48 protein-coding genes, 1 tRNA gene and 1 pseudogene (2 of these 50 only partly in view) are annotated in these 57671 nt (G+C 71.6%); 17 read left to right on the top strand and 33 right to left on the bottom strand.

The annotated features are described in order from the left end of the window. The 3 genes from ACE3QY_RS06375 to ACE3QY_RS06385 all read right to left on the bottom strand — a co-directional run. Positions 1-520 carry the 5' portion of an RNA polymerase sigma factor gene (locus tag ACE3QY_RS06375; RefSeq protein WP_374455169.1) on the bottom strand. It extends 986 nt beyond the left edge of the window, so the window shows 520 of its 1506 coding nt (coding positions 1-520); its start codon is at positions 518-520; its stop codon lies beyond the left edge, outside the window. 95 nt (positions 521-615) lie between these two features. After that, positions 616-1182 (bottom strand): HhH-GPD-type base excision DNA repair protein, encoded by a 567-nt coding sequence (locus tag ACE3QY_RS06380; protein ID WP_374455170.1) that lies wholly within the window; start codon positions 1180-1182, stop codon positions 616-618. A 51-nt stretch (positions 1183-1233) separates the two neighbouring features. Then, a complete protein-coding gene (locus ACE3QY_RS06385) occupies positions 1234-1635 on the bottom strand; it encodes a universal stress protein (protein ID WP_374455171.1) in 402 nt (133 codons plus the stop codon). Between the two features lie 125 nt (positions 1636-1760). Here ACE3QY_RS06385 and ACE3QY_RS06390 point away from each other — a divergent pair, with 125 nt between their 5' ends. Continuing rightward, positions 1761-2177, top strand: coding sequence for a hypothetical protein (locus tag ACE3QY_RS06390; protein WP_374455172.1), 417 nt, complete (start codon positions 1761-1763; stop codon positions 2175-2177). A 15-nt stretch (positions 2178-2192) separates the two neighbouring features. Here the strand turns inward: ACE3QY_RS06390 and ACE3QY_RS06395 are convergent, their stop codons facing one another. Then, on the bottom strand, positions 2193-3656 hold the full coding sequence (locus ACE3QY_RS06395) for a glutamate--cysteine ligase (RefSeq protein WP_374455173.1): 1464 nt from the start codon (positions 3654-3656) through the stop codon (positions 2193-2195). A 53-nt stretch (positions 3657-3709) separates the two neighbouring features. Beyond that, positions 3710-4693 carry a DUF4192 domain-containing protein gene (locus ACE3QY_RS06400; protein WP_374455174.1) on the bottom strand — a complete coding sequence of 328 codons (984 nt, stop codon included), beginning with the start codon at positions 4691-4693 and terminating at the stop codon, positions 3710-3712. A 169-nt stretch (positions 4694-4862) separates the two neighbouring features. On the opposite strand from ACE3QY_RS06400, the gene ACE3QY_RS06405 reads away from it, so the two are divergent. Both ACE3QY_RS06405 and ACE3QY_RS06410 read left to right on the top strand, forming a co-directional pair. Further along, on the top strand, positions 4863-6167 hold the full coding sequence (locus ACE3QY_RS06405; protein WP_374455175.1) for a DNA polymerase IV: 1305 nt from the start codon (positions 4863-4865) through the stop codon (positions 6165-6167). 650 nt (positions 6168-6817) lie between these two features. Further along, complete coding sequence (locus ACE3QY_RS06410; RefSeq protein WP_374455176.1) at positions 6818-7786, top strand: RNA polymerase sigma factor RpoD/SigA; 969 nt, start codon at positions 6818-6820, stop codon at positions 7784-7786. A 91-nt stretch (positions 7787-7877) separates the two neighbouring features. On the opposite strand, the gene ACE3QY_RS06415 is transcribed toward ACE3QY_RS06410, so the two are convergent. From ACE3QY_RS06415 to ACE3QY_RS06425, 3 genes are read right to left on the bottom strand one after another with little or no spacing between them, the layout of a single operon-like run. Then, positions 7878-9191: a glycoside hydrolase family 3 protein gene (locus tag ACE3QY_RS06415; RefSeq protein ID WP_374455177.1), complete on the bottom strand. Its 1314-nt coding sequence runs from the start codon at positions 9189-9191 to the stop codon at positions 7878-7880. A gap of 40 nt (positions 9192-9231) precedes the next feature. After that, positions 9232-9822 carry a dephospho-CoA kinase gene (coaE, locus tag ACE3QY_RS06420; RefSeq protein ID WP_374455178.1) on the bottom strand — a complete coding sequence of 197 codons (591 nt, stop codon included), beginning with the start codon at positions 9820-9822 and terminating at the stop codon, positions 9232-9234. Positions 9823-9824: 2 nt separating this feature from the next. Then, on the bottom strand, positions 9825-10214 hold the full coding sequence (locus ACE3QY_RS06425; RefSeq protein ID WP_374455179.1) for a MarR family winged helix-turn-helix transcriptional regulator: 390 nt from the start codon (positions 10212-10214) through the stop codon (positions 9825-9827). A gap of 124 nt (positions 10215-10338) precedes the next feature. On the opposite strand from ACE3QY_RS06425, the pseudogene ACE3QY_RS06430 reads away from it, so the two are divergent. Further along, positions 10339-12165: pseudogene (locus ACE3QY_RS06430) on the top strand (ABC transporter ATP-binding protein). Between the two features lie 4 nt (positions 12166-12169). Here the strand turns inward: ACE3QY_RS06430 and ACE3QY_RS06435 are convergent. Together ACE3QY_RS06435 and ACE3QY_RS06440 are read right to left on the bottom strand one after the other, a co-directional pair. Next, complete coding sequence (locus tag ACE3QY_RS06435) at positions 12170-13450, bottom strand: aminotransferase class I/II-fold pyridoxal phosphate-dependent enzyme (protein ID WP_374455180.1); 1281 nt, start codon at positions 13448-13450, stop codon at positions 12170-12172. A gap of 58 nt (positions 13451-13508) precedes the next feature. After that, positions 13509-15470 (bottom strand): carboxypeptidase regulatory-like domain-containing protein, encoded by a 1962-nt coding sequence (locus ACE3QY_RS06440; RefSeq protein ID WP_374455181.1) that lies wholly within the window; start codon positions 15468-15470, stop codon positions 13509-13511. Positions 15471-15606: 136 nt separating this feature from the next. Here ACE3QY_RS06440 and ACE3QY_RS06445 point away from each other — a divergent pair, with 136 nt between their 5' ends. Beyond that, entirely contained in the window at positions 15607-17379 is a 1773-nt protein-coding gene (locus ACE3QY_RS06445; protein ID WP_374455182.1) for an O-antigen ligase family protein, read from the top strand. Here the strand turns inward: ACE3QY_RS06445 and ACE3QY_RS06450 are convergent. Then, positions 17336-18286: a GlxA family transcriptional regulator gene (locus tag ACE3QY_RS06450; RefSeq protein ID WP_374455183.1), complete on the bottom strand. Its 951-nt coding sequence runs from the start codon at positions 18284-18286 to the stop codon at positions 17336-17338. The genes ACE3QY_RS06445 and ACE3QY_RS06450 overlap by 44 nt on opposite strands. 93 nt (positions 18287-18379) lie before the next feature. Between ACE3QY_RS06450 and ACE3QY_RS06455 the strand changes: the two genes are divergently transcribed. Further along, positions 18380-18538 carry a hypothetical protein gene (locus tag ACE3QY_RS06455; protein ID WP_374455184.1) on the top strand — a complete coding sequence of 53 codons (159 nt, stop codon included), beginning with the start codon at positions 18380-18382 and terminating at the stop codon, positions 18536-18538. Between the two features lie 11 nt (positions 18539-18549). On the opposite strand, the gene ACE3QY_RS06460 is transcribed toward ACE3QY_RS06455, so the two are convergent. Beyond that, positions 18550-19392: a patatin-like phospholipase family protein gene (locus ACE3QY_RS06460; RefSeq protein WP_374455185.1), complete on the bottom strand. Its 843-nt coding sequence runs from the start codon at positions 19390-19392 to the stop codon at positions 18550-18552. Positions 19393-19480: 88 nt separating this feature from the next. Between ACE3QY_RS06460 and ACE3QY_RS06465 the strand changes: the two genes are divergently transcribed. Beyond that, positions 19481-21655 (top strand): aryl-sulfate sulfotransferase, encoded by a 2175-nt coding sequence (locus ACE3QY_RS06465; protein WP_374455186.1) that lies wholly within the window; start codon positions 19481-19483, stop codon positions 21653-21655. Positions 21656-21877: 222 nt separating this feature from the next. Here the strand turns inward: ACE3QY_RS06465 and rpsA are convergent, their stop codons facing one another. Beyond that, positions 21878-23359, bottom strand: a complete 1482-nt coding sequence (gene rpsA, locus ACE3QY_RS06470; protein WP_374455187.1) for a 30S ribosomal protein S1 — start codon at positions 23357-23359, stop codon at positions 21878-21880. Positions 23360-23554: 195 nt separating this feature from the next. Beyond that, entirely contained in the window at positions 23555-24457 is a 903-nt protein-coding gene (locus ACE3QY_RS06475; RefSeq protein WP_374455188.1) for a phosphotransferase family protein, read from the bottom strand. 38 nt (positions 24458-24495) lie between these two features. On the opposite strand from ACE3QY_RS06475, the gene ACE3QY_RS06480 reads away from it, so the two are divergent. Then, positions 24496-25317, top strand: a complete 822-nt coding sequence (locus ACE3QY_RS06480; RefSeq protein ID WP_374455189.1) for a class I SAM-dependent methyltransferase — start codon at positions 24496-24498, stop codon at positions 25315-25317. Here the strand turns inward: ACE3QY_RS06480 and ACE3QY_RS06485 are convergent. From ACE3QY_RS06485 to ACE3QY_RS06500, 4 genes are read right to left on the bottom strand one after another with little or no spacing between them, the layout of a single operon-like run. After that, positions 25252-27486, bottom strand: a complete 2235-nt coding sequence (locus ACE3QY_RS06485; protein WP_374455190.1) for a DUF3488 and transglutaminase-like domain-containing protein — start codon at positions 27484-27486, stop codon at positions 25252-25254. The genes ACE3QY_RS06480 and ACE3QY_RS06485 overlap by 66 nt on opposite strands. Further along, positions 27483-28700 carry a DUF58 domain-containing protein gene (locus ACE3QY_RS06490; RefSeq protein ID WP_374455191.1) on the bottom strand — a complete coding sequence of 406 codons (1218 nt, stop codon included), beginning with the start codon at positions 28698-28700 and terminating at the stop codon, positions 27483-27485. Before ACE3QY_RS06490 ends, ACE3QY_RS06485 begins: the two co-directional genes overlap by 4 nt. After that, the gene (locus tag ACE3QY_RS06495; RefSeq protein WP_374455192.1) at positions 28697-29674 is read right to left on the bottom strand and encodes an AAA family ATPase; all 978 of its coding nucleotides are present in this window, start codon (positions 29672-29674) and stop codon (positions 28697-28699) included. Before ACE3QY_RS06495 ends, ACE3QY_RS06490 begins: the two co-directional genes overlap by 4 nt. Before the next feature lie 48 nt (positions 29675-29722). Next, positions 29723-30613, bottom strand: a complete 891-nt coding sequence (locus tag ACE3QY_RS06500) for a DUF3068 domain-containing protein (protein WP_374455193.1) — start codon at positions 30611-30613, stop codon at positions 29723-29725. A 155-nt stretch (positions 30614-30768) separates the two neighbouring features. Between ACE3QY_RS06500 and ACE3QY_RS06505 the strand changes: the two genes are divergently transcribed. After that, positions 30769-31992 (top strand): acyltransferase family protein, encoded by a 1224-nt coding sequence (locus ACE3QY_RS06505; protein WP_374455194.1) that lies wholly within the window; start codon positions 30769-30771, stop codon positions 31990-31992. 5 nt (positions 31993-31997) lie between these two features. Here ACE3QY_RS06505 and ACE3QY_RS06510 read toward each other — a convergent pair whose 3' ends face one another. After that, entirely contained in the window at positions 31998-33635 is a 1638-nt protein-coding gene (locus tag ACE3QY_RS06510; RefSeq protein ID WP_374455195.1) for a hypothetical protein, read from the bottom strand. Between the two features lie 106 nt (positions 33636-33741). Next, positions 33742-34596, bottom strand: a complete 855-nt coding sequence (locus ACE3QY_RS06515; RefSeq protein WP_374455196.1) for a 2OG-Fe(II) oxygenase — start codon at positions 34594-34596, stop codon at positions 33742-33744. 167 nt (positions 34597-34763) lie between these two features. Here ACE3QY_RS06515 and ACE3QY_RS06520 point away from each other — a divergent pair, with 167 nt between their 5' ends. The 3 genes from ACE3QY_RS06520 (at position 34764) to ACE3QY_RS06530 (ending at position 39374) form a co-directional block, all read left to right on the top strand. Continuing rightward, positions 34764-36236: a glycosyltransferase gene (locus ACE3QY_RS06520; protein ID WP_374455197.1), complete on the top strand. Its 1473-nt coding sequence runs from the start codon at positions 34764-34766 to the stop codon at positions 36234-36236. Positions 36237-36355: 119 nt separating this feature from the next. Beyond that, the gene (locus tag ACE3QY_RS06525; protein ID WP_374455198.1) at positions 36356-38260 is read left to right on the top strand and encodes a hypothetical protein; all 1905 of its coding nucleotides are present in this window, start codon (positions 36356-36358) and stop codon (positions 38258-38260) included. A 1-nt stretch (position 38261) separates the two neighbouring features. Continuing rightward, complete coding sequence (locus tag ACE3QY_RS06530) at positions 38262-39374, top strand: glycosyltransferase family 4 protein (protein WP_374455199.1); 1113 nt, start codon at positions 38262-38264, stop codon at positions 39372-39374. Here the strand turns inward: ACE3QY_RS06530 and ACE3QY_RS06535 are convergent. Beyond that, a complete protein-coding gene (locus tag ACE3QY_RS06535) occupies positions 39362-39550 on the bottom strand; it encodes a hypothetical protein (protein WP_374455200.1) in 189 nt (62 codons plus the stop codon). The genes ACE3QY_RS06530 and ACE3QY_RS06535 overlap by 13 nt on opposite strands. A 31-nt stretch (positions 39551-39581) precedes the next feature. After that, positions 39582-41333, bottom strand: coding sequence for a hypothetical protein (locus ACE3QY_RS06540; RefSeq protein WP_374455201.1), 1752 nt, complete (start codon positions 41331-41333; stop codon positions 39582-39584). 122 nt (positions 41334-41455) lie between these two features. Between ACE3QY_RS06540 and ACE3QY_RS06545 the strand changes: the two genes are divergently transcribed. Together ACE3QY_RS06545 and ACE3QY_RS06550 are read left to right on the top strand one after the other, a co-directional pair. Next, entirely contained in the window at positions 41456-42163 is a 708-nt protein-coding gene (locus ACE3QY_RS06545; RefSeq protein ID WP_374455202.1) for an O-methyltransferase, read from the top strand. Between the two features lie 23 nt (positions 42164-42186). After that, entirely contained in the window at positions 42187-43446 is a 1260-nt protein-coding gene (locus tag ACE3QY_RS06550) for a lipopolysaccharide biosynthesis protein (RefSeq protein WP_374455203.1), read from the top strand. Positions 43447-43484: 38 nt separating this feature from the next. On the opposite strand, the gene polA is transcribed toward ACE3QY_RS06550, so the two are convergent. Next, positions 43485-46187 (bottom strand): DNA polymerase I, encoded by a 2703-nt coding sequence (gene polA / locus ACE3QY_RS06555; RefSeq protein ID WP_374455204.1) that lies wholly within the window; start codon positions 46185-46187, stop codon positions 43485-43487. Between the two features lie 83 nt (positions 46188-46270). Between polA and ACE3QY_RS06560 the strand changes: the two genes are divergently transcribed. Further along, positions 46271-46714, top strand: a complete 444-nt coding sequence (locus ACE3QY_RS06560) for a hotdog fold thioesterase (RefSeq protein ID WP_374455205.1) — start codon at positions 46271-46273, stop codon at positions 46712-46714. Between the two features lie 20 nt (positions 46715-46734). Here the strand turns inward: ACE3QY_RS06560 and ACE3QY_RS06565 are convergent, their stop codons facing one another. The 7 genes from ACE3QY_RS06565 to ACE3QY_RS06595 form a co-directional block, all read right to left on the bottom strand. Continuing rightward, entirely contained in the window at positions 46735-47310 is a 576-nt protein-coding gene (locus ACE3QY_RS06565) for an N-acetyltransferase family protein (protein ID WP_374455206.1), read from the bottom strand. A gap of 95 nt (positions 47311-47405) precedes the next feature. Then, positions 47406-48113: an ABC transporter ATP-binding protein gene (locus ACE3QY_RS06570; protein ID WP_374455550.1), complete on the bottom strand. Its 708-nt coding sequence runs from the start codon at positions 48111-48113 to the stop codon at positions 47406-47408. Continuing rightward, entirely contained in the window at positions 48106-49062 is a 957-nt protein-coding gene (locus ACE3QY_RS06575) for an ABC transporter ATP-binding protein (protein WP_374455207.1), read from the bottom strand. The genes ACE3QY_RS06570 and ACE3QY_RS06575 overlap by 8 nt, the downstream gene beginning before the upstream one ends. Then, the gene (locus ACE3QY_RS06580; protein WP_374455208.1) at positions 49055-50188 is read right to left on the bottom strand and encodes a branched-chain amino acid ABC transporter permease; all 1134 of its coding nucleotides are present in this window, start codon (positions 50186-50188) and stop codon (positions 49055-49057) included. Before ACE3QY_RS06580 ends, ACE3QY_RS06575 begins: the two co-directional genes overlap by 8 nt. Then, positions 50185-51156 (bottom strand): branched-chain amino acid ABC transporter permease, encoded by a 972-nt coding sequence (locus tag ACE3QY_RS06585; RefSeq protein WP_374455209.1) that lies wholly within the window; start codon positions 51154-51156, stop codon positions 50185-50187. Before ACE3QY_RS06585 ends, ACE3QY_RS06580 begins: the two co-directional genes overlap by 4 nt. 100 nt (positions 51157-51256) lie before the next feature. Next, positions 51257-52375 carry a branched-chain amino acid ABC transporter substrate-binding protein gene (locus ACE3QY_RS06590; RefSeq protein WP_374455210.1) on the bottom strand — a complete coding sequence of 373 codons (1119 nt, stop codon included), beginning with the start codon at positions 52373-52375 and terminating at the stop codon, positions 51257-51259. Positions 52376-52659: 284 nt separating this feature from the next. Continuing rightward, the gene (locus ACE3QY_RS06595; protein WP_374455211.1) at positions 52660-53292 is read right to left on the bottom strand and encodes an ANTAR domain-containing response regulator; all 633 of its coding nucleotides are present in this window, start codon (positions 53290-53292) and stop codon (positions 52660-52662) included. A gap of 38 nt (positions 53293-53330) precedes the next feature. On the opposite strand from ACE3QY_RS06595, the gene ACE3QY_RS06600 reads away from it, so the two are divergent. Continuing rightward, positions 53331-53403: transfer RNA gene (locus tag ACE3QY_RS06600), tRNA-Leu, on the top strand. Between the two features lie 395 nt (positions 53404-53798). Further along, the gene (locus ACE3QY_RS06605) at positions 53799-54176 is read left to right on the top strand and encodes a hypothetical protein (protein ID WP_374455212.1); all 378 of its coding nucleotides are present in this window, start codon (positions 53799-53801) and stop codon (positions 54174-54176) included. 100 nt (positions 54177-54276) lie between these two features. Here ACE3QY_RS06605 and ACE3QY_RS06610 read toward each other — a convergent pair whose 3' ends face one another. The 3 genes from ACE3QY_RS06610 to ACE3QY_RS06620 form a co-directional block, all read right to left on the bottom strand. Next, a complete protein-coding gene (locus tag ACE3QY_RS06610; RefSeq protein WP_374455213.1) occupies positions 54277-55932 on the bottom strand; it encodes a methyl-accepting chemotaxis protein in 1656 nt (551 codons plus the stop codon). Positions 55933-56044: 112 nt separating this feature from the next. Beyond that, positions 56045-57493, bottom strand: coding sequence for a pyruvate kinase (gene pyk, locus ACE3QY_RS06615; protein WP_374455214.1), 1449 nt, complete (start codon positions 57491-57493; stop codon positions 56045-56047). 129 nt (positions 57494-57622) lie between these two features. Next, positions 57623-57671, bottom strand: partial view of a glutamate synthase subunit beta gene (locus tag ACE3QY_RS06620; protein ID WP_374455215.1) — the 3' end only. Its footprint extends 1421 nt past the window's final position; 49 of the gene's 1470 nt are visible here — the last part of the coding sequence; its start codon lies beyond the right edge, outside the window; the stop codon is at positions 57623-57625.

Consider the following 57671-nt stretch of genomic DNA (forward strand, 5'->3'; position numbering starts at 1 on the left):
CCTTGATGGTCGGGTCGGCCGCGACGTCCTTCTCGAACTGGTCGTCCGGGATGTCGGGCAGGACCTTCTTGCCGTCCGGGCCGATGACCGCGGCGTCGGCGCCGAGGTCGACGACCTCGTCACCCGCGGGGGCGTCGGCGGTCTTCTTCGCCGCTGCCTTCTTGGCCGGGGCGGCAGCCTTCTTCGCCGGAGCCTTCTTGGCCGGAGCCTCGGCGGTCTTGGCGGCCGCCTTCTTCGCCGGGGCCTTCTTCGCGGCAGCCGAGGTGCCGGAGCGCTTGCTGGTCGCGGCGACCGCCCGCAGGCTCGTGGCGTCGACCTGCACCGAGATGCCCAGGCCGCTGAGGTGCACGAGGAGCGCCTTCAGGTGCTTGGGCTCGACACCGGCCTCGTCACTCGCGCGACGTACGTCCTCGGGGGACACGGTGCCAGTCGGGGCGCCGCCGGCGACCAGAGCGGCGATGGAGGGGTGCGTCAGCACCTCCGCGGGGAGCAACTTGCGTGCGTGTGAGGACACGAACACCTCTCGTCAAACAGCTTCGGGGCGCGGCGAGGCCCGGTGACGTCAAGAGCCGCGCGGTCATTCTGCCACGGCCCTCCTCACGTCCCGGCATCCACCTAGTCCGCGGCGCGTGCGGCGGCCTTCTTGGCCTTCTTGAAGTCACGGACCTTCTGCAGCGAGTCCGCGTCGACGACGTCGGCCACCGAGCGGTGGCCGTCCAGGGCGTAGTCGCCGACGACGGCCTCCCAGCCCTCGGGACGTACGCCGAGCTGCTTGGCGAGCAGCGCCACGAAGATCTGCGCCTTCTGCTTGCCGAAGCCGGGCAGTGCCATCACCCGCTTGAGCAGGTCCTTGGCGTCGGCGGCCTCGGTCCACAGCCGCGACGCGTCACCGCCGTAGGTGTCCTCCACGATGCGCGCGACCTCCTGGAGGCGTGCGGCCATGGAGCCGGGGAAGCGGTGGATGGCCGGCGGGGTCGAGGCCATCGCGGCGAACTCCTCCGGGTCGGCCGCGGCGATGGCGTGCGGCTCGAAGGTGCCGATCCGGTCGAGCACCTTCGCGGGCCCACGGAAGGCGTGCTCCATGGGGTACTGCTGGTCGAGCATCATGCCGATCAGCAGGGCGAACGAGGAGTCGTCGAGAACCTTGTCGGCGGCCGCGTCGCCGGTGATCTTGAAGCCCATGGGGGCATTGTGCCCCAGAGCCGCGCCGGGGAGCCGCGCCGCGAGTGTGGGCTACTGGGCCTTGACCGCGAGCACCGGGCAGGGTGCGTCGAGCAGCACCCGCTGGGCGTTGCTGCCGAGGATCAGCTTGCCGACGGGCGAGCGGCGGCGCAGGCCGATCACGAGGAGCTCGGCGTTGTTGGCCTCGGCGATGCTGATCAGGTCCTCGGCGGGCTCGAACCCGCGCACCAGCTGTCGGATGTCGTGCTCGACGCCGGCGTCCTCGAGCGTCGCCCGGATCTTCTCGAGGTCGTCCTCGGCGGCGCGGGCCTTGGGGCCGTCGAACTCCTGGCCACCGCGGTGGGAGTTCACTACGACGAGCCTGCTGCCGCGCAGCTTGGCCTCGCTGATGCCGGCGCTGAGGGCGGCGTCGCCCTCCGGCTTGGGGACGTATCCGACGACGACGGTGCCCATGGGGTCTCCTCTCGCGGCCACAGCGTCCGTGCGGTGGACCTGCTGGCACCGTAACGGAAACGGACGGGCTTGGGCAGCCTGTGGAGACGCGCGTCCGCGGGGTGTCGCTGGGGCAGGGTGGGGGCGTGACCCTGCAGGCACCCATCGACCGGCGCACCGACCGGTTGCTGCGCGCGGCCGTGCTGGAGCTGGTCGAGGGCGAGCCCCGGCGCCGGTTCCCCACGGTGCTCCACGCCGGTGTCCCCGGCCGGAGCGTCCGCCACGTCGACGACCCTCCGGTGCTCGACGCGGGAATGCGGGCCGACGTCGTGCTCTCGCTGCTCCTGCGCGGAGCCGCGGCGGCGCAGCCGCCGGCGTTGTGGCTCACCCGGCCGGGCGAGCTCAGCCCGCACGACGACGACCTGCGCTGGCTCGGTCCGGCGCGGTGGGCCGCGTCGGCACTCGGCGTTCCGGTCGGCCTCGTGGTCGTCACGAGGCGCGGCTGGTTCGACCCCGTCTCCGACGTGCGCCGCGAGTGGCGGCGGCTGCGCCGACCGGCCTGACGGGGCGCGTCGCGGTCAGTCCCACTCGTGGACGGGCGCGTTGCTGTGCATCCGCTCGCGGTAGTCCAGGAGCGTGGCGCGCAGGACGTCGTAGCGGTCCTCTCCCCCACGCTCGTGCACCCGGTCGACGAACCAGGCAGCCCCGCTGGTCTCCTTGAGGCACCGCTGCTCGATGATGCCGAGGTAGCGGTCGCTCTCCTCGCCGGGCACGCCCCAGGAGTCGAGGCCGGCGCGCGCCATCGGGAGCAGGCGCCGCAGCACCAGCTCGGTGGCCCGCACCTGGCCGATGCCGGGCCAGTAGACCTGGGCGTCGACGCCCAGCTGGGCGGCGACGTGGAAGTTCTCCTCCGCCGCGGAGAACGACATCTGCGACCACAGCGGCCGCTCGCTCTCGGCGAGGTAGCGGACCAGGCCGAACCAGAGCGCGGCGTTGGCGATGGTGTCGGCGACGGTCGGTCCCGCGGCCAGCAGCCGGTTCTCCACCCGCAGGTGCGGCACCCCCTGAGAGATGTCGTAGACGGGGCGGTTCCACCGGTAGATCGTGCCGTTGTGGAGCCGCAGCTCGTGCAGGGTCGGCGTGCCACCGTCCTCGAGCACCTGGAGCGGGTCCTCCTCGTCGGTGATCGGGAGGAGTGCCGGGAAGTAGCGGACGTTCTCCTCGAACAGGTCGAACACCGAGGTGATCCAGCGCTCGCCGAACCACACGCGCGGGCGGACGCCCTGCGCCTTCAGCTCCTCGCTGCGGGTGTCGGTGGCCTGCTCGAAGAGCGGGATCCGGGTCTCGCGCCACAGCTCCTTGCCGAGGAGGAACGGCGAGTTCGCCGACACCGCGACCTGGATGCCGGCGATGGCCTGGGCGGCGTTCCAGTAGGCGGCGAACTGGTCGGGCGAGGTCTGGACGTGGAACTGGGTGCTGGTGCAGGCGGCCTCCGGGACGATGGAGTCGGCGGTGGTGGTCAGCCGCTCGCGCCCGGAGATGCTGATCGTGATGTCCTCGCCGCGCGCGGCCAGGATCTGCTCGGAGAGCAGCTTGTAGCGCGGGTTCGCGCTGAGCGACGACAGGCTCATGTGGCCCTCGGCGAGCGTCGGCAGGATGCCGATCATCACCTGGTGCGCACCCACCCCGGCGGACTTCTCCTCGGCGTCGTTGAGCGAGCGCCGCAGGCTCTCCTCGAAGGTGGAGAGGCCGCCCTCGCGGAGCTTGGCCGGCGCCAGGTTGATCTCGATGTTGAACTGGCCCAGCTCGGTCTGGAAGTCCGGGTCGGCGAGCGCCTCGAGGACCTCGGCGTTCTTCAGGGCCGGATCACCGGCGTCGTCGATGAGGTTGAGCTCCATCTCGAGGCCGGTCATCGGGTCGTCGGTGTCGAAGCGCGCCTCGCGGAGCATCCGGGCGAACACGTCGAGGTTGCGGCGGACCTTCTCGCGGTGCCGCGTCCGGTCCGCCCGGCTGAACTCCTGCTGGTCGACCTCTTCTCCCATGACGGCACCCTAGTCACGGCGACGAGCGCCGGGAACCGCCCGCGAGGGGGAAGTCAGGCGGCGGGATCGGCCGTGCCGCCGGTGTCCGGGCGCAGCGTCTCCCAGGTGTCCGGTGAGGTCGCGGTGTCGAGCAGCTGTGCCACGAGCGAGGCCAGCGAGTGCGCCGGAGCGCCCTCCCGGCAGCGGTCGACGGCGCACCAGGCGAGGGCGCCGTCTCCGACCAGCCAGGCCGCGAAGGCGAGCACCGCAGCGGGTCCCGCCACGTGCGACGTCGGCAGGCGCCGCACGGCGTCGGACCACAGCTCGACGGCCGCGCGGGCCTGCGGGCGGCTCAGCCAGGTCCAGGCCTCGTCGCGGCGCTCACCGGACGTCACGGTGAGGGCCACCGCGGCGAGCTCGGGGCGTGTGAACGTGGTGCCGCGCTCGAGGTGGCGCCGGGTCAGCGCAGCCAGTGCACCGGATGGCAGTGGGGACGCCGTGGCCAGCGCGGCCTCCGTCTGCTCCGCGGCGGCGCAGTCGGGCGCGACGGTCGCGCGCAGTGCCTCACGGCTGGCGTGCGTCACGCGCCCGTCGAAGACCGCTTGGGCGGTGAACGGGTGCTCGGCGAGCTCGAAGGGCACGCCCTGGTAAGCCGACAGCGGCGCGCCCGGGAGGACGGCGTACCAGTGCGAGTCGTGCACCCGCAGCACCTCGCGGACCGTGATGCCGACGGCCGTGAGCTCCCCGTGGAGCGCCCAGGCCGCCTCGTCGGCCACCGTGGTGTCGTCGTCGTAGACGACCACCACCACCTCGCGGACGCCGTTGCGGCGGGCCGGCCGGACCAGGGCCTCGACCACGTCGTCGACGTCGTCGGGGTCGTGCGGCAGGTCGACGCGGGCATGCATGCCGTGGCCGGCGCCGATGCTGACGAGCACCACCGACCGCTCAGGCACGAAGCCGAGGGCGACCGGCACGAACGCTGCCAGGTCACCGGGCGTGCGCGCCCGCAGGGTGGTGGTGGAGGGGTGCGGGACGGGGTCGTGAGGAGTCGAGGTCATGACGAGGACGCTTCCCGCGGGCACCGACGACCGATCCCTCGACGGCCGGCACCCTGTGGAGAAGGCGCCGGGACGCGCCCCTGTGGACGGTTCGTGGCCTGCGATCTTGAGAGACTGCCCCGGTGACGACGGTTCCAGCGAGGTTGCCGGCTCCCGTGGGCGGGGCCTGATGCGCACCACCGCGTCGGTCCTGCACGTCGACCTGGACGCCTTCTTCGCCGCCGTCGAGCAACGCGACAAGCCGTCGCTGCGGGGCAAGCCGGTCATCGTGGGCGGCACGGGCGGCCGTGGGGTGGTGTCGACGGCGTCCTACGAGGCCCGGAGGTACGGCGTCGGCTCGGCGATGTCCGGTCGCGAGGCACGGGCCCGCTGCCCGCACGCGGCGTTCCTGAGCGGCCGGTTCCACGCCTACCGCGCGACGAGCAAGCTCGTCATGGAGGCGCTGCGCGAGCTGTCCCCGCTCGTCGAGCCGCTCTCGCTCGACGAGGCCTTCGTCGACCTCGCCGCCGCGGACCTCCCCGACCTGGAGGTCGGCACGGTCACCGAGGTGGGCGAGCAGCTGCGACGCCGGATCAACGAGGTCACCGGCGGGCTCACCGCGACCGTCGGCATCGCGTCGTCGAAGTTCCTCGCGAAGGTCGCGAGCGAGCTCGACAAGCCCGACGGCATGACGGTCGTCGCGCCCGGCACCGAGCTCGACCTGCTCCGCCCGATGAGGGTGTCCGTGATCCCGGGTGTCGGTCCGGCCTCGGCCGAGCGCCTGCGTCGCGCCGGCATCCACACGATCGCCGAGCTCGAGCAGGTCAGCGAGGACGAGCTCGTCCGGCTGCTGGGCCAGGCGCACGGCCAGGGCCTCTGGCAGCTCGCGCGGGCGCAGGACTTCCGGCCCGTCGTCGCGGAGCGCGAGGCCAAGTCGGTCAGCGTCGAGGGCACCTACGACACCGACCTCACCGACCGGCGCCTGATGGAGGGCCTGCTGACCCGGCAGGCCCGGGAGGTCGGCGCCCGCCTCCGCAAGAACGGCCTCTCCGGCCGCACCGTCACCATCAAGGTCCGGCTCTACGACTTCACCACCCTCAGCCGCTCGAGCACCCTCTCCAGCCCGACCGACGACGACGCCACGATCGCCCGCATCGCCCGCGCGCTGCTCGGCGACCTCGACACCACGGGTGGCGTGCGCCTCCTCGGGGTCGGCGTGTCCGGACTCGCCGACTGGGTGCAGGAGGACCTCTTCGGCGACAGGCCCGAGGCCGACGAGGTCGAGGAGGTCGCACTGCCCGAGCCCCCACGTCGCACCTGGCCACCGGGCGCCGACGTCGTCCACGACGAGATGGGCGCCGGCTGGGTGTGGGGCTCCGGCTCGGGCGTGGTGACCGTCCGGTTCGAGACGGCGGACACGCCGCCCGGGCCCGTGCGCAGCTTCAAGGCCGACGACCCGGCACTCCACCGCTACGTCCCGCCACCCGAGGACTGAAGCCGGGCGTCACCCGCCGTTCACCCGGGCGTCACCCGCCGTTCACCCGGGCGTCGTTGCACCGCCCGTCCGCCCGCGGGAGCATGGTCGCGACCCTGCGGGGGAAATAGGGTGAGGGGCTCCCGATGGTATGAGCATCAGGAGCCCCTCGGCTTGACCGGGAAGGTGACGTCCGGTCCACCGAACCGGCCTCCCGGCTCCCACCGACCCCGTCACCAGGCCTGCGCGGCGAGCAAGTCGCCGTGTGGAGCTGTTCGTCCGATCCGATCCCGACCCCGCCCGGAGGCGGTTTCGGTAGGGAGAGTTCTATGCCCGCGGCAACCCGGGCCGCAAGGGGTTCGGCGAACAAACTTCCGGTCCCACAGGGTTGCCCACAGAAGTCCTGCCGCGCTCCACAGACGAGCCCCCGTCCCTCCACAGGACCCGGGCCGGACTGTGGAAGACCCGTGCCAACGGCCCCGCATGCGCGCGGCGCCGACGGGGAACCCCTGAGAAGTCCCTGAGAGTTCCTGTTTCGTGCAACTCCGGCAGGCACTGGCTCGTCAGTGCAGATGAAGGCACCGACATCCGATCGGGAATCTCGCATCGAACACAGGTGTTGGAACAGGTGTGCGACACGGGGTGATCGCACGAGAAGCAGGAGGACGAAGATGAGCACTGCACAGGCCAAGCGCACCACCACCACCACCACTCGTGAGATCGAGGGCCGCGACAGCGTCGGTCTCTACCTGGACGAGATCGCCCGCACCCCGCTGCTCGACGCCGAGACCGAGGTCGAGCTCTCCAAGACCATCGAGGCGGGCCTGCTGGCCCAGCACCTCCTCGACACCGGCCGCGTCGGCCGACGCAAGGGCGGCGCACCGATGAGCGCCAACGAGGCCGAGCTCGAGTGGCTCGCCGAGCAAGGTCGCCTCGCCGTCGACCGCTTCATCGAGGCCAACTTGCGCCTCGTGGTGTCGATCGCCCGCAAGTACGGCCGCTCCCAGATGCCGATGCTCGACCTGATCCAGGAGGGCAACACCGGCCTGATCCGTGCGGTCGAGAAGTTCGACTACACGAAGGGCTACAAGTTCTCGACCTACGCCACCTGGTGGGTGCGGCAGGCGATCACCCGCGGCATCGCGCAGCAGGCACGCGTCGTACGCCTCCCCGTGCACGTCGTCGAGGAGCTCAACCAGGTCGGCTCGGCCCGCCGCACGCTCGAGCGCCAGCTCGGCCGCGACCCGGAGCCGCAGGAGATCGCCACGGAGCTGGGCATGGACGTCGACCGCGTCCTGGACCTGATGAGCTGGGGCCGCGAGCACGTATCGCTGGACACCCCGGTCGACGAGGACGGCGACACCTCGCTCGGTGACCTGATGGCGCAGGAGACCGCCCCGGGCCCGGACCTCAACGTCCTGGACGCCGAGGCCCGCCAGCGGCTCGACGACCTCGTCGGGATCCTCGACGAGCGCTCCGCGGACATCGTCCGGGCCCGCTACGGCCTGGCCGACGGGCGTCAGCACAAGCTCGCCGACATCGGAGCGCGCCACGGCATCTCCGCCGAGCGCGTCCGCCAGCTCGAGCGCGAGGCCCTCCAGAAGCTCCGCCGCGCCGGCGACCCGGACCTCGCGGCCTGAGCATGCCCCCTTCAGCGATCCCCGGCTGGCCGGGGATCGCTGAAGTTGTCGGCCCGTGCACGGCCTGACAAGTTCAGCGAGAGCCTGACAGCTAGTACGCCGCGGACAGCAGGTCCGCGCTCGCGGCCTGTGCCCGTTCGACCACGTCGACGGGCACGGGCCGCTTCGCTGCGATGCGGGCCTGCCACATCTGGAGCGCGACCACGCGCGCCGCGGCCTCCTCGATCCGGGCCCGCGAGAGCTCGCCCGACCTGAGGGCGTCGACGACGATCCGGTGCGTGGTCGCGGTGTCCACGGGCATCAGCAGCAGGTCGGCGCCCGCCTGCAGTGCCTGGAGCGCCGGGAACTGGCGTCCGCCGACGGCGCCCATGCCGAGCGAGTCGGTGATGGCGACACCCTCGAAGCCGAGGTCGTCACGCAGCAGGTCGTAGACCTCCGGCGCCATGCTCGCCGGCACGTCGGGGGCGATCGAGGTGAGGTCGAGGTGGCTCATCATCACGGCGGGGGCGTGCTTGGCGATCGCGAGCTCGAAGGGCGGCAGGTCGTGCCGGCGGATCTCGTCCAGCGAGGACCCGACGACCGGCAGCACGTCGTGGCTGTCGGTCGTGGCGGTGCCGTGACCCGGGAAGTGCTTGACGGTCGAGACGATGCCCGCGGAGTCGTAGCCCTTCACGGCGTACGCCGTCGCCAGGGCGGCCACCTGCGGGTCCTCCGAAGGGGACCGGGCGCCGATCGTGGGGTCGGCGGCCCCGATGGTCACGTCGGCCACCGGGGCGAAGACCCAGGTGAAGCCGAGGTCGCGCAGCTCGTAGCCGGTCGCCCTCGCGGCCACCCGGGTGACCTTGCGGCCCGACCTGAGGTCGGCCTGGATGGCGAGCCCGGCCGACTCGAAGTGCGGGAAGTCGGTGGCGATGCCGCGCAGGTGGGAGACGTAGCCGCCCTCCTGGTCGACGCCGATGACCGGCGGGAAGTCGCGGCCGTCCTCGGCCGCCGCCTCGGCGACCGCCGAGGTCATGGCCAGGACCTGGTCGCGGTCGGTGACGTTGTCGGCCGTGATGGAGACGCCGGCGAGGTGCAGGTCGCGCACCATCGCGGCCGGCTCCTCGGGGTCGGTGCCGTGGAAGCGGCCCACGATCACCTGTCCGGCGAGCTGGTCGGGCGACCACGTGCTGACCAGCCGCTGCGCCTCCTCGACCTCGCCGATCGTGGGGCCCCACGAGGTCGGGGTGTCGGGGTCCTGCGGGCTCTCGGTGGCGGTCGGCTCGTCGGACGTGGCCGCCGGGCCGGACGACGGGCTGGACGAGGGGGCCGGACCGCTTCCGTCGCCGGTCCCCATCGCCGCGCACCCGGTGACCAGGAGGACACCTGATGCGAGGACGGCCAGACGGGGTCGGAGCGAACGCACGCCCGGAGGTTACCTGCCGGCACGGCCCGATCGGGAAACGTCAGGCACGCGCGCGGAGGTCGGCGTAGACCTGCGTGACGCGGGCCCTGAGGTCCTCCAGCGACCCGGTGTTGTCGATCACGTCGGTGGCGATCGCCAGTCGCTCCTCACGGGACGACTGGGCCGCGATCCGCGCCTCCGCCTCCTCCCGCGACCAGCCCCGGTCGCGCACCATGCGCTCGACCTGGACCTCGGTCGGGACGTCGACCACGAGCACGGCGTCGAACGATCCTGCCCGCCCGCCCTCGGCCAGCAGCGGGATGTCGTGCACCACCACCGCGTCGTCGGGTGCCTGCGCCTCGAGCTCGGCACCGCGCCGGTGGACGAGCGGGTGGATGATCGCCTCCAGCCGCTTGCGCGCCTCCGGGTCGGCGAAGACGATCGCCCCCATCGCGGGCCGGTCGAGGTCGCCCTCGGGCGTGAGCACGGCGTCGCCGAACTCCGCGACGACCGCCGCCAGCCCGGGCGTGCCCCGGGCGACCACCTCGCGGGCGAGGAGGTCGGCGTCGACGACCACCGCCCCGAGCTCGGCGAGGATCGCCGACACGGTGCTCTTGCCGGACGCGATGCCCCCGGTCAGTCCGACCCGCACGGTCACTGGTCCTCCCCCACGACGAGCCTCAGGATCCCGTGGAGCGTACGACGCTGCTCCTCGGTGAGCACGCCCAGGACCCGCTCGGAGGCAGTCCGGCGCACCGCGTCGATCCGTGCCACCAGGGCGAGACCGTCCGATGTGAGCGAGACGGTCGTCGCCCGGCGGTCGGTCGGGTCTGCCGCCCGCCGGACCCAGCCGCGCTCCTCCAGCGCGTCCACGACCTCGGTCGCGGACCGGGGCGCGATGCGCAGCTCGCCGGCCAGCGCGGACGGCCGCATGCCGTCCGGTCGCGACGACAGCACCCGGAGTGCCCGGGACTGCCACGGCGTGACCTGCCACTCGGCGAGCGAGTCCGCGTACGCACGGCGCACGCGGCGGGCGAGCGCCATGACGAGGTCGCCGGTGGCGGGGTCTTCCTCAGGGGGAATGGAGTATCTCCGGTGTCTGGTCGGTTGCACCCTCATAGTGAGGCTACCTCACCTTTTCCGGAACCTCCAGAGAGGAGCTGCTCGCATGGATGACCACACTCCCGCCCGCCGCTCGCGCAGTGGCCGTCCCGACCCCGCAGACCTGCGACAGCTCGCGGACTCCCCCGTCTCCCTCCGACGCATCGCCCGCCTGTTCGCGCCCCACCGGGCCACCCTGGCGGTCGTCGTCGCCCTGATCGTGCTGAGCTCGCTCGTCTCGCTGGCCCAGCCGTTCCTCGTGCGCCACGTCATCGACGAGGCCCTCCCCCAGCAGGACGTGCGCCTGCTGCTGCTCTGCGTCGGCGCCATGCTCGGCGTCGCCGTGGCGAGCGCCGTGATCGGCGTCGTGCAGACCTGGCTCTCCACCGCGGTGGGCCAGAAGGTGATGCACCGGCTGCGCAGCGACCTGTTCGCCCACCTCCAGCGCCAGTCGCTGGGCTTCTTCACCCGCACCCGCGGCGGTGAGGTGCAGTCACGGCTGGTCAACGACATCGGCAGCATGCAGGGCGTCGTCACCCAGACCGCGACGTCGATCGCCGCCAACCTGACCGTCGTCGTCGGCACGGCCGTGGCGATGGTCGCGCTGAGCTGGCGCCTGGCGCTGCTCTCGCTCGTCGTGCTGCCGCCCGCCGTGCTGCTGACCCGTCAGGTCGCCCGGATGCGGCACGCCGTGACAGCGCAGCGCCAGCGCCGCCTGGCCGACCTCCACGTGCAGATCGAGGAGGGCCTCTCCGTCAGCGGTGTCCTGCTCACGAAGACCCTCGGCGCCTCGCCGCGCCTGACCGCGAGGTTCGAGGAGACCTCCGCCGACCTGGTCGGCCTCGAGATCCGCTCCCGTCTCGCAGGTCGCTGGCGGATGGCCACCATGAACGTGGTCTTCGCCGCCGTGCCCGCCGCCATCTACCTCGCCGCAGGGTTCCCGGCCACCTCCGGCGGCATGACCATCGGCACCCTGGTCGCGTTCGTCGCGCTCCAGGGCACGCTGTTCCGTCCGCTGATGGGGCTGCTCAACGTGGGCGTCGACATCACCTCGTCGATGGCACTCTTCAGCCGCATCTTCGAGTACGCCGACCTCCCGGTGGAGGTCGCCGAGCCGGACGCACCGGTGGCGCTCCCCCGCGCCGGCGCCGCCGGCGAGGTGCGCTTCGAGGACGTCGGCTTCGCCTACGACGACGACCGCCCCGTCCTCAGCGGGATCGACCTCGTCGTCCCAGCGGGCTCCACGCTCGCCCTCGTCGGCGAGACCGGCAGCGGCAAGTCGACCCTCGCCTCCCTCGTCCCGCGCCTGCACGACGCCACCTCGGGCCGCGTGACCGTCGACGGGGTCGACGTGCGCGACCTCGCGCTCGCCGACCTCGCGGAGCTGGTCGGCGTCGTCAGCCAGGAGACGTACCTCATGCACGCGAGCGTGCGCGACAACCTGCGCCACGCCCGCCCGGGCGCCACCGACGCCTAGGTCGAGCAAGCCTGCCGGCAGGCGCGCATCCACGACGTCGTCGCCGCGCTCCCCGAGGGCTACGACACCGTCGTCGGATCGCGCGGCCACCGCTTCTCCGGCGGTGAGAAGCAGCGCCTGGCGATCGCGCGGACCTTGCTGCGCGACCCGGCGGTGCTGGTGCTCGACGAGGCCACCAGCGCCCTCGACAACGAGACCGAGCGCGCGCTGCTCGGCACCCTCGACGAGGTCGCCCGGACCCGCACCACGATCACCATCGCGCACCGGCTCTCCACGGTGCGTGACGCCGACCAGATCGCCGTCCTCGACCGGGGCCGGGTGGTCGAGCTCGGCACCCACGAGGAGCTGCTGCTCCTCGGCGGGAGGTACGCCGACCTGGTGCGCGGGGGCCTGCGCAGCGAGCCCGCGGCCGCGTGAGCCGTCAGGCCGCGCTGGCCTTCTCGGCCGCCGCCAGCAGCACGCACGTCGCCACGGCCTCCATGGCCGCGGTGACCTCGGCGACCGGCGGCATCGTCGGCGCGAGTCGGATGTTGGTGTCGTCGGGGTCCTGCTTGTAGGGGAACGACGACCCGGCCGGCGTCAGCGCGACGCCCGCCTCCTTGGCCAGCTGGACGACCCGGCTCGCGGTGCCCGGCACCACGTCGAGGTTGACGAAGTAGCCGCCGGTCGGGGTGTTCCACGTCGCGACGTCGCGCCCGCCGAGCCGCTCGGTGAGGACCCGGTCGACCTCGGCGAACTTCGGCGCGATGATCTCGCGGTGCCGCGCCATGTGGTCGCGCACGCCCTGCGCGTCACCGAAGAACTCGACGTGGCGCAGGTGGTTGACCTTGTCGGGGCCGATCGAGCCGTTGCCGAGGTGCCCGAGGTACCACTGCACGTTGGCCGTCGAGGCCGCCAGGAAGGCGACGCCCGCGCCGGCGTAGGTGATCTTCGAGGTCGAGGCGAACATGATCGGCCGGTGCGGGTGCCCGGCGGCCGAGGCGAGGGTGAGGATGTCGGCACTCTTGGCCTCGTCCTCGGTCAGGTGGTGCAGCGCGTAGGCGTTGTCCCAGAAGATCTTGAAGTCCGCGGCGGCCGTCGGCATCGCGGCGAGCCGGGCGGCCACGTCCTGGCTGACGATGGCCCCCGTGGGGTTGGCGTACGTCGGCACGACCCACATGCCCTTGAAGCTCGCGTCGTCCCGGACAAGCGCCTCCACGGCGTCGACGTCGGGGCCGTCGTCGTGCATCGGGACGGTCACCATCTCGATGCCGAGGCTCTCGAGCAGCGTGAAGTGGCGGTCGTAGCCGGGGACCGGGCACACGAACCGCACGGTCTCCTCCTTGCCCCACGGGCGCTCGGAGTCGACACCACCGAAGAGCATCAGGTCGACCAGGCAGTCGCGCATCATCGTCAGGCTGGAGTTGCCGCCCGCCACCACCTGCTCGGGCTCGACCCACAGCAGCTCGGCGAAGATCGCGCGGAGGTCGGAGAGGCCCTCGAGACCGCCGTAGTTGCGCACGTCGACGCCGTGCGAGTCCTTCGTCGACGTCGGCAGCCGGAGCAGGTCGTCGGCGAGGTCGAGCTGCTGGGCGGACGGCTTGCCGCGCGTGAGGTCCAGCTTCAACCCGCGCTTCGTGAGCTCCTCGTAGGCCGCACGCTGCTCCTCGAGCAGCGCGGCGAGGTCGTCGGCGGACAGGTCGGCCAGCGCAGTCGCGGTCACCCGCCCATCCTAGTGAGCCCGACGCGGTCCAGCGCGTCGGGCCCACCAGGCGGCCGGGCTACTTGACCTTGCCCACCTTGATCGTCTTGACGAGCGTGGTGTAGCCGGCCTTGGTGTAGGTGATCCGCACCGAGACCTTCTTGCCCTTGAGCTTCGACGTCAGCTTGAGCGAGGCCTTGGTCGCCTTCTTGATCGCCTTGCTGCCGGCGTACCACGTGTACGTCACCTTGACGCCGGGCACCGAGACCTTGCCCGGCTTGGCCTTGAGCACCTGGCCCACCTTGGCCGTGCCGGAGACCGCCGCCTTCTTCACCGCGATCGTGGCGGGAGCCGGCACCACCGGCGGGACGGGCGGGGGCGTCACGGTGGGGGTCGTCGGCGGGACGACCGGCGGCGGGGGCGGGGGCGCTGCCGAGATCCTCACGCTGCCGACGTAGGCCCGGTACGGCAGGTATCCGCTCTTGGTCCCGGTGATGACCAGCTCGATCCACCGGCCGGCGTCAGCCGCCTGTGCCTGGTACGTCGCCTGGGACCCGCGCAGCGCCCCGGTGTCCTCGTCGCGCCACTCGTAGGCGAGGGCGGCGTCGGACGGCGCCCAGGTCCCTCCCTGGACGCTCAGGGTCGACCCGACGACCGGGTTGCCCCCGATCGAGGGCCTGGTGAGGACGCGGACCGCGGGCGTCGTGGCGTACGTCTGGGTGCCGACCTGGGAGGCGGCCCCGACCTGGACGGCGACGTCCACGCTCTGCGTGTCGTCGGGCGTCATGGTGCCGTTCGTCGCCGTGTGGAAGCGGACCTGGCCGTGGCAGTCGCCCTGCCACCTGTTCGGCACCACGCGGACGCGGTAGCTGCCCGTGCTGAGGCCGCCGATCGAGAAGGACCCGTCGGACTGGGAGCGAGCAGCGCGGGTGACGAGGCTGTGGTCGGTCGTGAGCGCCTGGAGCCGGCAGCCGCGCAGCGGCGCACCGTCAGGGTCGACGAGCGTGCCCCGGATGGTGCCACCGTCGACCAGCGTGGCGTCGATGCCACCCACCTGCTCGTCGGGGCCGACTGTGACGACCGTCGCCGAGCCGGCACCGAGCGACTCGGGCTTGCCCTGGTAGAACTGCGCCTGCCCGAACGCGGCACCGCTGACGCGGGCGAACGACACCCGGTAGGTGCCGGCCGAGAGCCCGTAGACGGTGTAGCCCATGGACGGGCCGCTCACGCGGGTCCAGGCGGTGCGCACCGCGCCGGTGCTGAGGTTGACGACGTTGATCCGACGGTCGTTGGACGTCAATCCGGCGGCGGGAGCCGTGACCGTGCCCGAGATCGACGAGGCCAGGGTGACGGTCCCGTTGATCCCGCCGAGCGTGAGCCCGGCCGGCATCGTGACGTCCGTGGCCGCCTCCGGGGTGGCCGCGTTCGGGTAGAAGACCGTGCCGTACTTGACCCCCGTGCCACCGAAGCGGATGCGGTACGTGCCCTGAGGGACCCGCAGCGTGTAGTTGCCGGACGCGTTGGTCCTGGCGTTGCGCACGCCGACCCACTTGCCGGCGACCGAGTCGAAGACGAGGGCCTTGACGGTGGCGTCCGCGGCATCCTGGCCGCCGGGCTCCGTCAGGTGGCCGGTCAGCGTGCCGCGCGCGGGAGCGCGCCCGTCGACGACGGTCGTGCCCCCGGCGCCGACCGTGACAGTGCTGCCCTGCGAGGGGATGACACCACCGCCGGCGCAGAAGGTCTGCCAGCTGTTGTGGTTGGAGAAGCAGATCTTGTACTGACCGGCCGGGACACTGAGCTGGTACGTCCCGTTGTCGAAGATCTCGGAGCGCACCCGGTTCCCGGTGAGCGTGTACGCGTCGACGTGCAGGTGGTTTGCCTGCGCGCCGGTGTCGGTCAGGATGGTCCCGGTGACGAGACCGTCTGCCGCGTGGGCAGGGGCGGCTGTCACGAACAGGCCGGCGACCAGCGCCAGCACCACGCCGGCGGTGCGGCGGGCCAGCAGGACTGGGTGCTGCTTGAGCTCCAGTAGGTCTCGCAAGATGACACCTTCTTCGATGAACGACAGGACGAGGCCCCGAGCGGCGCAGCACACCGTCGCACCGCGCGTTGGCCGCGCGTGCCGTTTCGGTGAAAAACGGTCAGGAGTGACTAGTGCGGGTGCCAGACTCACCGCCATGACCAGCCGCTCCGTCCCTGCGGCTGCGCGCGCACCGGGCCTCTCGCCCGACCGGTGGTCCGCCCGGGCCCTGTGGCTGGTCGCCCTCGCACCCCTGGCGTGGTGGCCCGACGGCTTCAGCCGGTTCACCTTCCCCAAGCTGTTGCTGCTGGCCCTCGCGCTGGCGTGTGCTGCCTGGGGGCCGGCACGAGGGCGGATGCCGCGACGCCTCCTGCTCCTCGTCCTCGTCGCACTGCTGGTCCTGGCGTCGGCGGCAGTCGCGTCCGACGCGCCGGTGGCATCGCTGGTGGGCCGTTGGCCGCGCTACGAAGGGGTCCCCACCCTGGCGCTCTACCTCTCCGCGGCCTGGGTCGGAGCCCGCGTCGCCGCACGGGACGCACGCGCGCTGGTGGCGCCCCTCACCGTGGTGTCCACCACGCTGGGCGTCCTCGCGCTGCTCGACCTGGTGCACCTGGACCTGCTCGCCCTGGGCTCGGGGGCGCGAGGTGGGTCGGTCCTCGGCAACGCCACCGACCAGGGCGTGGTCGCCGTGTTGTGCCTGGCCGTGCTCGGCGACGCGCTGCTGCGCGACCACACGCCGGCGCCGCTCGTGGGCGCGACGGGCGCGCTCGTCACGGTCGCGGCGTCCGGGTCCCGTACGGCGCTGCTGGTGGGCGTCCTCGTGCTGGTGGTGCTGGCGCTGCGGGTGCGCGGACGTCGTACGGCGGTGACGACCGGCGCGGGCCTCGCCGTCCTGCTCGTCGCCACGCTGGCCTTCCCCTCCACCCGCGAGCGCCTGCTCTCGGGGACGACGGTGGAGGGGCGCCTGCTGCAGTGGCCACCCTCATGGCGGCTGGCGCTGGACCACCCCCTCCTCGGCGTGGGCCCCAGCGGCTACCTCGATGCCTTCGGTCGCTACGAGACCGCAGACTGGGTGCGGTGGGCGGGGCCGTACCAACAGGTCGACTCGCCGCACTCCTGGCTGCTCCAGGCGTGGTCGGCGGGCGGGGTCCCGCTCGTGCTCCTCGCCCTCGTGGTGGCGGCGTACGTCGTCCGCCTCGGCGTCGACTCCGTGCGGGCGCGCCCCGAGCTCTTCGGCTCCCTCCTCGCGGTCCTCGCCTGCGGTGTCGCCCTGCTGCCGAACTTCACGTCCGCCGGGCCCGTGGCCCTGGGCGCGCTGCTCGTGGGGGTGCTGGTCGGCGAGCCGATACGCACGGACGAGCCGGCCTGGAGGGCGCGCACCGTCGCCGCCGTGGGCGCGGCGGCCGCCGTCGTGCTGGCCGCGGCGTGCATCTCCGAGTGGAGCGTCCAGCGCGGCGTGGAGGCGGCGGGCCGCGGTGACGCCACGGCTGCCGCCGAGCAGTTCGACAACGCGATCCGGTGGCGCCCGTGGGACGCCGACCTGTCGATGCTGGCCGCACAGGGGCTCGCCCCGCTGGCGAGCGCGGGGGACGTCGAGGCAGCGCTCGTCACCGAGCGCTATGCGCGGGAGAGCCTCGTCCGGACGCCGCACACGTACGCCAGCCAGGTCGCCCTCGGCGCGGCGCTGCTCGCCCAGCAACGCGCCGACGAGGCACTGGTCGAGCTCGACGACGCGGTCGACACGTTCCCCCGGCGACCGGCCGCGTTGGTGCAGCGGGCCCTCACCCGCGCAGCACTGGGACAGCTCGACGAGGCGTCAGCCGACCTGGAGCGCGCAGCCGCGCTCGCTCCCCGCGACGCGTCCATCCCTAGGCTGCGCGAGGCGATCAGGCAGGAGTCCGGAAGGTCCGGCGGTACTCCTGGGGGCTGACGCCCCGGGCGCGACCGAAGTGGTGACGGAGCGTCGCTGCGTTGCCGAAGCCGACCTCGCCGGCCACCCAGTCGATCGAGTGGTCGGTCTGCTCCAGCAGCTCCTGCGCGGCCCGCACCCGCTCGCCGAGGATCCAGCTGTAGGGCGTCGTGCCGGTCTCGTCCTTGAAGCGGCGGGCGAAGGTGCGCCCGGACATGTGCATCTGGCGGGCCAGCGTCTCCACGTCGAGCTCCTCGCCGAGGTTGGCGCTGATCCAGGCCAGCAGCGGCGCGAGCGCCTCGGACTCGCACACCGGGACGGCACGCTCGATGAACTGGGCCTGCCCGCCGTCGCGGTGCGGCGGCACCACCATCCGGCGTGCGGTCGTCGCCGCCACCTTGGCGCCGAACTGCTGCCGCATCACGTGCAGCGCTGCGTCGAGCGCCGCTGCCGAACCCGCCCCCGTGACGATCGTCCCGTCCTGCACGTAGAGCACGTTGGGGTCGACGATCGCCTCGGGGTACGTCGCGGCCAGCTCGGCGGCGTAGCGCCAGTGCGTGGTGCAGCGGCGGCCATCCAGCAGGCCGGCCTCCCCCAGCATGAACGTGGCCGAGCAGTGCGCGAAGATCATCGCCCCGCGCTCGTGGGTGGCCCGCAGCAGCTCGGAGACCTCGTCGGACGTCCCGCGGTGGCGGCTCTTGGGCGCCAGGCACACCAGGTCGGCGTCGGCCGCCTCGTCGAGGCCGTGCTCGACCACGAGGTCGAACCCGGCCCGCGTGCGCAGCCGTCCCGGCGTGGGCGAAACCACCTTGAAGTCGAAGACCGGGTTGTCGTCCTCGGGGTGGTAGGGCTCGGCCCACACCTCGCACAACGCGCCGAGGCCGAACGGCTCGGGCTGCTCCTGGACGACGACCGCGACCTTCTTCATGGGCTCAGCGTGCACCATGCGTGGCAGGAAATCAACTAAGTCTGGCATTCCTGCCACTGGTGGCAGGAACTTCATGGGCGGATGATTACTGCCATGAACACCATCCTCGCCCTCCTGGTCCTGACCGCCCTGTTCTCCGCGCTGGTCAGGTACGTCCGCCACGACCGCTTCGCCGGCCCCTCCTCCACCACCCACGCCATCGACGACCTCGGCGACGTGGACCTCCGCCAGCACCTGGTCCCCCGCGCCTGACGGGGAGGCCATCAGGCCTCCCACACCGCTCGGACCTGCTCGACGAGGTCGCGCGACTGCCGCAGGCCGGCGCGGGCGGCCACCGCCCGCTTCGACGGGTCGAGCAGGTTGCGGCCGAAGGCCTCCAGCGCCTGGGCGTCCGGGGTGACCACCGACCAGGCCCGCGGCCCGACACGTTCGAGCTGGGCCCGGATCGAGGTCTTCCTGCTCAGCGAGCGCGGCAGCGGGGCGAGCACGACCACCCGCTCGGCACCCCTGGCCACGTCGACGTTGGCCGCCGACCTCATCCCGCCGTCCATGTAGGTGCGGCCGCCGATCTCGACCGGCGGCCAGACCGTCGGCACCGCGCAGCTCGCCGCGACCGCGGAGACGAGGTCGACGCCGGACTCCCGCGTGAAGACGGTGAACTCACCGCTCACCGTGTCCACCGCGGTGATCCTGAGGTCGCGGTCCGGCCAGTCCTGGACTGGGAGCCGTGAGCGGATGACGCCCTCGCGGTCCACGCTGCCCGGCGCGTGCGAGGCACTGGCCACGCGCCCGACCCGCGCCAGCTTCTCCCGTCCGGTCCCGGGCAGCACGTAGGAAGGGACCAGCTTCAGCGCGGCCACGCGGGACAGCCGGCCGCCGAGCTCGGCGTCGGCCGGCTCGAGCTGGCCGGCGTACAGGTCGGCGAGCGGCAGCCCGTTGGTCACCTGGGCGCCCACGACCGATCCGGCGGACGTGCCGACGACCACGTCGGCCCCGGCGAGGTGCACCCCCTCGGCCGCGAGCCCGGCCAGGATGCCGAGCTCCCAGGCGATGCCGGTGATGCCGCCGCCGCCGAGGACCAGTGCCGAGGTGCCGTGACCCGTCATGCGGCAGTTCTATCCGATCGACCCCCACGACCGCCGCTGCTCACCGAAGTGCCACGGCCCGCGTCGCGGGTCGCCTAGGGTCGTGGCCATGCGTCTCCTCGTGGTCACCGCACTCGTCGCCGGCTCGCTCAGCGTGCCCGCCCTGCTCACCGCGCAGTCCACGGCGGCGGTGGCACCGGTCCACGACGTGGTCGTCACCGGCCTGTCCGGCACCACCGTGTCGACCTGGCCGGCGTACGACCCTGGGGTCGACCGCTTCGCCGTCACGCCCAGCGCCTCCGGGTCGGGGCTCGCCGTGCAGGCGTCCTCCAGCGACGCGGCAGCCGCCATCCGGGTCAACGGACGGCCAGTGGGCAACGGCGTGCGCCTGGACCTGCCGGCCCTGACCCCCGGGGAGGAGGTCAACGTCCAGATCACCGATACGTCCGGCACCTCCAACCAGTCCTGGATCTACCTCCCGGCCGGCTTCCCGCCGATCTCCACCACTTCTGCGGGCGCGGGCCCCGAGCCCGGACACACGGCCGTGACGCTCCGCGCCGGACCCGGCGCGGACAGCTACGCCACCCTGGTCGACGCCCGGGGCGTGCCGGCCAAGGTCATCACCACTGAGCTGGGCAGCTCCGACCTCAACCGCCAGCCCAACGGCCACTACAGCCTGGCCGTCGCGCTCGCGGAGGACCTCTGGGGAGACCACGTCATCCGGGAGTACGACGAGTCGTTCCAGCTGGTCGCCACGCACCGCATGCTCGACCAGCCGAAGACCGACTTCCACGACTCGATCCTGCTGCCCGGCGGCGGGCGGATCCTGATGGCGTACATCAAGGCCGACGACGGACAGACGGACTCATGGCTCCAGGAGGTGTCGCCGTCGGGTGAGGTCCTGCTCCCCTGGAACAGCCGCGACCACGTGGACCGCGCCACTGACCCGATCATCAACGCGCTCGGCGACTACGCCCACCTCAACTCGATGCAGGTGATGCACGACGGCAACCTGCTGCTGTCCTTCCGCCACCTCAACCAGGTGATGAAGATCAACCGCACGACCGGCGAGGTCATCTGGCGCCTCGGGGGCCGCCGCAGCGACTTCACCTTCGACGACGACCCGCTCGCCGGGCCGTGCGCCCAGCACACCGCCCGCGAGCTCGCCAACGGTGACATCCAGATCTTCGACAACGGGTCCGGCCAGACGTCCCTGCAGAACGAGCCTCTGTGCCCGAACCCGGACGGCGCCGGTCCCTACGACCCGGACGTGCAGGTGTTCCGTCCACACTCGCGGGTCACCGTGTACCGCCTCGACGAGGCCGCGGGCGAGGCCAGCCTGGTGCAGAGCCACGAGGTCGGGGCGTTCAGCCAGTTCGCCGGTTCCGCGCAGCGGCTCGGTGGTGGCTCGCTGACCGACAACATCCTCGTGGGCACCAACAACGCGTCGCTCGTCCCCGGAGGCGGTGACGCCCCGGACGCGACCGAGCTCGACGCCGACGGCAACGTCGTGTGGAGCCTGACGTCGCCCGGCTACGCCACCTACCGCGCCGCGCGGGTCGACGCCCCGGACAGGATCGCCCCCCATGTCGCGATCGCGTCCCCTGCCGACGGAGCGATCGTCCAGCAGGGCGCCGACCTGGCCGCGTCGTTCGGGTGCAGCGACACCGGTGGGTCCAACCTCGACACCTGCCAGGGCTCGGCACCGAACGGTGCATCGCTCACCAAGGACGTCGGCACCCATCGGCTCGTGGTCACGGGCACCGACCGTGCCGGCAACACCACGTCCCGCTCGGTGTCCTACACCGTCACGCCCGGCCCCGCGACGCCTCCCGGCACCCAGCCCCCGCCGCCGGCCGTCGCGGTCGCCGACGCGATGATCCGCAAGCCTGGAGGCGCCTGGATGGGGCGCGACCGCTACGAAACGCGGCGGGACCAAACCGTCACCCTGCGCCAGCGCGCCGGCTCGTCGACGTCCGTCCGGGTGCGGATCCGCAATGCCGGCGACGATTCCGGCCGGATGCGGGTCGTCGGGTCGACGGGCAGTCGGTGGATCACCGGCAGGTGGTACGCCGGCAAGCGGGAGGTGACGCGTCAGGTGCGGTCCGGCACGTGGCGTACGCCGAGCCTCTCCCCCGGCGAGTCGGTCACCCTGCGCCTGGTCGTGACCAGCCGCCCCGGCGCCACTGAGCGCACGGCCACCCTGAGGCTCGGCGCCCGGGCGCGCCACACGTCGTCCGACGTCGTGCGCGCCGAGGTGCGCACCCGCTCGCTGACCCACTGAGCGGTGACCCAGGGGCATTCGCGAGCCGCAGAATCCCCCTCAGCCACCGCCCACCGGAGTGTCGTACGCCGACACGCAGGCGGGCGGTGACCCAGGGGCATTCCGAGGGCCCGGAATCCTCCTCGACCACCGCTCGGCGCGAACGACGGTTGCTCGGACGGGACGACGAAGGCCCGCCGGGAATCCCCGGCGGGCCTTCGAACGTGTCAGTCGATCAGCGGATCAGTTGGAGCCGCCGGTCAGCTTCTCGCGGAGCGCCTGCAGCGCCTCGTCGGACGCCAGCGAGCCGCCGGTGTCGCCACCGGTCTCGGCCGCGGTGTCGCCACCGGAGGAGTACGAGGTGGCCTCGCCGGCCTCGACCTCGGCCTGCTTGGCCTCCTCCTGCTGCTTGACGTGGGCCTCCCAGCGGGCGTGCGCCTTGGCGTACTGCTCCTCCCAGGCCGCGCGCTGCTCGTCGAAGCCCTCGAGCCACTCGCCCGTCTCGGGGTCGAAGCCCTCGGGGTAGACGTAGTTGCCCTGCTCGTCGTAGGTCGCGGTCATGCCGTAGAGGGTCGGGTCGAACTCCTCCACGTCGGCGGCCGTGGCGGTCTCGTTGGCCTGCTTGAGGGACAGCGAGATCCGGCGACGCTCGAGGTCGATGTCGATGATCTTGACCATGACGTCGTCGTTGACCTGGACGACCTGCTCGGGGATCTCGACGTGGCGCTCGGCGAGCTCGGAGATGTGCACCAGGCCCTCGATGCCCTCCTCGACGCGGACGAACGAACCGAAGGGCACCAGCTTGGTGACCTTGCCCGGGACGATCTGGCCGATCTGGTGGGTGCGGGCGAAGTGCTGCCACGGGTCCTCCTGCGTCGCCTTCAGCGACAGGGAGACACGCTCGCGGTCCATGTCCACGTCGAGGACCTCGACGGTGACCTCGTCGCCCACGGCGACGACCTCGGACGGGTGGTCGATGTGCTTCCAGGAGAGCTCGGAGACGTGGACGAGGCCGTCGACGCCACCGAGGTCCACGAACGCACCGAAGTTGACGATCGAGGAGACGACACCCTTGCGGATCTGGCCCTTCTGGAGCTGGGTCAGGAAGCCGTGGCGGACCTCGGACTGGGTCTGCTCGAGCCAGGCGCGGCGCGACAGGACCACGTTGTTGCGGTTCTTGTCGAGCTCGATGATCTTCGCCTCGAGGGTCTGGCCGACGTAGGGCTGCAGGTCGCGGACGCGACGCATCTCCACGAGGGAGGCCGGCAGGAAGCCGCGGAGGCCGATGTCGAGGATGAGGCCGCCCTTGACGACCTCGATGACGGTGCCCTCGACGACGCCGTCCTCCTCCTTGACCTGCTCGATGGTGCCCCAGGCACGCTCGTACTGAGCACGCTTCTTGGACAGGATCAGACGGCCTTCCTTGTCCTCCTTCTGGAGGACCAGGGCCTCGACCTTGTCGCCCACGGTAACGACCTCGTTGGGGTCGACGTCGTGCTTGATCGACAGCTCGCGCGAGGGGATGACGCCCTCGGTCTTGTAGCCGATGTCGAGGAGGACCTCGTCACGGTCCACCTTGACGATGGTGCCGTCGACGATGTCGCCGTCGTTGAAGTACTTGATGGTCTCGTCGATAGCGGCGAGGAAGTCCTCTTCGGACCCGATGTCGTTGACGGCCACCTGCGGGGCGTCGTAGTCCGGAAGAGTGGAGAGCGTGCTCGTCATATGGGAAGTGATTCCTTGGATGGGTGGAGTCGTGCGGACGCACGCAGCCGCCTGTTTCACTGGCCACCGTCGGTGACGGCGACACGGCGAGCCCGGCTCGCTCGGTATGGAACCCGGGCGGACGACTGGCGCAACACCCAAGAGTACGCGCCCGCGCGGGCCCGAGTCCAACCGGGGAGCACGCTCAGGCCACGCTCACGGGCCGAACGGCCACGCGTGCAGGTCGCCGGTGTCGGCGATCGCTCGCACCAGCACCTCGGCCCGGTCCGCGACGGGGTTCGCGCCGGCCATCGATGCCAGGTCGACCAGTGCCCAGAGGTCGGCGGCCCGGGCGCCCTCCAGGAGGTCCGCCGGGCTGCCACCGCGCAGGGCGGTCCACGCCGACAGCACGGCCGTGACGTACGCCGGGTGGCGCTCGAAGCGGAGCAGGTTGCCGACGTCGGTCCACGGGTGCCCGGCGTGGGCGTACTCCCAGTCGAGCACCGCGGCGACGGTCGTCGTGCCCGGGTCCACCAGCACGTTCTTGGGGTTGAGGTCGCTGTGCACCAGACAGGCGCGGCCGACCGTGTCGAGGAGGTCCTGCGCAGCGCCCGCGACCCGACGCAGCCGGGCGCGGTCCTGGGCGGACCAGTCGACCAGGTGCAGCTCCACCCATTCGGCGAGCCCGCCCTCGGGGAGCTCGCCCAGCGCCAGCTCCGCATCGGTGAAGGTGCCGGGGCGGAGCATGGGCATCCCGGCGAGCGTGCCGGCCAGCCTGCCCATCGACGCCCCCAGTCGGGCGAGACCGTCGGTGTCACCGTCGGCGACCAGTCGCGCGACCACCAGGTCGCCGCGCTCCCCCGCCAGCCACTCGGTGACGAGCAGGCCGGGCAACCCGTCCTCTGGCTGCGCCCGGCGCACCTCCACGACGTCGGGCACCGCCACGAGGCCGCGCACGAGGCGCAGCACGGCACCGTCGATCTCCGGCGCCTGGACGCCACGGGGGTCCCCGGGCGGGTAGACCCGCACCACGGCACGCTCGCCGCCCGCGTCGCCGAGGAACGTCCGCCCCGAGTGACCGCCGGCCAGAGGCGTCAGGGTGGGGCCGAGGTCGCTCACGGGGAGGATCGTCGCACGACGCCCCGTACGCTTCCGGTGTGGAGGACCACCTGCCCCAGTCCGTCCGGGTCGAGCGTCGTCCCGTCACCGAGCACGAGTCCCGGCACGCCAACGGCCCCGACTGGGACCGCTACGCCGACGAGTACCAGGCCACGCACGGCGCCTTCCTCGGCGACGCCGGATTCGTCTGGGGCCCCGAGGGCCACACCGAGGACGAGCTGGGGATCCTCGGCGACGTGCGGGACCTCGACGTCCTCGAGGTCGGCAGCGGCGCCGGCCAGTGCTCACGCTGGGTGCGCACCCGCGGTGGCCGCGGCTTCGGCCTCGACCTCTCGCACCGCCAGCTGCAGCACTCGCTCCGGCTCGACGAGGAGACCGGCGTCCCGGTCCCCTCGGTCCGCGGGACCGCGACCGACCTGCCCTTCGCCGACGGCAGCTTCGACGTCGTGTTCTGCTCCTTCGGTGCACTGCAGTTCGTCAGCGACATCGACGTGGCGGTCGCCGAGGCGGCCCGCGTGCTGCGTCCGGGCGGACGCTTCGCCTTCTCGGTCACCCACCCGACCCGGTGGATGTTCCCCGACGACCCGGGCGAGGCGGGCCTGACCGCGACCCAGTCCTACTGGGACCGCACCCCCTACGTCGAGGTCGACGACGCGACCGGCGTGGTGTCGTACGTCGAGCACCACCGCACGCTCGGCGACTGGGTGCGGCTGCTCCACGGGCACGGCTTCACGCTCGCCGACCTCGTCGAGCCGGAGTGGCCCGAGGACCACGACCGGGTGTGGGGCGGCTGGTCACGCACCCGCGGGCTGCTGACGCCGGGCACCGCGATCTTCGTGGCCCTCGCCGCGACGCGCTGACCGGTCGCGTCGGGAGCGGGCCAGCCCGGCGACCAGCGAGGCAGGGTTGACGTGCGACCACCACCGGTGGCGCCGGTCGGTCCCCGCCACGACCGTGCGCCGCAGCCGTTGGCAGTCGGCCCAGAAGTCCCGCCGCTCCTCGTCAGAGCCGGGGCGCGGCGCGAAGACCGCGGCGTCCGCTCGCCGGGCCAGCTCCAGGCCGGAGCCGAGCTCCCGGGCCTGGGCGACCCGGCTCCAGGTGTCGGGGACCGGGGTACCTCGGTCGCGCGCCGCGTCGAGCACCTCCTGCCAGCCGTTGACGTAGACGCCGGACCACGACGACGTACGCCGACGGCGGCTGCGCCGCACCAGCTTGGCGAGCGCCGAGAGCAGGAGGCCCAGGACGCCCAGCGCCAGGATTGCGGCGGCGCCCACGAGCAGCCAGGTCACCGGCGATCGCTCGTCACCGACCTCGGCGTCCTCGTCGAGGCCGAGGAAGGTGCCCTTGGGGAAGCGGAAGTCCTTGTCGAGGTCCTTCAGCTCACGGAGCACGAAGACCTTCGGCTCCTCGGCCCGGAACGAGTCGTCCTGCTCGGCCGGGGCGTGCACGCCGACGTACTGCTCGGGATCGAGCGGACGCCAGGTGCCGTCGGCGAACTGGAGCTCCACCCAGGAGGTGATGTCGTCGTGCGTGACGAGCCCGTTGGGACGCGGCTCGGCGCCAACCACGACCCGCGCAGGCACCCCGAGCCGGGACGCCCCGAGCGCCATCAGCGCGGAGTACTGGAACGGCGTGCCGGCCATGGACTTCGAGCCCAGCATCCGGATCCCGAGGTCCACCGGCGCCTGGGAGGACGACCCGGTGAGGCGGACGGAACCGTTGAGCCGCAGGTAGCGCGCGAGCATCAGCACCCGACCCAGGGGTGTGACGTCAGCGCGGTCGAAGGGCTCGAGGTACTGGTCGAGGAAGGCACCCGCCGGCTGGCGCTGGTCGTCGGTGGGATCGCGGGTGGGGTCCTTGCGACCGAACTCCTCGTCGGTCAGCACGGCACCGAACGTGTAGTCGTCACGCGGGTTGACACCCCCGACGACGAGCGCGCTCGACGTGGCCGGGTTGTAGCGGACGTCCTCGATCTGGGTGCGGCCGTCGGTGTAGTCCAGGTCGAGGCTGGTCAGCTCGCCCAGCACCGGCAGCCAGTCGCTGGAGTAGCCGGGTCGGATCTGGATCCGGACGCCGATCGTGCGGCCCTCGTGCAGCGGGTCCACCTCCCCGCCGATCCGCTTGAACGTGCCGTAGCCGTCCGTGCCGGGCGACTCCTCAGCCGGCACCCAGGCCTGGCCGTCGTAGAGGTCGAGGGCGGCGAAGCGCAGCATCCGGCCCTCGGGGACGCCCGTCGCCTTGAGCAGCTCGTTGCGGCTGCCCACGCGCCGGGGCACCACGGTGTCGGCCGCGCCGCTGACCACGACGCTGTTCCCCTCGCCGCGCAGCAGGACCCGGTCGACCTCGTTGCGGTCGGGGACGAGCAGGCTCACGAGCCCGGACACCAGCGTCACCGTCAGCACGGCGGTCATCGCCGCGGCCACCGAGCCCCGCGGCCGCCCGACCAGGTCCTCACGCCGCCGAGCGCGGGCTGCGGCCCACGCCACGAGCACGATCGCGAAGAAGATGCCGCGCGGCACGAGCAAGGACGGCACGAGCACGCCGAGCGGGATCGTCGCCCCCAGCGCGAACACCAGCGGGACCGCCGGGGCGAGCGTGCTCCGGGTGGCGAGCGCCAACCACGCCGCCGGCGTCGCGGCGAGGAAGCCGATCACGAACGGGACCAGCATCACCTGACCGCTCGGGTCGACCGGTGGCACCGTGCTGGCCAGGGTGACCGGCGCGCTGAAGCCCTCGCCGAGCACCCGGCTCATCGTCGCGAACGTCGGGATGACGTACGGCCCCGGGCGGTGCAGCGCAGCCCACCCGCCCAGCGGCGCGAAGAGCAGGACGGCACCGAGGGCGTACCACCACACCCCCTCGTGCAGGCGTCGGCATGCCACGGCGAGACCGAGCAGCAGCACCACCGGGACGAGCCCGGTGACCAGGTAGCTCCGGTCGGCGAACGTGTCGTCGAGGAGGGTCAGGGTCACCGCCAACAGCAGCAGGACCACGAACGCGTCGACCACGGTGCCGCGCTGCCGGCTCATCGCATGCCTCGCGCCAGGAGCTCCTGAAGCCGGGCCAGGTCGGGGATGGAGATCTCGCGCAGCGAGCGGTTGTCACGCAGGCGCGCCTCGTCCTCGCTGTTGGCGCGTACGACGATCCAGTCGGCGCCCCGGTCGAAGCGGCTCGCGGCCTGGTCGAGCTGCACCAGGTCGCGCGCGGCGCCCGTCACCTGCACGACGAGACCGGTGCCCGTCACGGCCGTCGCCGCGTCGGCGGCCTGCGCGAGGTAGTCGTCGTCCCCCGCCACGAACCGGCAGGCAGCGTCCGTCATCTCGATGGCGTGGCGGCCGCGGCCCAGGTGCGGACCGCAGCGCAGGTAGGTGTCGAAGTCGTCGCGCACCGCGCGCAGCGCGATCGAGGTCGCCACGGACACGGCGAGCTCGAAGTCACGCAACCGGGGGTACGACGACCGTGCCCCGTCGACGAGCACGGTCACGTGGCCGCGGCGGGTCTCGTGGTACTGACGGACCAGCAGCTGGCCGGCCTTGGCCGACGAGCGCCAGTGCACGTGCCGCAGGTCGTCGCCGGGGACGTACTCGCGCAGGGCGTGGAAGGCCAGGTCGCTCATCGAGAGCTGCTGGCTCGTCGCCCCGTCGAGGTCGTTGGTCAGTCCGCCGGCGAACACCGAGAGGTCGGTGACGCGCGGGGCGACCAGCAGCTCGAGCTCCTCACCGGTGCGGAACCTCCGCGTGACGAGGCCGACCGGGTCGGTCTTCTCGTAGGTGACCGGGCCGACGGCGTAGACGCCGCGCGGCATCGCCGGCAGCGGCACGGCCTCGGTGTGGTGGGCGAACGGCGCGAGGAACGGCAGGCGCAGCGCCACCTCGCGGCGGCCCACCGGCACGGTGACCTTGGGGAACAGCATCGGCGCCGCGCCGGCCTGCACGTGGAGGGTGGCGGTCGGCGGCGTGCCGCCCTCGACCAGGCGGTTGGGCCGCAGCACCAGCTCCGCGACGGGGGTGCCGGGGAGCACCTGCCAGGCCAGGCCGAGCGCAAGGAGCCCGAAGGCCACGACGGCGAGCTGGGTGAACTCCTGCCAGTTCAGCCGCACGGCGAGGACCAGCGTGACGACGCCCAGGGCGAGGACGCTGCGCCCGAGCCCGGTGAGCATCCTCAGCGGGGCGCTGACCCGCGCGAGCGGTCCGGAGACCAGCCGCCGCAGCGCGGCCGCCTGGGGGACGTGCAGCGTGCTCACGCGCGGTCGCGAGGCACCGGGACCTGGACCAGCAGGTTGTCGATGACCTCCTCGGGGGTGACGCCACCGAAGGCGGCGCCCGACGCCATCAGCAGGCGGTGTCCCAGCACGGGCCGCGCCAGCGTCGCGATGTCCTCGGGCACCACGTGGCCGCGCCCCTCGGAGAGCGCCCATGCCTTCGCCGCCCGGATCCAGGCCAGTGCACCACGGGTGGACAGGCCGATGCGTACGTCGGGGACGTCGCGCGAAGCCTCGGCGAGCCGACGTACGTAGCTGATGATCGCCCGGTCGACGTGGACCAGGTCCGCGAGCTGGCCCATCTGCGAGATCTCGGTGGCGCCCAGCACCGGCGTCAGGCCGGCGGCCCGGTCGCGCACCTGGGACTGCGCCAGCAGCGCCTCGGTGGACTCGGCGTCCGGGTGCCCGACGCTCGCACGCATGAGGAAGCGGTCGAGCTGGGCCTCCGGGAGCTGGTAGGTGCCGGCCTGCTCGATCGGGTTCTGGGTCGCGATCACCATGAACGGGCGACCCACCTCGTGCGTGCGTCCGTCGACGGTGACGTGCCCCTCCTCCATCACCTCGAGCAGCGCCGACTGCGTCTTGGGCGAGGCCCGGTTGATCTCGTCGGCGAGCACCATGCTGTGGAAGATCGGACCCGGGTGGAAGGAGAACTCCCCGTGGGCCTGGTCGTAGACAGTGACGCCCGTGACGTCGGAGGGCAGCAGGTCCGGCGTGAACTGGATGCGCGCGAACGAGCAGTCCAGCGACTTGGCCAGCGCCCGCGCCATCATCGTCTTGCCGGTGCCCGGCAGGTCCTCCAGCAGCAGGTGGCCGCCGGAGACCAGGCACGTCAGCGCGAGCCGCACGACGTGCCTCTTGCCGAGCACCGCCGACTCCACGTTGTGCACGACCCGCTCGAACGTGTCGGCGTACCACCGGACGTCGTCGGTGTGGACGGTCGCGATCTCAGTCATGCGGTCGCGGAGCTACCTCTCGGGTGTCGCTGGTGTACGGCGCGCGGCTCAGGCCGCGGCGGAGCGGCGACGCATGAGCTGCAGCGCGATGCCGACCAGCAGGGCCGGGATGCCGACGATGAATCCGATGAGCGGGACGGTCGTGCCGATCAGCTTCAGGCTGTCGGCGTTGGACTTGGCGTCCTCGGCGTTGCTGGCGACCTGGTCGTCGGTGAAGCCGAAGTCGAGGATGAGGAACGGGTTGCCCTCGTCGTCGATGCGCTCCTGGTGCTCGAACTGGTTGACGATCGCGCCCGTGGTCGGGTCGATCCAGATCTCCTTGTCGGTGGAGTAGGTGCCCTGCACCCCGTCCGTGACCTCGATCGGCACGTCGCTGACGACGGTCTTGTAGACGTAGGTGTCCAGCCCGTCGACGGTCTCGACGCGGTCGTAGGTCGCGTCGACCGCCTGGGCGGCGTAGCCGTCCCAGTACTTGTAGTCCTTCTTCTCCGCCTCGAAGGGCCACTTGTTGATCAGGCCCTCCTTGTTCTCGGCGCTCGGAGGGAGGTACTTCGGGTCGTCGACCGCCTCGGCGGTGCGGCGGTCCGTGGCGAAGTTGTCGGTGCTCGCCGAGATCAGGCGCTCCTGCGGGTCGCTGGCGCTGACGCACTCGTCGATGCCGCCCTCGTCCTTGACCAGGCAGCTGGAGTTCTGGAAGACCACGACCTCGGAGTCCGAGCGCTCGGAGTCCGCGCGGGTGACGCTGAAGGCCTTGACCGGGAACTCGTCGGTCCCGCCCGTGCCGTCGGAGAGCTGCGCGGTGCCGTCCAGCAGGGTGAGGCTGTCGGTGTCGAGAGGGGTCTTCATCAGACGCCCGGGGGCCCAGAACTGGGCCAGGATGGCCAGTGTGACCAAGAATCCACCCAGCACCGTCAAACCGATGCCAAAGCCTCTACGCATTGCGAATTTCCTCCCGGTCGCCCTCAAGTCCGGGCGAATATAGCAGCGAGTGAACTGATGGGTAACCACTTCGACACGCGAATCGCCCGGGCTTGGTGGACGGCCCGTTCATGAAGATGACTCGGAGCCTGCCAGCCTCAACTACAGTGCCGCGCATGCCCCCGGCCGAGTCCCCCGTCCACGTCCCGTCGGTGCTCCCCCGACGCGTCGACGCACTGGACGGCCTGCGCGGCATCGCGATCGTCCTCGTGGTGCTCTCGCACGGCTGGCAGCTCTGGCCCACCGAGTGGATCCGAGCCCACGGCTGGGTCGAGCCGGTCTTCCGCAGCGGCAACTACGCCGTCACCGTGTTCCTCGTCGCCGCCGGCTACCTGACCTTCGCCACGGTCTCTCGCCGCGAGGGCAAGGGCGTGCCGCCGACGACGGCGCTGCTGCGTCGCGTCGTCCGGATCTGGCCGAGCCTGGTGCTCATGCTCGGGGCCATCGCGATCGCGTCCGCCCTCGACACCACGGACAACGGGCAGGCCTACAGCGACGGTGAGTCGTTCGTCCGCGTGCTGACGTACACGTGGAACTGGTACGTCATGGAGAACATGGTCACCTCGCGACCTGACTTCGGGCACCTCTGGTACCTCTCGGTCGACATGCAGGCGTTCATCATCGTCGCGGTGCTGCTCTACCTGCTGCGGCGCCGGCCGGTCGCCGCGATCGCCTGCCTCACCCTCCTCTGGCTGGTGCTCACCTGGTGGCGGATGCACGTCATGCACACCGAGTACCTCTTCCAGGTGCTCGTGCGCACCACGGCGCGCATGGACCCGTTCGTGCTCGGCGCCATCGTCGGCGCGGCGGTGCCCTACCTCAACCGGATCGTCGTCGTCCGCCGGGACCTGCAGGTGTACACCGTGCTGTCGCTGGCCGCGCTGGTCCCGCTGATGTGGTTCTGCGTCGACGACATGCGGTTCCTGCAGTTCGGCGTCACGATGGAGTCACTGGCGATCGCCGGCCTCTTCGCCACGGTCGCACTGGGCGCGACCACGCCCTGGCCGCTGCGCTCACGGGTGCTGACCCTGCTCGGCCGGCACTCCCTGCTGCTCTACATCTGGCACTACCCGGTCTTCGTCTACGTCAACCGCCACACCGGCGACTGGTCGTGGCCGATGCGCACGCTGCTGGCGTTCGTGCTCGTCGTCGTGATCTGCCTGGCCGCGCACTGGGCCGTCGAGCGCCACACGGCCAGGCTGATGCGCAGCCCGGTCTGGGAGCGCTTCGACAACGGCCTGCTGCCCGGCGTCGTCGCCTCGCTCCCGTTCGCGTCCCGTCGTCGCGCGGGCCAGCGGCGCCGCGGCCAGGAGTCCGACCGGCGCGACCAGCTGGTCTAGCCGGGCTAGCTGCGGCAGATGCGGTAGCTGCCGGGGGCGTTGAAGGTCAGCGTGATCTCGGCGAGCTGCGCCGTCGTCGCGAGGTACGTCGTCTCGCCGGGCGTCACCTGCCACACCACCGGGTCGGCGGTCTCGCCGTCCCGGCCGAGGACCGCGGTGACCGACGAGGCGTCGGACTCCACCGCGATCTGCGCGCCGTCGAAGCTCTGGAGGGTGATCTCCGGCTCGAGCTCCTGCGCCTGGACGACCTGGCAACCGAACTTCTGCCTCAGCCGTGCGTCGAACGACGTCGAGCGCACCGTCGCAGGGGCCTGCACGAAGAAGGTCTCCTCGTCGGCCGCGGAGAAGAGCAGGGACTCGGCGGTGAGGCGCTGCTCGGTCGTGGCCGCGAGCGACTCCCAGCGTGCTGCTCCGACGTCGCCGAGGGTCTGGATGTCGTCGCCGTGGACGGTGAAGCCGCCTGCATCGGGATCGAGCATCCGCTCCCCCAGCGCGATCGATGCCACGCCCCCCTTGGTCAGCGTCTCGGCGCGACCGGCCTCGGCGCGGGTGATGTTCCACGCGACGTTCTGGTCGGCGACGCCGTGGAGCACCATCAGCGCGAGGAGCCCGGCGACGAGCACCATCGGCGCCAGCCGGCTCCGGACGGGTGCTCCGAGCAGGGGTGCCGCCACCTCGACGACCCACGCCAGCGTCACGACGAGCGCGGGCGTCAGGTAGGCCAGGACGACGTACTGGTAGCGGCCGACGAGCACGGCGTCGGGGCCGAGCTGGACGTTGGCCACCACGCAGAGGACGGACTGCGCCAGGGCGGCCACCATCCCCGCCCACGCGACCGCGCGCAGCTCCGGGGAGACCCGCGACGAGAGGAACGGTCCGGCCACCACGAGAAGCAGGAGCGCCCCACCTAGTCCCCCGGGCACGACGCTGTCGAACGGTGCCACCAGGAGCGAGATCGCCCGCTCCGGCACGACGAGCAGGTCGCCGCCCGTGAAGCGCCCACGCTCGGCGTCGCGGCCCAGCGCCAGGAACCACACGGCGTAGACCAGCGCCGGGACCAGCACCAGGATGGCGGCCGGCCCCCAGCCGCGGCGTGCGAGGAGTACCAGGCCGACGAACAGGACAGCCGTGATCGCCGCGTTGGAGATCATCAGTGCGGCGACGAGGAGCAGGACGACCACCACGAACGAGCGCCGACCCCACGACCGCCGGCCGACGAGCAGCGCGCAGGTGAAGGCGACGAGGACGGTGGAGGTCAGGGCGACAGGTGCGTCCGCCAGGTAGGCCTCACCTCCGGCGCCGAACCACGCCAGCGTGAGCGCCCCGAGCACCGCGGCCCACCGGTTCGCGCCCAGCCGCGTGCACACGGCGTACAGCAGCAGGCACAGGCCGAGGTGCACCACCACCGCGGGCAGGACGTAGGGCAGGTAGGTGTCGAGCCCGAAGAACTCGTAGAGGGTCCGGTAGCCCAGGATCAGGAGCGGCTGCCAGTGCCCGGCGTAGGGCTCCATGAGCGACTCGGTGGGCGCCGTGACGGCACCCCGCTGGGCGAGGTAGTGCAGGGCGTCGACCCCGAACCACCCGCGGCCCACCCGGGAGAGCAGCAGGGCCGCCTGGCACCCGATGCCCACGAGCAGGACCACGAGCGGCAACCGCGCTCGCCATCCCGGCTGCACCCGGGCCTGCCTTCGGCTGTGCCCAGCGGACCGCCGGTCGACGGCCTCCTCGGTCGCGACCGACATCCCCGACTCAGCGCCGCTTGCCGCGGACGCGGTGCAGGCGCTCGAGGGTGCGGTGGGCGAGATCGTCGCTGATCCCGAGCTTGCGCTTGACGCGGTCGTAGACGTCGAGCACGGTGCGGTCCGCGGCGATCGCCGCCTTGCGGGCGCGGCCCTCGGTTGGACGGGCCTGGTAGTTGGTCGACTTGCGGACCGGCGCCGACTCCTCGGTGAAGTAGTACATCGCCAGCGAGCGCCGCGCGACGTCCGGCGGGCAGGTCAGCCCGTCGGGGTGACCGTGGAAGGAGTCCTGCGACGTGGTGAACACGAGCATCCGGTTGCCGGCCGGCGTCACCTTGCCCTGGCACGCCGTCATCTGCGGGTCCCAGAGCTCGAGCTTGCCGCCCCACTCCTCGTGCCACTCCTCGTTGAGGTAGAGCAGGATGTTGACCCGGCGGGCCCAGTTCTCGTGGGTGTGGTGGGTCGAGAAGTCCGCGTGGATGTTGAGGTGGCCGCCCCGCTTCGTCATGTGGAGCCCACCCCCGTCCATCGTGTAGTCGGGGATGAGGTTGTCGATCCCGGTGAGCTTCTCGAGGTACGCCACGAACTCCGGGGAGCAGAACTCCTGCGCGACCGCCTGCAGGCTGGCCGCCCAGGTGTCGGGGTAGACGTTGCAGTACTTCGTCTCGTTGACGTGGAGGTAGCCCTTCCAGAACTCGTCGTCGATGCCCGGGAAGTCGCGCACGGCGGCGGCGAAGGCCTCGGGCGTCAGCACGTCGTCCAGGACGATGTGCGGGAACGGGCTGGCGGACTGGTACTGCTCGACCGAGGCATCGCGGTCGGCGTCGAGGCGCGTCATGTCGACGAGCTGCAGGGCGGTCTCCATGGGCCGCATCATGCCACCCGATTCCGAGCCTGTGGGCGAAGACCGCGACAAACTCCGAGCAGTCCTCCAGACCTTCCGCGGAAATGCTACTGGCGGGTTACACTCGGCCGGTTCGTGAGGCGCTCGTCACTGTCGGGTGCCCGTCTGGGCGCTCTGGAGGGAGAGCCGTGAAGTCTGCTGCCGAGGTTCCGGGGACCGCGTCCGACGCGGTGCACACCCCCCGCGTCGGTGTCCTGGTCGTCGCCTACAACGCTGCCTCGACCCTCGAGCGCACGCTGTCCCGGCTGCCCCAGTCGTTCGCGGAGTCGGTCGACCACGTCATGGTCTGCGACGACGCGAGCCAGGACGACACCTACGAGATCGGCCTGCGTTTCCGCGACACGGCGACCTTCCCGATCACGGTGGTCAAGCACGAGCGCAACCTCGGCTACGGCGGCAACCAGAAGGCCGGCTACCGCTGGGCGATCGAGCACGGGCTCGACGTGGTCGTGCTGCTGCACGGCGACGGCCAGTACGCCCCCGAGTGCATCGAGGACCTGGTCGGCCCGCTGGTCAGCGGGGACGCCGACGCCGTCTTCGGCTCGCGCATGCTGGAGAAGGGCGGTGCCCGCCGTGGCGGGATGCCCACCTACAAGTACGTCGGCAACAAGGTCCTCACCGGCATGCAGAACGCGCTGACCGGCCAGAAGCTCTCCGAGTGGCACTCGGGCTACCGCGCCTACCGGATCGACGCGCTCGCCGACCTCGACCTGGCGTCGTACTCCGACGACTTCGACTTCGACACCGAGATCATCCTCGGCCTGGTCCGCGCCGGGAAGCGCATCACCGAGGTCCCCATCCCCACCTACTACGGCGACGAGATCTGCTACGTCAACGGCATGAAGTACGCCCGCGACGTCACCACCGACGTGGTGCGCCACTGGGCCCACGGGCACGGCTTCGGCGGCGGCGTGCAGTCCGTGGAGTCCGACGAGTACGCCCTCAAGGAGGAGTACGGCTCGCACGCCGTGCTGCTCGAGTGGCTGTCCCGCCACGAGCCGAGCCGCGTCCTCGACGCCGGGTGCTACGACGGCCGCTTCGCCCACCACGTCCGCGCGCTGGGCCACCACGTCACCGGCCTCGACCGCCACAAGCACGAGGGCGTCGCCGAGCGGGTCGACGAGTTCATCGAGGCCGACCTCAACATGCCACTGCCGTCCGGCCTCGACGCGACCTACGACATCGTCGTCGCCGGCGACATCCTCGAGCACGTGGTGGAGCCCCACCTGCTGCTCAGCGACCTCGCCGGCAAGCTGCGGCCCGGCGGCGAGCTGCTCGTGTCGGTGCCCAACTTCGGCCACTGGTACCCCCGCGGTCGCATCGCGCTGGGCAAGTTCGACTACGACCAGCGTGGGCCGCTGGACCGCGGGCACATCCGGTTCTTCACGCGCGCCATGATCGAGCGCCTCATCGACGACTGCGGCCTGCGGATCGTCGAGGCGCGCACCGTCGGCACGCCGTTCAACACCTTCGCCGACAACGGCTCCGACACGTGGCAGGGCAAGCTCGTGCGCGGCGTCGAGCGCACGGACCGGGGTCTGGTCCGCGCATGGCCGCGTCTCTTCTCCTACCAGTGGATCTACCGGCTGGACGTTGTGTGACCCCTGAGCAGTCCATCCAACTTCGTCGGCGATTGGCAAGCGGGGTCGGAGCGACAGTCGGTGGTCTGGCCTTCTTCCTGACACTGTTCAACTACGGGACGAACCCGGGGCGGACGGCCGTGGCGGGTGGCTTCCTCGGGAACTTCTTCGACCTCCAGGCGCGCGCCTTCCTCGACGGCCACGTCGACCTCGCCCCCGGCTCGATCGGCATCGAGGGCTTCATCCACGACGGCAAGACCTACACCTACTTCCCGCCGTTCCCCGCGCTGCTGCGGCTGCCGGTGATCATGACCACGCACGAGTTCGACGGTCGCCTGACGCTGCTGTCGATGGCGATCGCCTGGCTCGTCTTCGCGACCGTGTGCGTGAAGCTCGTCTGGTTCCTGGTCGACCGCCTCTGCGGGCCGCAGACCACCCGCGGCACCGCCGCGCTCGTCGGGATCTTCGTCGCCGGCGCGACCGGTGGGTCCTTCCTCACCTTCGACGCGTCCCTGCCGTGGACCTACCACGAGGTCTACGTGTGGGCCGTCACCGGAGCGACGGGCTCGCTCTACTGGCTGCTCCGGTCGCTCTCCGACCACCAGCGGTCGTCGTACCTGTGGCTGTTCTGGTTCGCCCTGATCACGATCGGCACCCGGGCCACCGAGGGGTGGGCGATCTGCCTCACGATCATCGGCGTCGCACTGATCGGCCGCTTCCGCCCTCGCTCGGCGGCGCAGCGGGAGGGCTGGTGGCGCCTGCTCCTCGCGGGCGCGGTGCCCCTGGCGATGTCGATCGCGCTCAACCTCTACAAGTTCGACTCCGTCTACATGTTCCCGCTCCAGACCCAGGTCTGGACCGAGATCAGTGCCCAGCGCCGCGCCGCACTCGCTGCCAACGGCGGGTCGCTGACGGGCCCGCAGTTCTTCACGACCTCGTTCATGGCCTACCTGCGGCCCGACGGCATCCGGTTCGTCGACTACTTCCCCTGGATCACGCTCCCGGCCTCGCCTCCCCCGGCCTTCCACGGCGCCTTCGTCGACCAGGCCTACCGCACGGGCAGCATCACCGCGTTCATGCCGGCCTTCATGGTGGGCTTCGTGGCCGCCGTCGTGGCCGCCTTCCGCCCGCGGGCCGGCGAGCAGCTGCGGGTGCTCCGCGCGCCGCTCGTCGCGTCCGTGCTCGTCACCGGCGGCGTGATGGCCTACGGCTACTACTCCAACCGCTACACCTCGGAGTTCGTGCCCGCCATGGTCCTCGGCGGCGCAGTCGGGATCGCGCTCCTGGCGCGGCTCCTCACACGTGCCCCCCGCCTCACGGCCGTGGCCGTTCCCCTCGCGGCGGTCGCGGCAGCCTTCTCGATCGCAGCGCAGATGTCGACCGGCGCCTACGCCGCCGCGACGATGGCGCGCGGCGAGGCCCTCGAGCGCTACCTGTCGTGGCAGCAGACGGTGAGCGGCGGACGGCTGTCGGTGACCGAGGTCGACGACTTCCCGAGCGGCGGCGAGACGGACGACCTGGCCGTGCAGGGCGACTGCGACAGCGTCTACCTCAACATCGGCGACGCGTACGAGCCGTGGATCACTGTCGCGGAACGCGACTGGGTCGTCGATCTGGCCCGCGACGGGCGGATCAAGCCAGGTGTGGCGAACCTCGTCCGCGTGGACGCCAAGGCAGCGTCCGGCGTCGACATCCGCACCAACGAGGACGGCCAGGTCCGCTTCGAGCTGTGGGACGCGGTCGGTCGCGCCTACGGCGGGTGGTACGACCTGGACCCCGCGGACGCCACCCCGGTCCGCGTCGGCGTCCGGCACCTCACCGACTTCGGCGTCTACCGCATCGACGGACTCCCGGGCGGCACCATCGGCCAGGTCACGTCGCGCTACCTCGCCGCCGACGTGACCACACAGCCCAGCACCTTGCGGGTCACCCCCGCCACCGACTCGCTGTCCCGCATGGGGTTGCGGGCCGAGGTCAGCCGCGGCGCGGCACCTGCGATCTGCGCGCAGATCGCCGACCACGGCGGTCCGGGGACGGCGGACTGACGTGCGGATCGCCTTCCTGACGTGGCGCGACACCACCCACCCGGACGGCGGCGGATCGGAGGTCTTCGTCGAGGCCGTCGGGCGCGAGCTCGCCCGGCGCGGACACCACGTCACCCTGCTCTGCGCACGCCACCCCGGCTCGGCGCGCCGCGAGGAGCGCGACGGCGTGCACCTGCGCCGGTCGGGAGGCCGGCTGACCGTCTACCTGCGAGGCCTGGCGTGGCTGGTCCGCCACCGGCGCGAGGTTGACGTGGTCGTCGACGTGGTCAACGGCCTGCCGTTCGCGTCCCCGCTCGTGCGCCGCCGCGGTGTCGTCGCGCTGGTCCACCACGTTCACGCCGAGCAGTGGCGAATCATCTACCCCGGCCTCGCGGGACGCATCGGCTGGTTCGTCGAGAGCCGCATCGTGCCGCTCCTCTACCGCGCCCGCCCGTTCCTCACGGTCTCCGACGCCTCCGCGCGCGACCTCGCCGCGATCGGCGTCGACCCTGCGGCGATCACCGTCGTCCGCAACGGGCTGGCGCTCGCCCCGCCGGAGGAGGTGCCGTCGAAGGCGCCGGCACCCCGCCTGGCGGTGCTCTCCCGGCTCGTGCCGCACAAGCAGATCGAGCACGCGTTCGTCGTCCTGCGCCGGCTCGAGGGTGAGCTCCCGGACCTCCACCTCGACGTCATCGGCGACGGGTGGTGGCACGGCGAGCTGGAGGCTGCCGCCGAGTCGGAGGGCGTGGCGGACCGCGTGACGTTCCACGGCCACGTCAGCGACGTCCGCCGTGACGAGCTGGTGGGCCGGGCATGGCTGATGGTGATGCCGTCGGTCAAGGAGGGTTGGTGCCTGGCGATCACCGAGGCGGGAGCCCAGGGCACCCCGAGCGTGGCGTACGCCAGCGCCGGTGGCGTGACCGAGTCGATCCACGACCGGGAGACCGGGCGCCTCGTGGCGGATCTCGACGAGATGGTCGATGTCGTGCGCGAGCTGCTGGGCGACGAGGTGCAGCGGCGCGCCCTCGGCGTGGCGGCGCGCGAACTGGCCGCCTCACTCACGTGGGAGGCGTGCGCCCTCAGGGCCGAGGAGGTGCTCCGGGGTGCCGGAGCACCAGGAGATCAGTCGCCGTAGACGAGGATCTGCTGGCTGGCGGGGTTCTTGTCAGGGGACTGCGTCTGGCTGTAGACCAAGCCGCCGAGCGCACTGCCGGCGAGGACCGCGCCGACCGCCGTGGGAACCACGATGCCGGTGATGATCCCACCGATACCCGACCCGCCGCCTGCCGCGCCGCTGCCCATGCTGCTCACTGACGTCTCCCTCTGACGAAGTTACCGAGCGTTAGGTTACATGAACCGAGGCCCTGCGTCCCGTTCTCCGCGCGCCCGAGTTCGTGTCCGCGTCCCGGCTCCTCCTCCGCTCCACCAGGCGGGTGCCGACGGCCCCGACCACGAGGGTCAGCGCGAGCAGGTGCGCCCCCCACACCGCGGCCCTTCGCGCAGTCGGGTCGGACGTGCCCTGCGGCTCGGCACCGGGCACCCGGTAGACCTCGACGTCGGCACCGGTGAGGACCGGCTCCAGGCCGGTCAGGTCGAGCTGGCCGGCCTCCGGGTCGTCGGGGTAGACCACGACCCAGCTGACGCCGAGGTCCGGCAGCGTGGTGGCCGGCGGCCCCTCCTCGAGCGCGGCACCGATCCGCGCGGCGAGGGTGCTCTCGCCCGGCACGAGGACGGCTCCCACCTGCAGCGAGTCGCTGGTCACCACGTCGGCGTCGAACATCCGGATCGCTGGGTCGGACGACGTCATTCCCTGGTGTCCCCAGTCGAAGGCCCGGTAGGAACGCCACGGCAGCGTGACGACCACGCCCTCCTCGCCGGCCAGTCGGTCGGCTGCCCGGGTGAGGTCGGCCGGGAGTGCGACGGGCTCCACGGTCCGCCACGTCTCGGTGGTGGCGTCCGGCAGCAGGACGACGGGGACGAGGGCGAGCACGAAGGCGCTCAGGGCGTGGGCGTCGGTCCCGGCGAGCGCGCGGGTGATGCGAGACGCGCAGGCGCCGAAGGCGGCCGAGGTGAGCACCACCGCCGGAGCCAGCAGCTTCTGCGTGTCCCGGAGCAGCCCGGCTCCGGGGACAGTGTCGACCAGCCACACCATGAGGTCCTCGCCCCACGATGTGGCCGCGACGAGCGCCGTCCCCCCGAGGAGTGCGGCCAGGACCACCCAGCGGGCGGTGTCGCCAGTGCCCCACACCCGCCGCAGCAGCGGCACACTGACCGCCAGGACGACGACCACCACGACGGCGGCGAGCAGCGCGACCCACGTCGTGCGGGTCGCCGGCTCGGATCCGGCGTCCCAGATCCCGCCGAGGCCCAGCAGGGCGACCACCGGGCCGTGTGCGGACTCGGTGTCCGGGGCGAAGGCGGCCACGCCGGACGCGTCCGACACCCCGCCGCCCGGACCGGTCACCGCGGCGACCACCCACGGCGCCTGGAGGGCCAGCCCAGCGAGCAGTACTGCTCCGCTGCGACGTACGTGAGGGGTGCACGCGACGACGAGCCCCGCGAGGGCGAACAGGCCGCCGGTCGGGGTGAGGGATGCGAGCGCCGACCATGCGACTGCCGCGGCGAGGTCGACGCGGCGCCCCTCGCGCCGGTAGCGCATGGCTGCGGCCACGAGCCACGGGAGCGCGGCGAGGGCGAGCAGCAGCGCCCACTGCCCGAGGGCGAGGCGCTCGACGACGTAGGCGTTCCACACCGCGAAGCCGGAGCCGGCGAGCTGGGCCGTGCGACCCGCCGGGGCCAGCAGCGCAGAGACCCCCCAGCCGAGCAGCGCCAGGGTCAGGGGGAGCACGACCCGGGCCAGCACTCCCCCGTCGACGAGGTGGGTGAGCGCCGCCACCACGGAGTCCAGCGGCACGGCACGCGGCGCGACGTCGCCCAGACCCCACGTCGCGTCGGTGAACGGCTGCCGTGGGACGAACACCAGGTCACGCGCGAGCGGGTGTCCCGGACGGACCATCAGGGGCGCCACGAGCACGAGGGCCAGCACCGGCGGCCACAGGAGGACGGCCCAGTCCTGCCATGTCCTCGACGTCACGGAACGGGTGACCCGACTTCTCGACTTCCCTGCCGGCGCCACCGGCCCAGCCTATGCTGTGCCGGATCGCTGCAGAGCCTGTTCCACCCCGTTCTGATTCCGCCCGTTCCGCGAGGACTCCCGTGCCAGACCCGACCGAGCCGGTCCTCGCGTTCGAGGACGCCTGGCGGCTCGCCGACCGCGTGGACGGGTGGCTCACCCGGGACCAGGCGCGGACGCTGTACGACGCCGCGCGCGCCGTGGCACCCGGGCGGGTCGTGGAGATCGGCAGCCACCTCGGCCGCTCCACGATCGTGCTCGCCGCCAGCGGTGCGGCCGTGACCGCCGTCGACCCCTTCCCCGACGACTGGAAGTACGGCCGCCCGGACACCGAGCACCGCCTCCGCGCCCACCTGGCCGCGGCGGGCGTCGCCGACCGCGTCGACGTGCGGGTCTCGACCAGCCGTGCGGTCCGCGAGGCGTGGTCCGCCCCGGTGCGGATGGTCTACGTCGACGGCAAGCACGATCTCTGGTCGTGCCGCGACGACCTGCGCTGGAGCTCCTTCCTGCGGCCCGGCGACGTGGTGCTCGTCCACGACGCCTTCTCCTCCCTCGGCGTCACCCTCGCCCTCCTGCGAGACGCGGCGACGACACGCCACCACCGCTACCTCGACCGCACCGGCTCGCTCGCGCGGCTCGAGGTGGGCCGACCCACGGCCGGCGACCGGGCGCGCGTGCTGCGCGAGGTGCCGTGGTTCGCCCGCAACCTGGTGGTCAAGGTGCTGCTCCGCATGCGGGCGCGCCCGCTCGCGCGGCTGCTGGGGCACTCCGACACCGCCGACCCGTACTGAGCGGCGGCCCTCGTGAACCTAGGATGCGGGTCGTGACGGCCCCGGACAGCGTGCGCACCTCGCGCACCTTCGACGGCAGCGCGGTCGCGGTGGCCACCAGCGTGATGAACGTGGCGACCTACGGCTTCACCATGCTCGCGGCGCGCATCATCGGCCCCAGCCAGTACGGCGCGTTCGTCGCCTGCCTGGGCCTCCTGATCGTCATCCAGGTGGTCGCCTACGGCCTCCAGGCCACCGCGGCGCGGCGGATCGCCGTGGACCAGCACCACGTCGCCAGCATCGAGAAGGCCATCCTCGGGCTGAGCGTCCGCGTCTCGCTCGGGGTCGGGCTGCTGCTCCTGATCCTCGTGCCGGCCATCAACGCGCTGCTGCGCCTGGACAGCCTCCTCACCGCGACGGTGGTCGCGGTCGCGGCCGTCCCGTTGACCATGGCCGGCGGCCAGGCCGGGATCCTGCAGGGCGAGCGCCGCTGGGGCGCGCTGGCGGCGTTCTACCTGGCCGGCGGCATCCCGCGCCTGGTCGTCGGCACGGCCCTCGTCCTGTGGCGACCCGACGCGACCAGCGCGCTGCTCGGCGTCGGCATCGGCTTCCTCTTCCCACTGCTCGTCGGCTGGTGGGCGCTGCGCCACCGTCGTACGCCCGAGATTGCGGCACCCGAGCACTCCGCCCGCGCGATGCTCGTCGAGAGCGCCCACAACGCCCAGGTCCTGCTCGCCTACTTCGCCCTCTCCAGCGTCGACATCGTGCTCGCCCGGCAGGTGCTCGACGAGCACGACGCGGGCCTGTACGCCGCCGGGCTGATCATGGCGAAGGTGATGCTGTTCCTCCCGCAGTTCGTCGTGGTCATCGCCTTCCCCGACATGGCGACGCCCGAGAGCCGGCAGCGCGCGCTGGTGCGCAGCCTGTCCGTGGTGGCCGCGCTGGGGGTCGTGGTGGTCGTGGCCGCCGAGGTGCTCTCGGGGGTCGCGATGGTCTTCGTCGGCGGATCGGACTTCGGCGAGGTCGAGCGCCTGCTCTGGGTCTTCGCCGTGCTCGGCACGGTCCTGGCGATGCTCCAGCTCCAGGTGTACGCCGTCCTGGCCAGGCAGGGCCGGCTGACGGTCCTCCTCGTCTGGGCGGCGCTGGCGGCGGTGGCGCTCCTCGGCTCGCGGGTCCACACCCTCGAGGGCCTCGTCTCGGTGGTGGTGGCCGTCGACGCCGCGCTGCTCGTGGTGCTGACCGTCGTCAGCCTGCGGATCGCCAGACGGGTCGAGCCGACGCCGGCGCCCGGACCCGTCGCCTGACTCCCCCGCTCGCAGGCCCGCCCTGCTCGGGGCAGGGGTCAGTGGGCCGCGTCGTGCCAGCTGCGGCCGGAGCCGACCGACACGTCGAGCGGCACCAGCAGGTCGGCGGCGCCGCCCATCTCCGCGCGCACCAGCGCCGCGAGGTCGTCGGACTCCCCCGGCGCCACCTCGAAGACGAGCTCGTCGTGCACCTGGAGCAGCATCCGCGAGCGCAGGCCCTGCTCGGTCAGCGCGCGTTCCACGCCGAGCATCGCGACCTTCACCAGGTCGGCGGCCGAGCCCTGGATCGGCGCGTTGAGCGCCATCCGCTCGGCCATCTCACGGCGCTGGCGGTTGTCGCTGGTCAGGTCGGGGAGGTAGCGCCGGCGGCCGAGGATCGTCTCGGTGAAGCCCGAGCGCCGGGCCTCGTCGACGATCCCGCCGAGGTAGTCGCGGACGCCGCCGAAGGTCTCGAAGTACTCGTCCATCAGGCCGCGCGCCTCGGAGGTGTCGATCCGCAGCTGCTGGGAGAGGCCGAAGGCGGAGAGACCGTAGGCGAGGCCGTAGTTCATCGCCTTGATCTTGGCCCGCTGCTCGGTGCTCACCTCCGCCGCGTCGACGCCGAAGACGCGGGCCGCAGTGATGGAGTGGAAGTCCTGCCCGGACTTGAACGCCTCGATCAGCAGGGCGTCCTCGGAGAGGTGGGCCATGATGCGCATCTCGACCTGGCTGTAGTCGGCCGTCATCAGCGACTCGTAGCCCGCGCCCACCACGAAGCCCTCACGGATCCGGCGCCCGGCCTCGGTGCGGATCGGGATGTTCTGCAGGTTGGGGTCGGTGCTGGAGAGCCGGCCGGTCGCGGCGATGATCTGGTTGTAGGTCGTGTGGATGCGGCCGTCGGAGGCGACGGTCTTGAGGAGGCCCTCGACCGTCTGGCGCAGCCGGATCACGTCGCGGTGGCGCAGCAGGTGCTGGAGGAAGGGGTGCTCGGTCTTCTCGAAGAGCTGCTGCAGCGCGTCGGCGTCGGTGGTGTAGCCGGTCTTGGTGCGCTTGGTCTTGGGCATGTCGAGCTCCTCGAAGAGCACGACCTGCAGCTGCTTGGGCGACCCGAGGTTGATCTCCTTGCCGATGACGTCGTAGGCGTCGTCGGCGGCGGTGCGCACCTGGTCGCCGAACTCGGACTCGAGGCCCTCGAGGTAGTCGATGTCGACGGCGATCCCCGTCTGCTCCATCCGGACCAGGGTGCCGATGAGCGGGAGCTCCACCTCCCTCAGCAGGCGCGTGCCGCCGCGCTCCTCGACGGCCCCGTCGAGGGCATCGGCGAGGTCGAGGACGGCCCGTGCGGTGAGCATGGCGGTGTCGCTGCCCGTGGTGTCGTCCATCGCGTCGAAGCTGAGCTGGTCGGCGTCGGTGACGTCCTGGCGCAGCTCACGCTTGAGGTAGCGCAGGGTCAGGTCGGCCAGGTCGTAGGAGCGCTGGTCGGGCTGGACGAGGTACGCGGCGAGGGCGGTGTCGACCTCGAGCCCACCGAGCGTCCAGCCGCGCGCCGCCAGGGCCAGGCTCGGACCGTTGGCGTCGTGGACCGCCTTCGGGCGGTCGGGGTCGACCAGCCACGCCGCGAGCGCGGCGTCGTCGTCGGGACCCAGGTCGGTGCAGTCGACGAACGCCGCCTCCCCCGTGCCGGTGGCGATGGCGACGGACTGCACGTCGCCCGTGCCGGCACGCCACGTGCCGCCGACCGCGACGCCCACCCGGCGCCCCTCGGGGGCGTGCTGCTCGAGCCACGCAGCCACCTCGCCCGGGGCGATCCGCCGGCCGTCGAGCTCGAAGCCGGACTCGGCCTCCATCGCCTCGGCGGGGTCGGGGTCGATCGTGTCGAGCAGCCGGGTGCGGAGCTCGCCGCGGAACTCGAGCTCGTCGAGGAGCTCGAGGCCCTCGGTGCGGTCCCACGGCTGGCGGGCCAGGTCTCCCGGTCCCACCGGGAGGGTCAGGTCGCGCACCAGCGCGTTGAGCTGCCGGTTGCGGATCACGTCGCCGAGGTGCTCGCGGAGCGCCTCGCCCTTCTTGCCGGTGATCTCGTCGGCCCGGGCGATGACGTTGTCGAGCCCGTCGAACTGGTTGATCCACTTCGCGGCGTAGCCCTGCCCCACGCCCGGGACGCCGGGGAGGTTGTCGGAGGTCTCGCCGACGATGGCGGCGAGCTCGGGGTAGCGGTGGGGCGGCACGCCGTACTTCTCCTCGACGGCGGCGGGCGTCAGGCGGGCGAGCTCGCTGACGCCACGCATCGTGTAGAGCACCGTCGAGTCGTCGGTCACGAGCTGGATGGAGTCGCGGTCGCCGGTCATGATCAGGACCTGCATGCCCTGCTCGAGCCCCTGGGTCGCGAGCGTGGCGATGATGTCGTCGGCCTCGTAGCCCTCCATCGAGAGGTGCTGGATGCGCAGCGCGTCGAGGACCCGGCGGATCAGCGGCAGCTGGCTGCCGAACTCGTCCGGGGTCTTGTTGCGCTTGGCCTTGTAGTCGGAGTACTGCTCGAGCCGGAACGTCTGGCGCGACTTGTCGAACGCCACCGCGACGTGGGTGGGCACCTCGTCGCGAAGCACGTTGACCAGCATCGAGGTGAAGCCGTAGACCGCGTTGGTGTGCTGCCCGGTGGCCGTCGCGAAGTTCTCCACCGGGAGGGCGAAGAACGCCCGGTAGGCCAGGGAATGACCGTCGAGCAGCAGGAGGCGGGGGCGCACGGTCTCACTCGTCTCAGGCACGTGCGCGACTCTAGTCGTCGCCACCGACAGCTGCGGCGGGGGTGAGCCGGAGCCCCGTCGGGGGGTTCCGACACAATGGCCGCATGAGCGAGACCCCGCACTCCCTGGCCGACCTGAGCATCGAGGACTTCCTCGCCTTCATGCCCCAGGGCATGGGCCGGCTCAACGAGAAGATGGGCATCGAGCTCGTCGAGATCTCCGCCGAGCGCATCGTCGCCACGATGCCGGTGGAGGGCAACACCCAGCCCTTCGGCCTCCTCCACGGCGGCGCGAGCGTGGTGCTGGCCGAGACCCTCGGCTCCATCGGCTCGGCGATCCACGCCTACCCGGCCAAGGTGGCCGTCGGCGTCGACATCAACGCCACCCACCACCGCTCGGCCACGTCGGGCACGGTGACGGGCGTCGCCACGGCCGTCCACCTGGGGCGGTCGTCCACGTCCTACGAGGTGGTGCTGACCGACGAGCGCGGCAAGCGCGTGTGCACCTCGCGCATCACGTGCGCGCTGGTGGAGATGCCCCAGGGCTGACGCCCGCGAGCGGGCCTCGGTCAGCCCGGGACGCGCTCGCCGCGACGGACGCGCCGGGCGGCGAGCACGCGGTCGATCCGCTGTCGGCTCGTCGCGGCCTGGGCGGTGACCTGGCGCGACTTCGGCAGCCGGGCACGTACGGCACTGGTGGTGGCCGCCCGCAGCATCGCCTGCGGCGTGAACGAGAGCCGCGCCATGAAGCGGTTGGCGTCGCGGGCCTCGGCTGCCGCCGCCGTCTGGACGTGGGTGATGCCGTGCTGGTCGGCGAACCGGCAGGCCACCTCCATCAGCGCACTGCCCACGCCCTTGCGGCGGAACTGCGGGAAGACGTGGGGCGAGACGGCCAGCACGGCCGGCTCGAGGTTGAGCGGGGTGAAGGTCGTCGCCTCGAGGTAGACGGCTCCGGCGACCTCGCCGTCGACCTCCGCCACCGCCACGCACTGGTCCTCGCGCTCCCGCGCGGTCGCGACCACGCGGGCCACGTCGGCCAGCTGCTCGTCGAGGCCACCCTTGCGCAGGATGTCGCTCCAGAGCTCACGCAGCGAAGGAACGTCCGTCGGCTCTGCAGCACGAACGGTCACCGGCGTCCGACTCATCGACCCACCCATTTCCAGTTGCACCCACAGTGGCCCCCTGCCGACCCGTTGCGGCACCACCACACCGGGCGAAACCCTACCGCCCGGCAGTCCGATCAGGCTACGCCGAGGTAGGCCTCTCGCACTGAAGGATCGTCAAGAAGCTCCGCACCGGTGCCCGTCTTGACGATCCGCCCCGTCTCCAGGACGTACGCCCGGTCGCTGCGCGAGAGCGCCTGCTTGGCGTTCTGCTCCACGACCAGGATGGTGGTGCCCTGCTGCGAGATCTCGGTGATGATGTCGAAGATCTGCTGGATCAGCATCGGCGCCAGGCCCATCGACGGCTCGTCGAGCATGAGCAGCTTGGGACGCGACATCAGCGCGCGCCCGATGGCCAGCATCTGCTGCTCGCCACCCGACATGGTGCCGGCGACCTGCTTCTTGCGCTCGAGGAGACGGGGGAAGAGGCCGAACACGCGGTCGTAGTCCTCGTCGATGGCTGCCTTGTCCTTGCGGGTGTAGGCGCCCATGTTGAGGTTCTCGGTGACCGTCATGCCCGGGAAGATCCCGCGACCCTCCGGGCAGAGCACCAGGCCCTTGCGCAGGCGCTGGTCCGCGCGGAGCTTGGTCACGTCCTCCCCGTTGAAGACGACCGAGCCCTCGGCCAGGCCACGCACGCCGGACAGCGCGCGCATGGTCGACGTCTTGCCGGCGCCGTTGGCCCCGATCAGCGACACGACCTCGCCCTCGGCGACCTCGACGCTGATGCCGTGGAGGGCCTGGATCTTGCCGTAGTTCAGGACGGCGTCGTTCAGCTCAAGCAGCATCGTCGGGCTCTCCCAGGTAGGCGGCGATGACCTTCGGGTTGCGGGCGACTTCCTCGGGAGTGCCCTCGGCGATCTTCTGGCCGAACTCGAGCACCACGATGCGGTCGGTCACGCCGAGGACCAGCTTCATGTCGTGCTCGATGACCAGGACCGTGTGCCCCAGGTCGCGGATGCGGCGGATGAGGTCCATGAGGTCCTCCTTCTCCGCCGGGTTGAAGCCGGCTGCCGGCTCGTCGAGGCACAGCAGCTGCGGCTCGGTGGCGAGCGCTCGCGCGATCTCCAGCCGGCGCTGGTAGCCGTAGGGCAGGTTGCGCGACAGCTCGTGCGCCCGGTCGGCGATGCCCACGAACTTCAGCAGCTCCATGCTGCGCTCGCGACCACCGCGCTCCTCCAGCGTGTGGCGGCTGATGCCGAACACCTTGGCGAAGCTGCGCCTGAGCGGGTTCTCCGGCAGCTCGTGCTCCGCCGGGCGGACCCGGTAGGCCCGGAACAGCGCCCCCAGCACGCTGGTCTTGTGGCGGGCGTCGCAGCCCACCATGACGTTCTCCAGCGCCGACATCTCTGGGAAGAGCCGGATGTTCTGGAAGGTGCGCGCGATGCCGAGCTGGTTGATCTTGTGCGGCTTGTTGCCGCTGATCGCCCGACCGTTGAAGCGCACCTCGCCCGAGGTGGGCGTGTAGACGCCGGTCATCACGTTGAAGCAGGTGGTCTTGCCGGCACCGTTGGGACCGATCAGGCCGAGGATCTCGCCCCGCTTGATCGAGAAGTCCACGTCGTTGAGCGCGACCACACCGCCGAAGCGGAGCGTGACGTGGTCGATCTCGAGGAGGGTCTCGCCCTCCTCGCCGACGTCCATGCTGAGCAGGTCGTGGTCGGAGGTGTCGCGGGCCACCGTGGCGGCCTCGGCCGCCTTCTCGTCGGTGGGCGTCACGTTGTCATCAGGCATCGGCTGCAGCCTCCTCGGCCTCGACCTTGCGGTCGGCGAATTCTCGGGCCCTTCGTCTGCTCGGCACCAGGCCCTGCGGGCGCAGGATCATCACCGCGACCAGCGCGACGCCGAAGGCGAAGGGGCGCCACTCCTGGAACTCACGGAACCGCTCCGGCAGGTAGGTCAGCAGGAACGCTCCGATCAGCACGCCCAGGATGTTGCCCGAGCCGCCGATGACCACCATGGCCACGAACAGGAACGACAGGTTGAGCATGAACCCGTTGGGCTCGACGTACTGCTGCTTGCTGCCGAACAGCAGCCCGGCCATGCCGCCCAGAGAGGCGCCGATGGCGAAGGCCCACAGCTTGTACTTGAACGCGGCCACACCCATGATCGCGGCGGCGTCCTCGTCCTCACGGATGGCCAGCCACGCGCGGCCGACCCGGCTGTGCTCCAGGCGGCGGGCGAGCCAGATGATGATGATCAGCACGACGAGGGCCAGCCAGTACCAGCGCTCCGGCTCGGAGACGTTGAAGAACGGTCGCCCGTCGATCTCCGGGCCGGGCGGCACCGGCACGTTGGTGATGCCGGCGGCACCGTTGGTGACGTTGTCGAGGTTGCGGGCACAGATGCGGATGATCTCGCCGAAGCCCATGGTCACGATGGCGAGGTAGTCGCCACGCAGCCGCAGGGTCGGCGCACCCAGGATCACGCCGGCGATCAGTGCCATCGCGATGGCGATGGGGACGCAGATCGCGAACGGGACGGCCCACTCCTCCGAGAGGCCGAACCGCGACTGCAGGGCCTCGACCACCGGCGACGACGTGGACCCGAAGAGGGCCACGGAGTAGGCGCCGAGGGCGTAGAAGCCGACGTATCCCAGGTCGAGCAGGCCCGCGAGGCCGATCACGACGTTGAGGCCGACCGCGACGATCATGTAGATGACGACCAGGAACAGCACGCTCGCCCAGTCGGTGCCCGTGGCCGAGAGGTCGGTCCGGATGTAGGCGAACGGCAGGATGTTGAGGTACGGCAGGTAGAAGGCCAGCGCGACCACGAGCAGCAGCCCGAGGGCCCGGACCCACGTCGGGAGGACGTCCAGCCGATCGCGCAACCGGTTGGTGTACTGCGTCACGATGCTCATGCGCGCGCCTTTCCGAGGGACTCACCGAGGAGACCGGTGGGCCGGAACATCAGCACCAGGACGAGCACGACGAACGCCGTGACGTCGGCCCAGCTGGAGTCCCAGACGGTCGAGGCGTAGACCTCGACGACGCCGAGCAGGAGGCCGCCGATGAGGGCGCCGCGCAGGTTGCCGATGCCACCGAGCACCGCGGCGGTGAACGCCTTGACGCCGATGATGAAGCCGATGTCGAACTTCGTGCTGTCGTACTGGATGGTGAACAGCAGCGCGGCCACACCGGCCATGGCGCCACCGAGGACGAAGACCAGCATGATGACGCGGTCCTGGTTGACACCCATCAGCGATGCGGTGTCGGGGTCCTGCGCGACGGCGCGGACACCGCGGCCGAGGCGGCTCTTGTTCACGAAGAAGTCCAGCGCGACCATCATCGCGATCGCGCCGAAGATGATGATCAGTCGCGTGTTGGTGATCGCCAGGTCGATGCCCGGGATGGTGAAGACCTCCTTGGTCGGCAGCACCGGCGGGACGTTGACCAGCACGCGGCCGAAGGGCGGGCCGAAGAAGACCCGCAGCACCTGGCCGAAGGTCTCGACGAGGACCATCGAGCACCCGATGCCGGTGATCAGGAAGATGAGAGGCGGAGCGCCCTTCTTCCGGAGCGGCCGGTAGGCGATCCGCTCGACGGCGAGGGCTGTCCCGGCCGAGGCCAGCATGGCGGCCAGCAGGGCGAGCAGCGTCGCCCCGATGATCATGCCGAGTCCCTGGCCGGCGGTGGCTCCGATGACGGTGTAGGTCCCGAGCGTCGCCCAGGTGCCCACCATGAACACCTCGGAGTGTGCGAAGTTGATCAGCTTCATCACGCCGTACACCATCGTGTAGCCGAGCGCGACCAGCGCGTAGATGGATCCTCGGGTGATGCCGTCAAGTGTGTGACGGTCCAACCCGCTGATCAGGGCATCGAAGTCCACTCAGGGCCCTCCTGGATTGCGGCCCGGTCAGGGCCATGGGTCGGGGGCGGCCGGGCACCAGGCCCGACCACCCCCGTTGTGCATGGTCAATCCGTGAGGATCAGCTGGCGGGGCTGACCTCGACGTCGGGGACGAGCGTGCCGCCCTCGTTCTTGTAGGCCCAGTAGGAGACCTTGTCCTTCGGGACGTCGCCGTTCTCGTCGAAGGAGATCTCCTTGCTGAGGCCGTCGCCGGTGTAGCCGTCGACGAACGCCTCGACGTCCTCGCGGGTGCGGGCACCGTCGTCCAGCGCGGCGAGGAAGACGCTCATCGCGTCGAAGCCCTCGGCGGCGTAGGCACCGGGAGCCGAACCGAACTCCTCCTCGTAGTCGGCAGCGAAGGTGCTGTCCTCCTCGATCGGGGCGCAGGGGCACATCACGATGGCGCCCTCGCCGGCCTCGCCGACGGCGTTGCCGAAGTCGGAGCCGTAGAGACCGTCACCACCGATGAACGGGGCCTCGATGCCGGCGTCGCGCATCTGCTTGAGCAGCGGCGCGGCCTCGGCGATGTAACCACCGTAGAAGACGGCGTCGGGCTTGGCCGACTCCATCTTGGAGATGGTCGGGGCGAAGTCGGTCTGGCCGACCTGCGTCTTGTCGCGCTGCACCATCGCGTTGCCGAGGGTCTCCTCGACGCGGTCGGCCAGGGGCTCGCCGTAGGCCTCGGAGTTGTCGACGACGAAGACCTTGCTCGCGCCGAGCTCGTCGGTGAGGTACTGGGCGATGGCCGCACCCTGGTAGTCGTCGTAGGGGACGATGCGGTGGAAGACCGGCGACGGGTCGTCCTGGGTGAGGTCGGTCGCGGTGGCCGACTGGCTGATCATGGTCACGCCGGCGTCGCCGTAGATGGCCTTGGTCGCGCGGGTCTCACCGGAGAACGCGCCACCGATGACACCGATGAAGGAGTCGTCACCAGCGATCTGGGTCGCGACCGGGGTCGCCTTGGCCGGGTCGCCCTCGGTGTCGAACTTCTCGATCGTGACGTCGCAGTCGTCGTTGTCCCACTGGTTCAGCGCGAGCTCGGCGCCGTCGACCGACGGGAGGACGATGCTGGCGTTCGCGCCGGACAGCGCGCCCATCACACCGATCTTGAAGTTGCAGTCGTCGCTTGCAGCGTCGCCGCCACCACCGGTGTCGGTCGTGCCACACGCGGTGAGCGCCAGACCGGCAACTGCCGACATCGCGACAGCCTGCCACGTCCTGGATGAGCGGATCATGGATCCCTCCGTAGTTCTATGGGCTGTCCACCTCGGCAGCCTCGTGCCGGGAACCTAACACCATGGATGTGGCGCGGGACACGATTGGGCCGCGGGTTTTGATGGCCGTTGTCGTTTCGTGACCAAGCGGTCTGTACCGGAAACAGGACCGAAACATCCGGTGTCATCGACGGTTTCCGCGGTGGACGAATCCGTTCGCCGCCAGATCTGCGGCGGGGCGCCCGATCGACGCCCGGGGCGGTGCCGGGTCAGGAACCGTCGACGGAGCCGAGGCCGGCCACGCCGTGCTCGACCACGCCGTCGGCCACCTGCTTCATCGACAGCCGCAGGTCCATCGCCGTCTTCTGGATCCACCGGAAGGCGTCGGGCTCGCTCAGCCCGAGCTTCTCCTGCAGCACGCTCTTGGCCCGGTCGACCGCCTTGCGGGTCGCCAGGGACTCCTGGAGGTCGGAGACCTCGCGCTCGAGCACGGTGATCTCGCCGAACCTGCTCACCGCCATCTCGATGGCCGGCACGAGGTCGCCGCGCTGGAACGGTTTGACGAGGTACGCCATCGCGCCCGCGTCGCGGGCCCGGGCGACCAGGTCGCGCTGGGAGAAGGCGGTGAGGATGACGACGGGCGCGATGCGCTCGCCGGCGATCACCTCGGCGGCCGCGATCCCGTCGAGCACGGGCATCTTCACGTCGAGGATCACCAGGTCCGGCCGCAGGTCGCGCGCCAGCTCGATCGCCTTCTGGCCGTCGCCGGCCTGCCCGACGACCTCGTAGCCCTCCTCGCCGAGCATCTCGGCGAGGTCCATCCGGATGAGCGCCTCGTCCTCGGCGATCACCACGCGGCGTACGTCGTCGGGAGCGGTGCTGTCGTCCACGGGCTGAGTCACGAGGGAAAGGCTAGTCGGGTACGGTTTCCCCGCGTTCGGCCCCGGTAGCCCAACGGCAGAGGCGATGCTCTCAAACAGCATTCAGTGTGAGTTCGAATCTCACCCGGGGCACTGTCGGTGGGCCGATTCACGCTGGAGGCATGTACGCACCAGCGGACCGGGCACGGGCTCTCGCTCTCCTCGACGAGGGTTCCGGTCTCTCGCCCGTCAGCAGGGCGACGGGCATCGCCCGGTCCACTCTCCGAGCCTGGGCACGAGATCCAGGGTCACTGGTGACCCAGTGCTGTCGGTGCGCATCGTCGTACCCAAGTCGTGCCGGCGACTACGCGGCCCTGCTGGGCTTCTACCTGGGCGACGGCTGCATCGGACGCCATCGGTCCCACACCACGTTGAGGATCTCCTGCGATCCGTCGTGGCCCTCCGTGATCCAGGACGTCGGGCGACTGATCACGTCAGTCCACCCAGAAGGTCGCGCCACCCGGGTCCGTGCGCCGGGAACTCTGGTCGTGCAGAACACCTGGAAGCACTGGCCGTGCCTGTTCCCGCAGCACGGCCCGGGCCGCAAGCACGAGCGCCCGATCGTCCTCGAGGCCTGGCAGGAGGAGGTCGTGCAGGCGTTCCCGGCCGACTTCCTGCGCGGGCTGTTCCACTCGGACGGCGCGCGGGTGAACAACTGGGCCACCCGGATCGTCGCCGGCCAGAAGCGCCGCTACGACTACCCGCGCTGGCAGTTCAGCAACCGATCGGAGGACATCCTGGCCCTCTGCGGCTGGGCGCTGGACCTCGTCGACATCGCCTGGCGGCGATCGGGACCGTGGACCGTGTCCGTCTCCCGGCGCGACGCGGTCGTCGCGCTGGACTCCCTCATCGGCATGAAGACGTGAACCGGCCCCGATGGTGGCGGCGTACGACATCGGATCCTGGGTCCGGAGATGTCGTGCGCCGCCACCCTCGCGACCCCCATGTCGTACGCCGCCAGGGTCGTCAGGCGGAGGCGGTGGCGCCGCGCGTCTCGTAGGTGAACTGCGCGACGAGGCCCTGGAGGCGCTGGGCCATCCGGGAGAGCTCCTCGGCCGCCGAGCTGGTGCTGCCGGCGGCCGCCTGGGTGTCGGAGGCGGTGCGGGCCACGCCGGTGATGTTCTCGGCGATGTCGGTGGAGCCCACCGCCGCGTCGGCGACCGATCGGGTCATCTCCTGCGTGGTGGCGGTCTGCTCCTCGACGGCGGACGCGATGACCGTCTGGGTGTCGCTGATCTGGGCGATGATCCCGGCGATCTCGGAGATCGCGGTGACGGCCTCCTGGGTGTCGGCCTGGATCGCCCGGATCCGCTGGTCGATGTCGCCGGTCGCCTTGCTGGTCTCCTGGGCGAGCTCCTTGACCTCGTTGGCCACGACCGCGAAGCCCTTGCCGTACTCACCGGCGCGGGCGGCCTCGATCGTCGCGTTGAGGGCCAGCAGGTTGGTCTGCTCGGAGATCGAGCTGATCACCTTGACCACGTTGCCGACCTCAGTGGACGACTCGCCGAGCTTGGCGACCGTGGCGGTGGTCGACTCCGCGGCCACGACGGCGCGGGCGGCGACGCCGGCGGCGTTGCTCGCGTTGACGGCGATCTCGCGGATGGAGGCACCCATCTGCTCGGTCGCGGCGGCGACGGTCTGCACGTTGTTGGACACCTGGCCCGCAGCCGAGGACACGAGCGCGGCCTGCGCGGACGAGTCCGAGGCGGAGCTGGTCATCTGGCCCGACACCGCCGACAGCTCCTCCGAGGCACCCGCCAGCTGGATCGCGGTGCCCGCGATCTCGGCCATGGCGTCGCCCAGGTTGGCGACGGCACTGTTGAGGGCGGTAGCGAGCTGCCCGATCTCGTCGCCGCGGTCCTCCTCCAGACGCCGGTCGAGGTGGCCGTCCGCGACCTCCCGCAGCACGGCGACGGCGCGGGCCATCGGTCGCGTGATGGAGCGGGTGACGCCTACGACGACCGCGGTGCCCGCGACGATGACCAGGACGAGCCCGATGTAGACCATCGTGTGGCCGTTGCGGGAGACGACCGCGAGGTCCGCGCGCAGCGCCTTCTCCTGCGCCTGCAGCGAGTCGCCGAAGGCGCTCATGTCCTCGTACACCGCGGTCCACGCCTCGCCGGCGGCGCCGCCGTTGATGCTCTCCATGATCTCGGGCATCGCGTCGAGGCCGCGCGCCTCGAGGCGGCCGACGACCCAGTCGTCCTGCTCGAACAGATGCTGGAAGTTGGCCTCGGTGCTGGCGAGGATCTCCTGCTGCTCGTCGGTCAGCCCCGTCGTGTCGACGTCGACGAACATCTGCTCGATGGCTGCCTTGCTCTTCAGGTAGCCGTCCCGGTTGTACCCGTCCTCGGACAGCGCGGCGTCGACGCCGAAGGCAGTGGCGTCGGCGAGGTACAGCCCCTGCCAACCGGTGATGTCGTTGATGTTGATCAGCATGAGGTCGGCGAGGGCGCGGTGGGACGCGACCTGCTCGAGGTCGTCACGCATCCCGTCGGCCTTGCTCTGGGCGGAGAGGCCGAGGTAGGCGGCGAGGCCCACGAGCAGTCCGCAGGCAGCGAACGCGGCCGCGAGCCGCGTCCCGATCTTGAGGTCGCGCAGGGCGTGGCGGGGCGAAGTCATGAAAGGCGTTCTCCGAGTGGCTCGCGGCGCCGTCGACGTCCGTGTCGTCAGGTCACCGTTCCACTCATCGACCGGGCCACTGCCCGACCTGAGGACTTCGCGCGGTGAAGTTTCAGCGGGGCCGGCGGTACGCCGGTGCGGCCCCGTTGATCGCGTCACCCATCCGGTGGATGCGCAGCGCGTTGGTCGAGCCGGGGATGCCGGGCGGGCTGCCCGCGATGATCACCACGAGGTCACCCTCCTGCACGCGCCCGATGTGCAGCAGCGACTCGTCGACCTGGCGGACCATCTCGTCGGTGTGCTCCACCGACGCGCCCTGGAAGGTCTCGACGCCCCACGTGAGGGCGAGCTGCGAGCGGGTGCGGGCCTCGGGAGTGAAGGCCAGGATGGGGATCGGGCCGCGGTAGCGGGAGAGCCGCTTGGCGGAGTCGCCGCTCGTGGTGAACGCGACGACGTACTTCGCGCCGACGCTCTCGGCGACCTCGGCCGCGGCCTTGGCGATGATGCCGCCGCGGGTGTGGGGCTGCCATGTCACCGCAGCCATGTGGCTCAGGCCGTGGTCCTCGGTCGACTCCACGATGCGGGCCATCGTCTCCACGGCGACGATGGGGTACTCCCCCACGCTCGTCTCGCCGGAGAGCATCACCGCGTCGGCGCCGTCGAGCACCGCGTTGGCGACGTCGCTGGCCTCGGCGCGGGTCGGCGCAGGCGCACTGATCATCGACTCGAGCATCTGGGTGGCGACGATGACGGGCTTGGCGTTGCGCCGGGCCTTGTCGATGATCAGCTTCTGGTGGATCGGCACGTCCTCGAGCGGGCACTCCACGCCGAGGTCGCCGCGGGCCACCATGACGCCGTCGAACGCGTCGACGATCTCGTCGATGTTGGCGATCGCCTGCGGCTTCTCGATCTTGGCGATCACCGGGACGAAGACGCCTTCCTCGCGCATCACGGCGCGCACGTCGTCGGCGTCGGTGGCGCTGCGCACGAAGCTGAGGGCGATGAAGTCCACGCCGAGGCGCAGCGCCCAGCGCAGGTCCTCGGTGTCCTTCTCCGACAGGGCCGGCACCGACACCGCGACGCCGGGCAGGTTGATGCCCTTGTGGTCGGACACCTTGCCGGGCACGACGACCTCGGTGACGACGTCCTGGCCCTCGACCGCGGTGACCTTGAGCCGCACCTTGCCGTCGTCGATCAGCAGCGGGTCGCCGGGCTTCACGTCTCCGGGCAGCCCCTTGTACGTCGTGCCGCACTGCGCGACGTCGCCGTCCACGTCGCGGGTGGTGATCGTGAAGGTGGCGCCCTTCTTGAGCTTCACCGGACCGTCGGAGAAGGTCTCGAGGCGGATCTTGGGGCCCTGCAGGTCGGCGAAGATGCCGATGGCGTGGCCCGTGTCGTCGGACGCCTGGCGGACCATCCGGTAGACGGCCTCGTGGTCGGCGTACCGGCCGTGGCTCATGTTGAGCCGGGCGACATCCATGCCGGCGTCGACGAGGGCTCTGATCCCGTCGGGGGTGTTCACCGCGGGACCGAGGGTGCAGACGATCTTGGCTCTACGCACGTGCTTCACCCTAGCGGGTCTTGGAACGTTCCAACGAGGATGTCGGCACTCGGGCGGTGCGTGAGGGGGATTTCCTCGGTCAGGAATCCCCCTCAGGCACCGCCCGCGCGCGCCGAGCCAGACGTGGGATCAGACGACGAGCGGGCGCTCGTGCGGCTTGATCGGCGACGGCAGCGTC

This window comes from Nocardioides sp. (assembly GCF_041913365.1).
Taxonomy (GTDB): Bacteria; Actinomycetota; Actinomycetes; order Propionibacteriales; family Nocardioidaceae; genus Nocardioides.

Coding starts and splice junctions, on each gene's coding strand:
- ACE3QY_RS06580 (WP_374455208.1), bottom strand. CDS start 50,188: ATGAGCATCGTGACGCAGTACACCAACCGGTTGCGCGATCGGCTGGAC.
- rpsA (WP_374455187.1), bottom strand. CDS start 23,359: ATGACGAGCACGCTCTCCACTCTTCCGGACTACGACGCCCCGCAGGTG.
- ACE3QY_RS06395 (WP_374455173.1), bottom strand. CDS start 3,656: ATGGGAGAAGAGGTCGACCAGCAGGAGTTCAGCCGGGCGGACCGGACG.
- ACE3QY_RS06485 (WP_374455190.1), bottom strand. CDS start 27,486: ATGAGCCGGCAGCGCGGCACCGTGGTCGACGCGTTCGTGGTCCTGCTG.
- ACE3QY_RS06515 (WP_374455196.1), bottom strand. CDS start 34,596: ATGGAGACCGCCCTGCAGCTCGTCGACATGACGCGCCTCGACGCCGAC.
- ACE3QY_RS06550 (WP_374455203.1), top strand. CDS start 42,187: ATGCGGGTCGTGACGGCCCCGGACAGCGTGCGCACCTCGCGCACCTTC.
- ACE3QY_RS06385 (WP_374455171.1), bottom strand. CDS start 1,635: ATGGGCACCGTCGTCGTCGGATACGTCCCCAAGCCGGAGGGCGACGCC.
- ACE3QY_RS06575 (WP_374455207.1), bottom strand. CDS start 49,062: ATGCCTGATGACAACGTGACGCCCACCGACGAGAAGGCGGCCGAGGCC.
- ACE3QY_RS06380 (WP_374455170.1), bottom strand. CDS start 1,182: ATGGGCTTCAAGATCACCGGCGACGCGGCCGCCGACAAGGTTCTCGAC.
- ACE3QY_RS06610 (WP_374455213.1), bottom strand. CDS start 55,932: ATGACTTCGCCCCGCCACGCCCTGCGCGACCTCAAGATCGGGACGCGG.
- ACE3QY_RS06590 (WP_374455210.1), bottom strand. CDS start 52,375: ATGTCGGCAGTTGCCGGTCTGGCGCTCACCGCGTGTGGCACGACCGAC.
- ACE3QY_RS06450 (WP_374455183.1), bottom strand. CDS start 18,286: ATGAAGAAGGTCGCGGTCGTCGTCCAGGAGCAGCCCGAGCCGTTCGGC.
- ACE3QY_RS06465 (WP_374455186.1), top strand. CDS start 19,481: ATGCGTCTCCTCGTGGTCACCGCACTCGTCGCCGGCTCGCTCAGCGTG.
- ACE3QY_RS06560 (WP_374455205.1), top strand. CDS start 46,271: ATGAGCGAGACCCCGCACTCCCTGGCCGACCTGAGCATCGAGGACTTC.
- ACE3QY_RS06445 (WP_374455182.1), top strand. CDS start 15,607: ATGACCAGCCGCTCCGTCCCTGCGGCTGCGCGCGCACCGGGCCTCTCG.
- ACE3QY_RS06410 (WP_374455176.1), top strand. CDS start 6,818: ATGAGCACTGCACAGGCCAAGCGCACCACCACCACCACCACTCGTGAG.
- ACE3QY_RS06565 (WP_374455206.1), bottom strand. CDS start 47,310: ATGAGTCGGACGCCGGTGACCGTTCGTGCTGCAGAGCCGACGGACGTT.
- ACE3QY_RS06405 (WP_374455175.1), top strand. CDS start 4,863: ATGCGCACCACCGCGTCGGTCCTGCACGTCGACCTGGACGCCTTCTTC.
- ACE3QY_RS06455 (WP_374455184.1), top strand. CDS start 18,380: ATGAACACCATCCTCGCCCTCCTGGTCCTGACCGCCCTGTTCTCCGCG.
- ACE3QY_RS06505 (WP_374455194.1), top strand. CDS start 30,769: ATGCCCCCGGCCGAGTCCCCCGTCCACGTCCCGTCGGTGCTCCCCCGA.
- ACE3QY_RS06460 (WP_374455185.1), bottom strand. CDS start 19,392: ATGACGGGTCACGGCACCTCGGCACTGGTCCTCGGCGGCGGCGGCATC.
- ACE3QY_RS06425 (WP_374455179.1), bottom strand. CDS start 10,214: ATGGCGCTCGCCCGCCGCGTGCGCCGTGCGTACGCGGACTCGCTCGCC.
- ACE3QY_RS06400 (WP_374455174.1), bottom strand. CDS start 4,693: ATGACCTCGACTCCTCACGACCCCGTCCCGCACCCCTCCACCACCACC.
- ACE3QY_RS06495 (WP_374455192.1), bottom strand. CDS start 29,674: ATGACTGAGATCGCGACCGTCCACACCGACGACGTCCGGTGGTACGCC.
- ACE3QY_RS06500 (WP_374455193.1), bottom strand. CDS start 30,613: ATGCGTAGAGGCTTTGGCATCGGTTTGACGGTGCTGGGTGGATTCTTG.